The 55,264-nt window shown below is 55.1% G+C and carries 59 protein-coding genes and 2 tRNA genes (1 of these 61 cut by a window edge); 24 read left to right on the top strand and 37 right to left on the bottom strand.

Features of this window, described 5'->3' with window-relative positions; all coding sequences use genetic code 11:
* Window positions 1–416: 416 nt before the first annotated feature.
* A tRNA-Gln gene (locus HGO37_RS23625) sits at window positions 417–490 on the bottom strand.
* 102 nt (window positions 491–592) lie between these two features.
* Complete coding sequence (locus HGO37_RS23630) at window positions 593–1,030, bottom strand: Lrp/AsnC family transcriptional regulator (RefSeq protein ID WP_250985513.1); 438 nt, start codon at window positions 1,028–1,030, stop codon at window positions 593–595.
* Window positions 1,031–1,159: 129 nt separating this feature from the next.
* Between HGO37_RS23630 and rocF the strand changes: the two genes are divergently transcribed.
* The 3 genes from rocF (at window position 1,160) to glpD (ending at window position 4,830) form a co-directional block, all read left to right on the top strand.
* Window positions 1,160–2,080 carry an arginase gene (rocF, locus tag HGO37_RS23635; RefSeq protein ID WP_250985514.1) on the top strand — a complete coding sequence of 307 codons (921 nt, stop codon included), beginning with the start codon at window positions 1,160–1,162 and terminating at the stop codon, window positions 2,078–2,080.
* Window positions 2,081–2,097: 17 nt separating this feature from the next.
* Window positions 2,098–3,153, top strand: a complete 1,056-nt coding sequence (gene ocd / locus HGO37_RS23640; protein WP_250985515.1) for an ornithine cyclodeaminase — start codon at window positions 2,098–2,100, stop codon at window positions 3,151–3,153.
* Between the two features lie 156 nt (window positions 3,154–3,309).
* The gene (gene glpD / locus HGO37_RS23645; RefSeq protein ID WP_502941457.1) at window positions 3,310–4,830 is read left to right on the top strand and encodes a glycerol-3-phosphate dehydrogenase; all 1,521 of its coding nucleotides are present in this window, start codon (window positions 3,310–3,312) and stop codon (window positions 4,828–4,830) included.
* A 15-nt stretch (window positions 4,831–4,845) separates the two neighbouring features.
* On the opposite strand, the gene HGO37_RS23650 is transcribed toward glpD, so the two are convergent.
* The 6 genes from HGO37_RS23650 to HGO37_RS23675 all read right to left on the bottom strand — a co-directional run bounded on the left by HGO37_RS23650 (window position 4,846) and on the right by HGO37_RS23675 (window position 9,736).
* Window positions 4,846–5,730: a DMT family transporter gene (locus tag HGO37_RS23650; RefSeq protein WP_250985517.1), complete on the bottom strand. Its 885-nt coding sequence runs from the start codon at window positions 5,728–5,730 to the stop codon at window positions 4,846–4,848.
* Window positions 5,731–5,916: 186 nt separating this feature from the next.
* Complete coding sequence (locus tag HGO37_RS23655) at window positions 5,917–6,150, bottom strand: sulfurtransferase TusA family protein (RefSeq protein WP_192491553.1); 234 nt, start codon at window positions 6,148–6,150, stop codon at window positions 5,917–5,919.
* Complete coding sequence (locus HGO37_RS23660; RefSeq protein ID WP_250985518.1) at window positions 6,147–7,415, bottom strand: L,D-transpeptidase family protein; 1,269 nt, start codon at window positions 7,413–7,415, stop codon at window positions 6,147–6,149. The genes HGO37_RS23655 and HGO37_RS23660 overlap by 4 nt, the downstream gene beginning before the upstream one ends.
* Before the next feature lie 190 nt (window positions 7,416–7,605).
* Window positions 7,606–8,559 carry an acetyl-CoA carboxylase carboxyltransferase subunit alpha gene (locus HGO37_RS23665; RefSeq protein WP_250985519.1) on the bottom strand — a complete coding sequence of 318 codons (954 nt, stop codon included), beginning with the start codon at window positions 8,557–8,559 and terminating at the stop codon, window positions 7,606–7,608.
* Between the two features lie 63 nt (window positions 8,560–8,622).
* The gene (gene xerD / locus HGO37_RS23670; RefSeq protein WP_250985520.1) at window positions 8,623–9,567 is read right to left on the bottom strand and encodes a site-specific tyrosine recombinase XerD; all 945 of its coding nucleotides are present in this window, start codon (window positions 9,565–9,567) and stop codon (window positions 8,623–8,625) included.
* Window positions 9,568–9,583: 16 nt separating this feature from the next.
* Window positions 9,584–9,736, bottom strand: a complete 153-nt coding sequence (locus HGO37_RS23675) for a hypothetical protein (protein ID WP_192491549.1) — start codon at window positions 9,734–9,736, stop codon at window positions 9,584–9,586.
* A 196-nt stretch (window positions 9,737–9,932) separates the two neighbouring features.
* On the opposite strand from HGO37_RS23675, the gene HGO37_RS23680 reads away from it, so the two are divergent.
* Entirely contained in the window at window positions 9,933–10,538 is a 606-nt protein-coding gene (locus tag HGO37_RS23680) for a shikimate kinase (RefSeq protein ID WP_192491548.1), read from the top strand.
* Window positions 10,535–11,668 (top strand): 3-dehydroquinate synthase, encoded by a 1,134-nt coding sequence (gene aroB, locus HGO37_RS23685; RefSeq protein WP_192491547.1) that lies wholly within the window; start codon window positions 10,535–10,537, stop codon window positions 11,666–11,668. Before HGO37_RS23680 ends, aroB begins: the two co-directional genes overlap by 4 nt.
* 69 nt (window positions 11,669–11,737) lie before the next feature.
* On the opposite strand, the gene HGO37_RS23690 is transcribed toward aroB, so the two are convergent.
* Window positions 11,738–12,019 carry a BolA family protein gene (locus HGO37_RS23690; RefSeq protein ID WP_192491573.1) on the bottom strand — a complete coding sequence of 94 codons (282 nt, stop codon included), beginning with the start codon at window positions 12,017–12,019 and terminating at the stop codon, window positions 11,738–11,740.
* Between the two features lie 99 nt (window positions 12,020–12,118).
* Between HGO37_RS23690 and HGO37_RS23695 the strand changes: the two genes are divergently transcribed.
* From HGO37_RS23695 to HGO37_RS23710, 4 genes are all read left to right on the top strand, one after another.
* Window positions 12,119–12,748, top strand: a complete 630-nt coding sequence (locus HGO37_RS23695; RefSeq protein ID WP_192491546.1) for a J domain-containing protein — start codon at window positions 12,119–12,121, stop codon at window positions 12,746–12,748.
* Window positions 12,749–12,826: 78 nt separating this feature from the next.
* The gene (gene cobS, locus HGO37_RS23700) at window positions 12,827–13,816 is read left to right on the top strand and encodes a cobaltochelatase subunit CobS (RefSeq protein WP_192491545.1); all 990 of its coding nucleotides are present in this window, start codon (window positions 12,827–12,829) and stop codon (window positions 13,814–13,816) included.
* Between the two features lie 150 nt (window positions 13,817–13,966).
* A complete protein-coding gene (cobT, locus tag HGO37_RS23705; protein WP_250985521.1) occupies window positions 13,967–15,868 on the top strand; it encodes a cobaltochelatase subunit CobT in 1,902 nt (633 codons plus the stop codon).
* On the top strand, window positions 15,858–16,910 hold the full coding sequence (locus HGO37_RS23710; protein ID WP_250985522.1) for an esterase-like activity of phytase family protein: 1,053 nt from the start codon (window positions 15,858–15,860) through the stop codon (window positions 16,908–16,910). The genes cobT and HGO37_RS23710 overlap by 11 nt, the downstream gene beginning before the upstream one ends.
* Before the next feature lie 32 nt (window positions 16,911–16,942).
* Here the strand turns inward: HGO37_RS23710 and HGO37_RS23715 are convergent, their stop codons facing one another.
* Window positions 16,943–17,578 carry a VUT family protein gene (locus HGO37_RS23715; protein ID WP_250985523.1) on the bottom strand — a complete coding sequence of 212 codons (636 nt, stop codon included), beginning with the start codon at window positions 17,576–17,578 and terminating at the stop codon, window positions 16,943–16,945.
* A 109-nt stretch (window positions 17,579–17,687) separates the two neighbouring features.
* Window positions 17,688–17,978 (bottom strand): 50S ribosomal protein L28, encoded by a 291-nt coding sequence (gene rpmB / locus HGO37_RS23720; protein WP_192491542.1) that lies wholly within the window; start codon window positions 17,976–17,978, stop codon window positions 17,688–17,690.
* A 241-nt stretch (window positions 17,979–18,219) separates the two neighbouring features.
* On the opposite strand from rpmB, the gene HGO37_RS23725 reads away from it, so the two are divergent.
* Window positions 18,220–18,993 carry a DUF3108 domain-containing protein gene (locus tag HGO37_RS23725; protein WP_250985524.1) on the top strand — a complete coding sequence of 258 codons (774 nt, stop codon included), beginning with the start codon at window positions 18,220–18,222 and terminating at the stop codon, window positions 18,991–18,993.
* Window positions 18,994–19,012: 19 nt separating this feature from the next.
* Here HGO37_RS23725 and HGO37_RS23730 read toward each other — a convergent pair whose 3' ends face one another.
* Window positions 19,013–19,438: a cupin domain-containing protein gene (locus tag HGO37_RS23730; protein ID WP_250985525.1), complete on the bottom strand. Its 426-nt coding sequence runs from the start codon at window positions 19,436–19,438 to the stop codon at window positions 19,013–19,015.
* Complete coding sequence (gene gloB / locus HGO37_RS23735; RefSeq protein WP_250985526.1) at window positions 19,438–20,208, bottom strand: hydroxyacylglutathione hydrolase; 771 nt, start codon at window positions 20,206–20,208, stop codon at window positions 19,438–19,440. Before gloB ends, HGO37_RS23730 begins: the two co-directional genes overlap by 1 nt.
* Before the next feature lie 90 nt (window positions 20,209–20,298).
* On the opposite strand from gloB, the gene HGO37_RS23740 reads away from it, so the two are divergent.
* The 3 genes from HGO37_RS23740 (at window position 20,299) to HGO37_RS23750 (ending at window position 23,377) form a co-directional block, all read left to right on the top strand.
* Complete coding sequence (locus tag HGO37_RS23740) at window positions 20,299–21,060, top strand: class I SAM-dependent methyltransferase (protein ID WP_250985527.1); 762 nt, start codon at window positions 20,299–20,301, stop codon at window positions 21,058–21,060.
* 284 nt (window positions 21,061–21,344) lie between these two features.
* The gene (hisC, locus tag HGO37_RS23745) at window positions 21,345–22,454 is read left to right on the top strand and encodes a histidinol-phosphate transaminase (RefSeq protein WP_250985528.1); all 1,110 of its coding nucleotides are present in this window, start codon (window positions 21,345–21,347) and stop codon (window positions 22,452–22,454) included.
* Complete coding sequence (locus HGO37_RS23750; RefSeq protein WP_250985529.1) at window positions 22,451–23,377, top strand: prephenate/arogenate dehydrogenase family protein; 927 nt, start codon at window positions 22,451–22,453, stop codon at window positions 23,375–23,377. Before hisC ends, HGO37_RS23750 begins: the two co-directional genes overlap by 4 nt.
* A 22-nt stretch (window positions 23,378–23,399) precedes the next feature.
* Here the strand turns inward: HGO37_RS23750 and HGO37_RS23755 are convergent, their stop codons facing one another.
* The gene (locus HGO37_RS23755) at window positions 23,400–24,401 is read right to left on the bottom strand and encodes a DUF2125 domain-containing protein (protein ID WP_250985530.1); all 1,002 of its coding nucleotides are present in this window, start codon (window positions 24,399–24,401) and stop codon (window positions 23,400–23,402) included.
* Window positions 24,402–24,451: 50 nt separating this feature from the next.
* On the opposite strand from HGO37_RS23755, the gene HGO37_RS23760 reads away from it, so the two are divergent.
* The gene (locus HGO37_RS23760) at window positions 24,452–24,979 is read left to right on the top strand and encodes a gamma-glutamylcyclotransferase (protein ID WP_250985531.1); all 528 of its coding nucleotides are present in this window, start codon (window positions 24,452–24,454) and stop codon (window positions 24,977–24,979) included.
* Between the two features lie 35 nt (window positions 24,980–25,014).
* Here the strand turns inward: HGO37_RS23760 and HGO37_RS23765 are convergent, their stop codons facing one another.
* The 5 genes from HGO37_RS23765 to ftsE form a co-directional block, all read right to left on the bottom strand.
* Window positions 25,015–25,641 (bottom strand): hypothetical protein, encoded by a 627-nt coding sequence (locus HGO37_RS23765; protein WP_250985532.1) that lies wholly within the window; start codon window positions 25,639–25,641, stop codon window positions 25,015–25,017.
* A gap of 217 nt (window positions 25,642–25,858) precedes the next feature.
* The gene (locus HGO37_RS23770) at window positions 25,859–26,656 is read right to left on the bottom strand and encodes a lysophospholipid acyltransferase family protein (RefSeq protein WP_250985533.1); all 798 of its coding nucleotides are present in this window, start codon (window positions 26,654–26,656) and stop codon (window positions 25,859–25,861) included.
* Between the two features lie 223 nt (window positions 26,657–26,879).
* Entirely contained in the window at window positions 26,880–27,596 is a 717-nt protein-coding gene (locus HGO37_RS23775) for a YdcF family protein (RefSeq protein ID WP_502941459.1), read from the bottom strand.
* 63 nt (window positions 27,597–27,659) lie between these two features.
* A complete protein-coding gene (locus HGO37_RS23780; protein WP_250985535.1) occupies window positions 27,660–28,670 on the bottom strand; it encodes a cell division protein FtsX in 1,011 nt (336 codons plus the stop codon).
* On the bottom strand, window positions 28,663–29,322 hold the full coding sequence (gene ftsE, locus HGO37_RS23785) for a cell division ATP-binding protein FtsE (protein ID WP_192491529.1): 660 nt from the start codon (window positions 29,320–29,322) through the stop codon (window positions 28,663–28,665). The genes HGO37_RS23780 and ftsE overlap by 8 nt, the downstream gene beginning before the upstream one ends.
* 201 nt (window positions 29,323–29,523) lie before the next feature.
* On the opposite strand from ftsE, the gene HGO37_RS23790 reads away from it, so the two are divergent.
* The 4 genes from HGO37_RS23790 (at window position 29,524) to HGO37_RS23805 (ending at window position 32,001) form a co-directional block, all read left to right on the top strand.
* Entirely contained in the window at window positions 29,524–30,183 is a 660-nt protein-coding gene (locus HGO37_RS23790) for a hypothetical protein (protein WP_250985626.1), read from the top strand.
* Between the two features lie 72 nt (window positions 30,184–30,255).
* Complete coding sequence (gene hpt / locus HGO37_RS23795) at window positions 30,256–30,804, top strand: hypoxanthine phosphoribosyltransferase (RefSeq protein WP_192491528.1); 549 nt, start codon at window positions 30,256–30,258, stop codon at window positions 30,802–30,804.
* Window positions 30,805–30,950: 146 nt separating this feature from the next.
* Entirely contained in the window at window positions 30,951–31,322 is a 372-nt protein-coding gene (locus HGO37_RS23800; RefSeq protein ID WP_192491527.1) for a response regulator, read from the top strand.
* A gap of 106 nt (window positions 31,323–31,428) precedes the next feature.
* Window positions 31,429–32,001 (top strand): DUF1349 domain-containing protein, encoded by a 573-nt coding sequence (locus HGO37_RS23805; RefSeq protein WP_250985536.1) that lies wholly within the window; start codon window positions 31,429–31,431, stop codon window positions 31,999–32,001.
* A gap of 52 nt (window positions 32,002–32,053) precedes the next feature.
* On the opposite strand, the gene HGO37_RS23810 is transcribed toward HGO37_RS23805, so the two are convergent.
* The 4 genes from HGO37_RS23810 to argH all read right to left on the bottom strand — a co-directional run bounded on the left by HGO37_RS23810 (window position 32,054) and on the right by argH (window position 37,958).
* Window positions 32,054–34,705, bottom strand: a complete 2,652-nt coding sequence (locus HGO37_RS23810) for a TIGR02302 family protein (RefSeq protein ID WP_250985537.1) — start codon at window positions 34,703–34,705, stop codon at window positions 32,054–32,056.
* A gap of 271 nt (window positions 34,706–34,976) precedes the next feature.
* On the bottom strand, window positions 34,977–36,245 hold the full coding sequence (gene lysA, locus HGO37_RS23815; protein WP_250985538.1) for a diaminopimelate decarboxylase: 1,269 nt from the start codon (window positions 36,243–36,245) through the stop codon (window positions 34,977–34,979).
* 13 nt (window positions 36,246–36,258) lie between these two features.
* Window positions 36,259–36,462, bottom strand: coding sequence for a hypothetical protein (locus HGO37_RS23820; protein ID WP_250985539.1), 204 nt, complete (start codon window positions 36,460–36,462; stop codon window positions 36,259–36,261).
* Window positions 36,463–36,557: 95 nt separating this feature from the next.
* A complete protein-coding gene (gene argH / locus HGO37_RS23825; RefSeq protein WP_250985540.1) occupies window positions 36,558–37,958 on the bottom strand; it encodes an argininosuccinate lyase in 1,401 nt (466 codons plus the stop codon).
* 24 nt (window positions 37,959–37,982) lie between these two features.
* On the opposite strand from argH, the gene tlpA reads away from it, so the two are divergent.
* Entirely contained in the window at window positions 37,983–38,651 is a 669-nt protein-coding gene (gene tlpA / locus HGO37_RS23830; protein ID WP_250985541.1) for a thiol:disulfide interchange protein TlpA, read from the top strand.
* Window positions 38,652–38,707: 56 nt separating this feature from the next.
* Here the strand turns inward: tlpA and HGO37_RS23835 are convergent, their stop codons facing one another.
* The 7 genes from HGO37_RS23835 to HGO37_RS23865 form a co-directional block, all read right to left on the bottom strand.
* On the bottom strand, window positions 38,708–39,589 hold the full coding sequence (locus HGO37_RS23835; protein WP_192491520.1) for a 3-hydroxybutyryl-CoA dehydrogenase: 882 nt from the start codon (window positions 39,587–39,589) through the stop codon (window positions 38,708–38,710).
* 120 nt (window positions 39,590–39,709) lie between these two features.
* A complete protein-coding gene (locus tag HGO37_RS23840) occupies window positions 39,710–40,639 on the bottom strand; it encodes an electron transfer flavoprotein subunit alpha/FixB family protein (protein ID WP_250985542.1) in 930 nt (309 codons plus the stop codon).
* Window positions 40,640–40,663: 24 nt separating this feature from the next.
* Window positions 40,664–41,410, bottom strand: a complete 747-nt coding sequence (locus HGO37_RS23845; RefSeq protein ID WP_250985543.1) for an electron transfer flavoprotein subunit beta/FixA family protein — start codon at window positions 41,408–41,410, stop codon at window positions 40,664–40,666.
* 169 nt (window positions 41,411–41,579) lie between these two features.
* Complete coding sequence (locus tag HGO37_RS23850; protein ID WP_250985544.1) at window positions 41,580–42,365, bottom strand: rhomboid family intramembrane serine protease; 786 nt, start codon at window positions 42,363–42,365, stop codon at window positions 41,580–41,582.
* Window positions 42,366–42,392: 27 nt separating this feature from the next.
* Entirely contained in the window at window positions 42,393–42,971 is a 579-nt protein-coding gene (locus tag HGO37_RS23855; RefSeq protein WP_250985545.1) for a cob(I)yrinic acid a,c-diamide adenosyltransferase, read from the bottom strand.
* Window positions 42,972–42,983: 12 nt separating this feature from the next.
* Window positions 42,984–43,181: a twin transmembrane helix small protein gene (locus HGO37_RS23860; RefSeq protein ID WP_192491515.1), complete on the bottom strand. Its 198-nt coding sequence runs from the start codon at window positions 43,179–43,181 to the stop codon at window positions 42,984–42,986.
* Between the two features lie 108 nt (window positions 43,182–43,289).
* Window positions 43,290–44,123, bottom strand: a complete 834-nt coding sequence (locus HGO37_RS23865; protein WP_250985546.1) for an SDR family oxidoreductase — start codon at window positions 44,121–44,123, stop codon at window positions 43,290–43,292.
* Between the two features lie 81 nt (window positions 44,124–44,204).
* Between HGO37_RS23865 and HGO37_RS23870 the strand changes: the two genes are divergently transcribed.
* Window positions 44,205–45,113: a YihY/virulence factor BrkB family protein gene (locus HGO37_RS23870; protein WP_250985547.1), complete on the top strand. Its 909-nt coding sequence runs from the start codon at window positions 44,205–44,207 to the stop codon at window positions 45,111–45,113.
* On the opposite strand, the gene gluQRS is transcribed toward HGO37_RS23870, so the two are convergent.
* Window positions 45,084–45,980, bottom strand: a complete 897-nt coding sequence (gene gluQRS / locus HGO37_RS23875; protein WP_250985548.1) for a tRNA glutamyl-Q(34) synthetase GluQRS — start codon at window positions 45,978–45,980, stop codon at window positions 45,084–45,086. The genes HGO37_RS23870 and gluQRS overlap by 30 nt on opposite strands.
* 81 nt (window positions 45,981–46,061) lie before the next feature.
* On the opposite strand from gluQRS, the gene HGO37_RS23880 reads away from it, so the two are divergent.
* Both HGO37_RS23880 and HGO37_RS23885 read left to right on the top strand, forming a co-directional pair.
* The gene (locus HGO37_RS23880) at window positions 46,062–46,706 is read left to right on the top strand and encodes a DNA-3-methyladenine glycosylase family protein (RefSeq protein WP_250985549.1); all 645 of its coding nucleotides are present in this window, start codon (window positions 46,062–46,064) and stop codon (window positions 46,704–46,706) included.
* 100 nt (window positions 46,707–46,806) lie between these two features.
* A complete protein-coding gene (locus tag HGO37_RS23885; protein WP_192491511.1) occupies window positions 46,807–47,364 on the top strand; it encodes an HNH endonuclease in 558 nt (185 codons plus the stop codon).
* Window positions 47,365–47,380: 16 nt separating this feature from the next.
* Here the strand turns inward: HGO37_RS23885 and HGO37_RS23890 are convergent, their stop codons facing one another.
* The gene (locus HGO37_RS23890; RefSeq protein ID WP_250985550.1) at window positions 47,381–47,896 is read right to left on the bottom strand and encodes a disulfide bond formation protein B; all 516 of its coding nucleotides are present in this window, start codon (window positions 47,894–47,896) and stop codon (window positions 47,381–47,383) included.
* A 264-nt stretch (window positions 47,897–48,160) separates the two neighbouring features.
* On the opposite strand from HGO37_RS23890, the gene HGO37_RS23895 reads away from it, so the two are divergent.
* Window positions 48,161–48,245: transfer RNA gene (locus HGO37_RS23895), tRNA-Leu, on the top strand.
* A 240-nt stretch (window positions 48,246–48,485) separates the two neighbouring features.
* Complete coding sequence (locus tag HGO37_RS23900) at window positions 48,486–49,796, top strand: MFS transporter (RefSeq protein ID WP_250985627.1); 1,311 nt, start codon at window positions 48,486–48,488, stop codon at window positions 49,794–49,796.
* 83 nt (window positions 49,797–49,879) lie between these two features.
* Here HGO37_RS23900 and HGO37_RS23905 read toward each other — a convergent pair whose 3' ends face one another.
* The 5 genes in view from HGO37_RS23905 to HGO37_RS23925 are tightly spaced (at most 17 nt apart) and all read right to left on the bottom strand, a layout consistent with a single transcriptional unit that may run on beyond the window.
* The gene (locus tag HGO37_RS23905) at window positions 49,880–50,845 is read right to left on the bottom strand and encodes a glycoside hydrolase family 26 protein (RefSeq protein ID WP_250985551.1); all 966 of its coding nucleotides are present in this window, start codon (window positions 50,843–50,845) and stop codon (window positions 49,880–49,882) included.
* A 17-nt stretch (window positions 50,846–50,862) separates the two neighbouring features.
* Entirely contained in the window at window positions 50,863–51,372 is a 510-nt protein-coding gene (locus HGO37_RS23910) for a DUF995 domain-containing protein (RefSeq protein ID WP_250985552.1), read from the bottom strand.
* The gene (locus HGO37_RS23915; RefSeq protein WP_250985553.1) at window positions 51,369–53,339 is read right to left on the bottom strand and encodes a glycosyltransferase family 2 protein; all 1,971 of its coding nucleotides are present in this window, start codon (window positions 53,337–53,339) and stop codon (window positions 51,369–51,371) included. Before HGO37_RS23915 ends, HGO37_RS23910 begins: the two co-directional genes overlap by 4 nt.
* Entirely contained in the window at window positions 53,336–54,319 is a 984-nt protein-coding gene (galE, locus tag HGO37_RS23920; protein ID WP_250985554.1) for a UDP-glucose 4-epimerase GalE, read from the bottom strand. Before galE ends, HGO37_RS23915 begins: the two co-directional genes overlap by 4 nt.
* A gap of 1 nt (window position 54,320) precedes the next feature.
* A protein-coding gene (locus tag HGO37_RS23925; RefSeq protein WP_250985555.1) for a UDP-glucuronic acid decarboxylase family protein crosses the window boundary here: on the bottom strand, window positions 54,321–55,264 show its 3' portion. The gene runs 79 nt beyond the window's last position; the window shows 944 of its 1,023 coding nt (coding positions 80–1,023); its start codon lies off the right edge, out of view; it ends in the stop codon at window positions 54,321–54,323.

Genomic DNA, 55,264 nt, shown 5'->3' on the forward strand with positions numbered 1-55,264 from the left:
CGAAACGCTCAGAGAGAGGCGTACAAATCGCGATGAAGCAAAAGCAGAAAACAGGCGGCCAGCGTATCAGAATAGGTCCCGGTTTAATCGGGTAAAAAAATACAGCCGGAATCTAAAAGGCCGGAGCAGCCAATTAAAGAGAGCACATGCAAAACCGCACGGAATAGGAGGTAAGGCATGCACTGACATAATAAGGAGCCGTAAACGGCAGGTCGTGTACCCGTGAGGTCGACCGGTTTGCCAAGAGAAAGCAGCTCAATCGGACGCGACATAATGCGATTAACTTACCGGTTTTGGCAGGTCACAGGAGTCAAGTTCCGGGAAAGGTGTGAGTTACAATGCGTACGCATGCACATATAATGCCAGCTCACTAAAGAGCTTTCTTACGGTATTATACGGTGTCTGGAAAAGAGAATTGGCTGGGGAACCTGGATTCGAACCAAGATTAACGGAGTCAGAGTCCGTCGTTCTACCGTTGAACTATTCCCCAACGCTGCGAAGTGGCTGCGCCGCTCTGATAGGCCGTCATATAAATGATTTAACCCCTGATGCAAGCTCAAAATGCGTTTTTGGCAAAGGAAATTCGCTTTGCTTACAATCTCGCCCGTGTTGAGTGTGGCGAGGATAATAACAGGCTGGTTTCGCTGCCGGTGATACCGGGAATAAGGCGTATGCGGCGTAGGATCGCGTCGAAGGTGGCCAGTGTTGGGGCGCTGAGTTCAGCGATCAGATCCCACCGGCCATTGGTGGTATGAACTTCAGAAATTTCAGCAATGCCTTCGAGTGCGCGAATCACGCGATCCGTCACATGCCCCTCGATTTCGATCATCATGATGCCCCGCACCGCCTCTTCAACGGCGTCAGCCCGTAGTATGACGGTGTAACCTAGAATAACGCCGGACTTTTCCAGTCGTTCTATATGCGCACGTACCGTGGCACGCGACGCGCCGGTTTCTGCGGCCAGATCCGAAATGCTGCGACGTCCATTATGGCGCAATTGCGTGATGAGTTTTTCGTCAAGCGGATCCATGTTGCCACTTTGTCTCCATGAGTGACCAAAATGGTAAAGCTATTGGCGCTATTTGCCAATAATTATTGTTCATCTCGCCAGTTAAACATGGTCTGATCCTCTGAATAGAATTTGAGAGGAGTGATGGCCATGGAATGCAGACTGATTGGTGCACCATTGCAGATTGGAGCAGGGCAGTTGGGCTGCGAGATGGGCCCAAGTGCGCTGAGGATTGCAGGTCTTAAAACCGCGCTTCAAGCTCTTGGTCACACGGTCACTGATATCGGTAATGTGGCACCCAAGGCGTTCGCGGAAATCCCGCATCCCAACGCCGCCGTTCACCACCTCGGTGAGACGGCTGCCTGGACGGAAGCTCTGAGTGAAGCGGCCTATCGTGAAAGCGGGCTTGGCATGCCGATTTTCATGGGCGGTGACCATGCGATATCGGCGGGAACGGTTGCCGGCTTGTCAAAGCGTGCTGCAGAAATGAGCCGTCCGCTTTTTGTGCTCTGGCTTGACGCGCATACGGATTATCACAGCCTTGAAACAACGCGCAGCGGCAATCTGCATGGGGTGCCTGTTGCGTATTACAGCGGAAGAGAAAGTTTTTCGGGCTATTTCCCACCGCTTGAACACCCCGTTGATCCAAACCGCATCTGCATGATCGGTATTCGAAGCGTTGATCCGGCTGAGAGCGTCGCCCTCAAAGGCTCTGGTATCACCGTGCATGACATGCGCATGATCGACGAACATGGCGTCGCCGTGCTGCTGCGCGAGTTTCTTGCGAATGTCGAGGCCGCAAACGGTTTGCTGCATGTCAGCCTTGACGTTGATTTTCTTGAGCCCGCCATCGCACCAGCGGTTGGCACAACGGTCCCAGGTGGCGCTACCTTCCGTGAGGCACATCTGGTGATGGAAATGCTGCATGACAGCGGCCTGGTTTCGAGCCTTGATCTGGTCGAGCTTAATCCGTTTCTCGATGAAAGAGGGCGTACAGCAACGCTTATGGTCGATCTTGCTGCCAGCCTGATGGGCAAGAGCGTGATGGATCGCCCGAACCGGGCAGGCTGATTGCGGAGGAGATGACTATGACAATCGTACCTAATCTGAATATCGTTCCATTCGTCAGTGTTGATCACATGATGAAGCTGGTTTTGAAGATCGGCATCGATACATTCCTGCGTGAACTGGCGGATGTTGTCGAAGAAGATTTCCTGCGCTGGGAGAGTTTTGACAAGACGCCCCGCATCGCGTCGCACTCGACCGATGGTGTTATTGAACTGATGCCGACCAGCGATGGCACTTTATACGGCTTCAAATACGTCAACGGCCATCCCAAGAACACGCGGCAAGGCCGGCAGACCGTAACGGCCTTTGGCGTACTTTCTGACGTAGGCAACGGTTATCCGATGCTGCTGACCGAAATGACAATCCTGACGGCGCTTAGAACCGCTGCGACGTCAGCCGTTGCGGCCAAACATCTTGCACGCAAGAACGCGCGCACCATGGCGATCATCGGTAATGGTGCCCAGAGCGAATTTCAGGCGCGTGCCTTCAAGGCTATCCTCGGGATCGATCAACTGCGTCTCTATGACATTGATCCCGCCGCGAGTGAGAAATGCCGCCGCAATCTTGCCGGACAGGGCTTTGATGTTGTGATTTGTCCAACTGCGCAGGATGCTGTCGAAGGTGCTGACATCATCACCACGGTTACGGCAGACAAACAATATGCCACGATCCTCAGTGACAACATGGTGGGCCCTGGCGTGCACATCAACGCGGTTGGTGGTGACTGCCCAGGCAAGACAGAGTTGCACAAGGATATCCTGTTGCGATCGGATATTTTTGTCGAGTATCCACCGCAGACCCGCATCGAAGGCGAGATACAGCAGTTGCCGGCCGATTATCCGGTCAAGGAGCTGTGGCAGGTGATGGCTGGCATGACGGACGGCCGGGTGAACGATCACCAGATTACTCTTTTTGACAGCGTTGGTTTTGCGACCGAGGATTTTTCGGCTCTGCGCTATGTGCGTGCCAAACTGCACGATACAGGGCTTTTCGAGGAGTTGGACCTCCTTGCTGACCCGGACGATCCACGCGATCTATTCGGCATGTTGCTGCGTTGCGAGGCAGCGATGGCCTGATAAAGGCCAAGGTAATCTGTTTACGCCTCCCATTGGCCAGATTGAGACTCATGACGTTATTCTGCTGAATTTCGTCATAGTTTCATTTGAATTTCATTATCTTCGGTGCTGTAAGCTGTTCCGGATACAATGAGATTTTCCTTTGGGGAGACGGACTTGCAGCAGGAAGTAATACACGACCTCTTCATTATCGGTGGCGGAATCAATGGCTGCGGCATCGCACGTGATGCTGCTGGCCGTGGATACTCGGTTTGCCTTGCCGAAATGAGCGATTTTGCTGCAGGTACTTCATCTGGTGCCACCAAACTCATTCACGGTGGTTTGCGATATCTCGAACATTACGAGTTCCGGTTGGTTCGTGAATCGCTGATGGAACGTGAAGTGCTGTGGGCAATGGCACCACACATCATCAAGCCGATGCGGTTTGTGTTGCCTTACCACAAGGGCGGTGTCCGTCCTGCCTGGCTCATTCGCCTCGGCCTGTTCCTCTATGATCATTTGGGTGGCCGCAAGTTGTTGCCACCGACCAAGTCGCTGGACATGCGTCGCGACGTGGTAGGCAAACCGCTGAAGCCGATTTTCGACAAGGCATTTGAATATTCTGACGGTTGGGTGGATGATGCGCGGCTGGTGGTCCTGAATGCGAGGGATGCGGCCGACCGTGGCGCACATATCATGAACCGCACCAGAGTGACGTCGGCGAAGCGTGATGGAAAGCTCTGGTCGCTGACATTGACCGATACGGTTAGTGGGCAGGTCACCACGGTTAAAGCCCGCATGCTGATCAATGCGGCGGGCCCGTGGGTTGACCAGGTGCTGGGGCAGTCCTTGGGCCGCAACGCCGTGCATAATGTACGGCTTGTGCAGGGCAGCCATATCATCGTGAAAAAGAAGTTCGATGATCCGCGTGCCTATTTCTTCCAGAACCCTGACAACCGCATAATTTTCGCCATTCCCTATGAGGATGAGTTCACGCTTATCGGCACGACAGATCGTGACTACAAGGCTGATCCGAAGGACGTGAAGATCAGTGACGAGGAAATTCAGTATCTGTGCAATGCCGCCAGCGAATACTTTGCTGAGCCGGTTCGCGCAGAAGATATCGTCTGGACCTATTCCGCTGTTCGTCCGCTCTATGATGACGGTGCCTCTAAGGCGCAGGAAGCGACCCGTGATTATGTGCTGAAACTGGATGGAGCCACTGACGAAGCACCGCTTCTCAATGTGTTTGGTGGCAAACTCACCACATATCGCCGTCTTGCAGAACATGCGATGGAAATCATTGGCAAGGCTTTGGTCATCAAGGGGGCGCCGTGGACTGCAAAGAGCCGTTTGCCGGGTGGTGATTTCGATGTCACGGGTTATGAGACCGAAGTCAAAAAGCTCTCCGCCGCTTATCCATTTCTGGAAACATCACATGCACGACGCCTCGTCAGGCTTTATGGCACCAATGCCAATCGTGTGCTTGGGTCAGCTGTGCAAATTTCCGAGCTCGGTCAACATTTTGGCGCAGATCTCTACGCCAAAGAGGTTGATTGGCTGATGACGCAGGAATGGGCGAACCATGCCGTCGATGTCGTCTGGCGCCGTACCAAGATTGGTCTCCACCTCACCGCAGAGCAGATTGAAGTGCTTGAGACCTACATGGTAAATACAGCGAATGCCCCAGCCGCATAAGGAATAGGAGGGCTGTCAGCCCTCCGTCTTGCGGTTCTTACGTGCGACCATGTTTTCACGCCAAATGGTGAAGATACCTGCGGCGACAACGATCACAGCGCCAATGATCATATTGGTGCTCAGGCTCTCGCCAAAAAGCGTCACGCCGATGATCGAGACCAGAACAAGTTGGTAATAAGAGAAGGGCTGTACCGAGGCTGCATCGGCCAGTTCAAAGGCTTTGATGAGCAGATAGTGGCCACTCATGCCGGTGGCACACAATGCAAGCATCCAGACAATATCATGTGGCGCAAAAGAAACCCAATAAAAGGGACCGACAAAGGTCAGCGCGACTGCGCCCGCAACGCCGGCATAAAAGAAGCTGGTCATGGCACTGTCAGTACGGCTGGCCAGCCGTGTCAACACGCCATAAAGCCCAAGCAGGAATGCGGCAATGAAAGTGACGATCAGCATCGGGTCAAATCCATCACCTTCCGGTTTGAGGATAATCAGCACCCCGATAAAACCGACGAGAATAGCCGACCAGCGGCGCCAGCCGACACGCTCCCCGAGAATGGGGACGGACAGCGCTGCCACCATCAGTGGTGTGGAGGCCAGAATGGAATGGGAGTGTGCCAGGCCGACAATGGCGAAAGATGTGATCGATAGCGAAATCTGTACCGCAAGGATCACACCACGGCTGATTTGCAGGCCTAGCCGCTTTGCCGCGATTGTTGCCCGTAACCCATCGCGGGATCGGATGGCCATGAAGATCGCAAACAGTGCAAACGCCCAATAGCGGATCATGGTCACGAAGACCGGCGGATAATGGGTGCCAAGATATTTCGAGATACCGTCCTGAACCGCAAAAATGCTGAAAGCAATCAGCGCATAAAGGAGGCCGGTGGTCTTGGCTTGCATTGAAAGCTCATATCTTGGGTTCTGACCGACGCCGGTGTAGGGCGCGTGCCAAATGCATGTAAAAGGCGGGAAGTCAGTTTTATAAGAAACCATTCTTCATTGTCTGACAACCTGATTTTTTAGGTTTCAGCTATGCAAGGCAATCTTAGCTTTCTTATCTTTAAGGCGTTGCCGAGGTTGAGGCGCTCAACCCTTGCGAATGTGAAAGCGGTGGCTGTTTTCCAGCGCAGTGCTTTCCAGCAATGCGTGTCCGTCTTCATTGCAAAGATGGGGAATATCGATCACAGCGAGAGGATCCGTGGTCTCGATGATAAATTCGAATCCGGATTGTTTTTTGGCAAGTAGCTTTCTAGCTCGCAGAACCGGCAGTGGGCAACGCAGCCCACGCAGGTCAAGCATTTCCGGACCGCTGGAGGTCATTCCGTTGCCCAAAGCTTCCAGAATGGTTTTTTCTTTTCTGGCTCCGGTGCCTGCTGTGGCGCGAAGGCGAGCGGGTTCATCGACGGAACAGGGACCGAAGCTGTTGTCATGCCAGCAGCTGGCTGCGTCGTGTTCGAAGCGATAGCCGTCTGACCAGTGCTGACTGGAGACTGTTGCGGTGTTGCTGGACGTGGTGTCGAGGCTGTTGCCGAAGGCGTCTGTGGTGTCAAAACCGGTGTGACATGGTTCTTTTTGTCCATGAGGGCAGCGAATTCCGCCTCCTTCATGAGCTTGCCAGCCTTCAGTGAAGACCCGGTTGGGGCGTAAGCGGCTTCGCGGCCCTTGCGCTTGTCGGCAACAACTGCCTTACGCTCAGCCTCGCTTGGGTCATACCACGCCATGCCGTCGTATTTTTTGACTGCCTTTTCATAGGCAAGATCATAAGTCTTGCCGTACCCTGCCAGTGCGCTCGCCAATGCTGGCGGTGTGCTCATGGCAGGGCATTGTGCCGAAGCGTTAAACGATCCACCTTCGGTCTGCTGGTTGAAGACATATTTCTTCTCGCAGACATTTACTTCCGGTGGGCGCTTGGTCACTTCAAAATTGTCGTATCCGACCTTCAGCATTTTCCAGAAATCAAGATTTTCGCTGTGGCGGTGGCGTACCATGTTTTCAGCTGTCATGCGGAAGGGGAATGCCTGCAGCTGAATGGTCTTTTGGCCGCCAGTAAATGCATCACGTGCAAAAGCGTAGATTTCCAGGACTTGCGCGTCGGTCATCGAATAACAACCGGATGAGGAGCAGGCACCATGGATCATCAGGTTGGTACCTGAACGCCCGTTGGCCTGGTCATAGCGGTTCGGAAATCCGGTGTTGATGGCCAGATAATAGCTGGAATTCGGGTTCATGTGGCCGGGTGTCAGGTTATAGAAACCTTCCGGGGCTTGCCGGTCGCCTTCCTTGACCTTCGGTCCAAGTTTACCTGACCATGCACAGATCTGATATTCGGCAATCTTATCGAAACGGTTGTCACGTTTCGCTTTCCAGATTTCAAGCGCGCCTTCTTCCTTGAAAATGCGGATCATGATGGGCGCATTGCGCTCCATGTCCTTTTTCTGCATTTCAGCAAGTCTTGCCGGGGAAAGCGGGTGGCCGACCTTATTTTTGATGTGAGAGACGTCCGCTTCGACGGTGTCGAGCGTATCGTTGCAACTTGTCAATGCGAAGGCTGTGCACGCCAGAAGAGCAAGATGTATCAAACGCATGAAGATTGATCCGAAAAAACAAGCCGCCGTTGGCGTTGTTCCGTCAACAGCATGTCATTTAAAATACAGCGTTAACCGTTTACATATTCTTAACTGATCGGCAATCCACCCCGGTTGCCTCCGTCGCACACATGTCTGTGATCAGAATATGGCCTAGTTTAGGCCATATTCGCTGGTCATGCGGACATAATCAGAGATTTCTGCCGATATCGAGGAATTTCTGGCGACGTTCCGCACGAATCTGGTTGGCAGAATGGGACGACAGGTCAGAAAGTGCTTTGTTGATCACGTCACCGGTCGCGGTGATGACCTTGGCTGGATCACGATGTGCGCCGCCAATTGGCTCTGGAATGATGCCGTCGATAACGCCCAGCGACTTCAGATCTTCCGAGGTGATCTTCATGTTGGTGGCAGCTTCCTTTGCACGGGTGGAATCGCGCCAGAGAATGGATGCTGCACCTTCAGGTGAAATCACCGAATAGATTGCGTGCTCAAGCATGTAGACGCGGTTGCCCGTTGCAATGGCAATGGCGCCGCCCGAACCACCTTCGCCGATAACAACGGAGACGATTGGGACCTTGACGTTGAGGCACATTTCGGTCGATCGAGCGATGGCTTCGGCCTGTCCGCGCTCTTCGGCGCCAACGCCGGGATAGGCGCCTGCGGTGTCGATCAGCGTAATGACTGGAAGCGAGAAGCGATCAGCCAGTTCCAGCACGCGGATAGCCTTGCGGTAACCCTCTGGGCGCGGGCTGCCGAAATTGTGCTTGAGGCGCGACTTGGTGTCGTTGCCTTTTTCCTGACCGATGATGGCAACCGGCTGGCCATTAAAGCGACCGAGGCCTGCCTGAATGGCGGCATCTTCCGAAAACTTGCGGTCGCCCGCCAATGGTGTGAAGTCAGTAAACAGCGCAGTTGCATAGTCCACGAAATGCGGACGCTGCGGGTGGCGTGCTACCTGCGTCTTCTGCCAGGGGTTCAGTTTGGAATAGATGTCCTGCATCGCATCCTGAACACGGCTTTCCAGACGGGTGATCTCCTCCGAGGTGTCGATGCTCTCGTCCTCGGTGGCCAGCTTTTTCAGCTCTATGATTTTGCCTTCAAGGTCGGAGATTGGTTTTTCGAAGTCGAGGTAGTTGTGCATGAGATCCGTTTCCGATCGTTTTGCCCAAGGTTTATCCGGTCCTTACCGGCGGTTCCGCAGGCTCTAATCGTGTTTTTTGCCCTGTTTGGCAAGGGGGTGGTGCGTTTGTACCAGTTCTTGCAGGCGTTCTTCCAGTACATGTGTATAGATTTGTGTCGTTGCAATGTCGGAATGACCCAACAATTCCTGTACCGCACGCAGATCGGCGCCATTTTGCAAAAGATGGCTGGCAAAGGCGTGTCGCATGACGTGTGGCGATATCGCAGAAGGGTTTATACCGGCACGAATGGCAATATCTTTCAGGTCACGGGCGAATACCTGACGCGGCAAGTGGCCCGATTTACCATAAGAAGGAAAAAGCCAGGGATTTTCGTTTTTCGGGTCGCTATTGGCCTTTAGGGCGCTGCCATAGGCTGACATCGCGTCCATTGCCGTGCGCGAAAGCAGGACCAGCCGCTCTTTGTTGCCCTTGCCGCGGATCGACAAGAACCGCTCTTTTTGTGCCAATGCCGTGAGCGGCAGAGATACAAGTTCGCTGACGCGCATGCCGGTGGCATAAAGCAGTTCCAGAAGAACATGCATACGCAACCGCGAAAGCTGCCCTGGTCCTTCTTGCTCTGCCTCAGCTGAGGCCTGCTGTAAAAGGCGGTTCACATCGGCCACACTCATGATTTTGGGCAGCGGCGTTGTTTTCTTTGGTGCGTCGAGGATGCTGGTCGGGTCATCGTCGCGCAGACCCTCGGCATACAGAAATTTGTAGAACTGGCGCATGCTGGACAGGTGGCGTGCTTGTGACGAGGCGGCAAAGCCAAGTGTGGCCAGATGAGAAAGATAGGCTGAAAGGTCGCTCTGCTGCGCCTGCATCAGCGAAGTGCCGTTATCGATCAGAAACTGCCAGAGGTCGGAAAGATCACGTTCATAGGATTGAAGCGTATTGTCAGCCGCGCCCCGTTCCGCGCTCATCATTTCCAGGAAACTTTCCAGACGGGCACTGTCCATCTTGCTCATTGGCGGTCTCTTGGTCTCACTGGACCGGCGGGTTAAGGCGCTCGGAAGGAATGCGCACGGTTATATCGCGTTCTCGGGGTTCAACCAGCATCACAAGTGAAACCATGGATCCGTAAACAATTCCGACAATGGCGGCGCAGATAAACAAAAAGCGGAACAGGGTTGGCATTGGCCCTCCATCTATCATTGCTGTGCCAGATTGGGTTTGTCTTGTCCCATATGCAAAAGATGAAAGCAAAGGGCAACCAGACGCGTTCAATCTTTGACCGTTAATGTCTGAGGCTTTTAGCCTGAGCCATAAGGAATATCTCTTGACGCTGGCTAAACATTTGCAGATACCGGAATCGAACCGGACCTGCACATTAATGAGCGAATCTTTCACATTTCCCGTTCCCACGCTTGCTGAGGAAGCACGGGCGAAGCTCGGAAGACGCAATATCGTCTTTGTCGGTCTTATGGGCGCTGGTAAATCCGCGATCGGCCGTCTGGTCGCGCAGCAACTTGGCGTTACTTTTGTCGATACGGATGCGGAGATCGAGCGCGTATCGCGCATGACGATCACTGACCTGTTTGCAAAATACGGCGAAAACGAATTCCGTGCACTTGAGGCTCGTGTCATCAGAAGGCTTTTGCGCGGTGGCCCTAAGGTGGTTTCGACAGGCGGCGGCGCATTTATCAACGAGGTTACTCGCAATCATATCAAGAACGCCGGTCTTTCTCTGTGGCTGAGGGCTGATCTGGATGTATTGTGGGAGCGCGTCAACAAGCGCGATCATCGGCCGTTGTTGAAAACTGAGAACCCAAAAGCCACGCTCGAAAACCTGATGATAAAGAGATACCCGATCTATGCCGAGGCTGATTTGGTCATCGAATCCCGCGATGTGGGTAAAGATATCATTGTGACTGAGGTTCTGGCCGCAGTGGCCGGACGTGACCTCGCTACCTCCAAGAATGGAAATGCCAAATCATGACGACCTCGACAGGATCATCGCAGGAGCGGCGCGTGCATGTGCCGTTGGTAGGGCGCGCTTACGACATTCTCATCGGGCCAGGTCTGATGTCCAAGGCTGGCGGAGAAATTTCTTCGCGTCTCAAAGGGCGCCGTGCGGCGATCATCACGGATGAACATGTCGCACCGCTTTACCTTGATATGGTGATGGACAGCCTGCAGACCGATGGCATTGAGGCCGTTTCCCTGACCCTGCCAGCTGGCGAGAAGACCAAGAGCTTCGAACATTACATGGCAGTCTGCGACCTCATTCTTGAGGCACGCATTGAACGTAATGATGCAGTCATTGCCTTGGGCGGTGGTGTAATCGGTGATCTGACCGGCTTTGCCGCCGGCACAGTGCGGCGTGGTGTGCGGTTTGTACAGATACCGACCACGCTGCTGTCACAGGTGGATTCGTCGGTCGGTGGCAAAACCGGCATCAACACCCGTCACGGCAAAAACCTTGTTGGTGTGTTTCATCAGCCGGATCTGGTTCTGGCGGATTCCTCGGTGCTCGATACGTTGAGCAAGCGCGAATTCCGCGCCGGTTATGCGGAAGTGGTCAAATACGGCCTTATCGACAAACCGGATTTCTTCGAGTGGCTTGAGAAAAATTGGCAGGAGGTTTTTGCCGGTGGTCCGGCGCGCATTGAAGCCATTGCCACCAGCTGCCAGGCAAAATCCGATGTGGTTGTCGAAGATGAATTCGAGAACGGACGTCGCGCATTGCTCAATCTCGGTCATACTTTCGGACATGCGCTGGAAGCGGCAACTGAATATGACAGCAAACGTCTGGTGCACGGCGAAGGTGTTGCCATCGGCATGGTTCTTGCGCACCAGTTCTCGTCGCGGGTCAATCTGGCGAGCCCGGATGACGCAAAGCGGGTCGAGGCACATCTGAAAGCGGTTGGCCTGCCTGTTTCGATGAATGAAATTCCCGGCACCCTGCCACCGGTTGAAATGCTGATGGCGGCGATTGCACAGGACAAGAAGGTCAAAAGCGGCAAGCTTACCTTTATCCTGACCCATGGTATTGGCCAGTCCTTCGTTGCGGATAATGTTGCCGCCTCCGAAGTCGAATCCTTCCTGAAAGAAAAACATCCGGCTTGATGTTTTTGAGATTGGCATCGTGTCTTGCGATGCCAATCCTGCTGCTGCTCAGATTGACGGCCACATATCTTAAAAGCGGGTGGGTTCTCCCGGTGCCGCAGCTTCGATGGCGAGAGCATGCAAACCTTCGTCCAGTTCAGGCTGCAACAGGGCATTAATTGCCCGGTGGCGGTCGATGCGAGACTTGCCGGAAAAGCTTTCTGACACTATCTGGATACGCATATGGGTTTCCCCATCCCCGGTCATTCCTGGCTGGTGGCCTGCGTGTTTACCGCTCTCGTTGATGACGGCAAGGCGTTGCGGTGCGAAAGCGTCGTTCAGTTTTTTTTCTATGCGGGCGGTCAGTGACATCGTCTCATTCCATTCTAAAAGGGGCTCTTTAAAAGCCAGCAACATTCCTGTTTGTCAATTCTTGTTGTGTACCTTTGCGTACCCCATAATCAGGCTATCATGAAACTGGATTCGAAATACTTTGATCGCATCCGCACGCGCCGGAAAAAGGACAGTCAGCAGGAGGTTCAAGCTCCTACCTGTCAATGGGATGGCTGCGAGCGCCCTGGTGCCCATCGTGCACCCGTCGGCCGCAACGCCGAGGGGCAATTCTTCATGTTCTGTTTCGAGCATGTGAAGGAGTATAACAAGGGTTATAACTACTTCTCTGGCCTGTCTGATAGCGATATTGCGCGTTACCAGAAAGAGGCGATCACCGGTCACCGTCCGACCTGGACGGTTGGGGTCAACAAGACCGCCCGCGATAGCCCTTTGCATTCCACGCTGAAATCAGGCGCTGCCGGCGCAAATGCACGTATTCGCGACCCGTTTGGTTTTACCGGCTCCGGTGGCGCGCGTAGCGGCGGACAACGGTTCCAGCAGAACCGCAAGTTGAAAACACTGGAAGCCCAGGCTTTTGATACGCTTGGCTTGGCAGCCAGTGCAACCCAGGACGAAATCAAGCGCCGCTACAAGGAGCTTGTCAAAAAGCATCATCCTGATGCTAATGGTGGCGATCGCGGTTCGGAAGAGCGTTTTCGGACTGTTATTCAAGCGTATCAATTGTTAAAGCAGTCTGGTTTCTGTTAGGGTCTGCGAACCTTAAACTCGCTTGATAATTGCCTGATGATATGTGGTTGGGTGCTTGCTACCCGCCTTGGAGACGTGATGAGCAAAATTGATCTTGATATTTCCAACCTGCCGGACACAACCGTTTCTGTCCGGGATGTTTTTGGTATTGATACCGATCTGGTCGTGCCTGCCTATAGCCAGGGCGATGCCTATGTACCGGATCTGGACCCGGATTACCTTTTTGACCGCGAGACGACGCTGGCAATCCTTGCGGGTTTTGCTCACAACCGCCGTGTCATGGTGTCCGGTTTCCACGGCACGGGTAAGTCCACGCATATCGAGCAGGTTGCTGCGCGCCTGAACTGGCCATGCGTTCGTATCAACCTCGACAGCCATGTCAGCCGTATCGACCTCGTCGGCAAGGACGCTATCGTTCTAAAGGACGGCAAACAGGTTACCGAATTCAAGGACGGCATTTTGCCTTGGGCTTACCAGCACAATGTTGCGCTTGTGTTTGATGAATACGATGCCGGCCGTCCCGACGTGATGTTCGTTATTCAGCGCGTTCTGGAATCCTCCGGTCGCCTGACGCTGCTCGACCAGAGCCGCGTTATCCGTCCTCATCCTGCATTCCGCATTTTCGCAACCGCCAACACGGTTGGCCTTGGTGATACCACCGGTCTTTACCATGGCACGCAGCAGATCAACCAGGCACAGATGGACCGCTGGTCTATCGTCACGACGCTGAACTACCTGCCGCATGACAAGGAAGTTGATATCGTTGTTGCCAAGGTGAAGAAGCTGAACACCAAGGAAGGCCGCGAAACCGCTTCCAAGATGGTGCGTCTGGCCGATCTCACGCGTTCGTCCTTCGTCAATGGCGACCTTTCGACCGTCATGAGCCCACGTACTGTGATTACCTGGGGAGAAAATGCCGAAATCTTTGGCGATGTCGCCTTTGCTTTCCGCGTGACATTCCTCAACAAGTGCGACGAACTTGAGCGCACTCTGGTTGCCGAACTTTATCAGCGCGCCTTTGGCGTTGAGCTGAAAGAAAGTGCAGCAAACATCGTTCTCTCCGCGTGAGACCACCCCTCTTTGAGGGTTGATCGAACATTCGGATTATCAAGGGATGAGAATGCTTTACGCCCCTTATGGCATGCCACGTGAAACTGTGTGACGGTTTTGCCGTCACGGCGTGCGGGGGCGGAGCTTCTCAGGTGAATGGGTAATAGCATGGCAATGCGTGGCGATAATTCCAGAGCGAAAAGCGGTACGGTGATCGATACGGAGCCGTTGCGCAATGCCATTGCCGGCAGTGTGCGGTCCGTGGCCGGCAGTGCGCAGGTTGAGGTCGTGTTCGCCAATGAGCGTCCGGGTCTTGCAGGCGAGCGTATGCGTCTTCCGGAAATCTCCAAAAAGCCGACGGCACAGGAAATTGCAATCACGCGTGGTCTTGGCGATTCCATGGCTTTACGACTGGCCTGCCACGACAATGATATTCACGCAAACCTCGCACCGCAGGGTGCAGATGCGCGCGTCATTTTTGATGCTGTGGAACAGGCGCGTGTCGAATCCATCGGTTCGCTGCGCATGCCGGGTGTTGCCTCCAACATTCGCAGCATGAATACAGAGAAATATTCCAAAGCCAATTTCTCGACGATTGAGAAACAGGATGACGCACCCATTGCCGAGGCTGTGGCCTTGCTGGTGCGCGAACGTCTGACCGGTGAAAAACCGCCGGCAAGTGCGGGCAAGGTTCTGGATCTGTGGCGTCCTTTCATTGAAGAAAAGGCCTCTGTCGATCTCGATAATCTTGGTTCGGCTATTCACGATCAGAAGGCTTTCGCTAAGCTCGTGCGTCATATGCTGACGTCGATGCAGATGGCGGAAGATCTTGGCGACGTTGATAATGAGGCAGATGATCAGGAAGCGCAAAGCGATGAAGATCAGCCACGCAGCAACGAGACAGAAGAAGAGCAGGTAGAAGAAGAAGCCGGTTCTGATGCTGCCCCTGCCGAGGACAGTGAAGCCTCGCAGGAAGAAATGGAAGAAGGCGAGATGGATGGCGCCGAGATGTCTGAGGACGAAATGTCCGACGATCTCGATGACGACTCCGAATCGCCGGGTGAAACACGTCGCCCCAACAGCCCGTTTGACGATTTTAATGAGAAGGTCGACTACCGTATCTTCACGCAGGAGTTCGATGAAGAAATTCATGCCGAAGAACTGTGCGAAGAGGCTGAACTGGATCGGCTGCGCGCATTCCTCGACAAACAGCTTGCCCATTTGCAGGGTGCTGTCGGACGTCTCGCAAACCGCTTGCAGCGCCGTCTGATGGCGCAGCAGAACCGCTCCTGGGATTTCGATCTCGAAGAAGGTTACCTCGACCCTGCAAGGCTGGTGCGTCTGATCATTGATCCGATGCAGCCTTTGTCCTTCAAAAAGGAACGCGACACCAAGTTTCGGGACACGGTCGTATCGCTTGTCATCGACAATTCCGGTTCGATGCGTGGTCGTCCGATTACGGTTGCTGCGACCTGCGCTGACATTCTGGCACGGACGCTGGAACGTTCAGGCGTCAAGGTCGAAATTCTCGGTTTCACTACCAAGGCCTGGAAGGGCGGCCAGTCACGCGAGCAATGGCTTGCCAATGGCAAACCTGCTTCGCCGGGTCGTCTCAACGATCTGCGTCACATCATCTACAAGAGCGCCGATGCGCCATGGCGGCGTTCACGCCGCAATCTCGGTCTGATGATGCGTGAAGGCCTGCTGAAGGAAAACATCGATGGTGAAGCGCTGATGTGGGCGCATAACCGTCTGATCGGCCGTCCTGAGCAGCGCAAGATCATGATGATGATTTCCGATGGTGCGCCGGTCGACGATTCCACATTGTCGGTCAATCCGGGCAATTATCTTGAACGGCATCTGCGCGCTGTTATCGAGCAGATTGAGACACGGTCGCCGGTCGAGTTGCTGGCCATTGGTATCGGTCACGATGTGACTCGTTATTACCGCCGCGCGGTGACGATTGTAGATGCGGATGAACTTGCTGGTGCGATGACGGAACAGCTTGCCTCGCTGTTTGAGGAGCAGGGCACGACAAAGGCTTCCGGACGAGCGCGCCGTGCGGGATAAGCAGCGCACGCAGTATACCGACAGCAAGACAAAAAATACGGCATCTCTGACTGGCGTCCTGGCGGCGCTGGCCGCCGGTGTCACTTTGTCCATGCCGCTGCCGGTTTTTGCTGCAAACAGTGTTGACGCGCCTGTCATTGCGCGGGTGTTGCAGGGCTTCAAGGTCAGCGGCAAGGAGACCCATTTCGGAAAGCTCGAATTTGTCGGCGGACTGGTGCTCAGTTTGCGCGAACCGCTGTTCGGCGCCATGTCCAGTATACGTTTCCGTCCCGATGGTCGAAATTTTGTTGCGGTTCTCGATACTGGCCACTGGCTGACGGGGCAAATCCAGCGCGATACTAATGGAAAGCTTGTCAGTGTCACCGGCGTTAAAATAACACCGATGCTGGATACCGCAGGGCGCGAACCACATCGCAAGATGGAAATGGATGCCGAAGGGCTGGTTCTTAGGGATGGGCAGGTGATCGTCAGCTACGAGCAGCGTCACCGGATTGATGTGTATCCTGATCCAGGTTTTGCCACGTCGCGGCCTGTCAAACGTATTCCGCATCTTATTCCATCGGGGGAATTGCGTGCCAATGGCGGTATGGAAGCACTTGGCCTTTCACCCGCAAATTCGCCCCTGCAAGGGGCGTTGGTCGTGGTGGCTGAAAAGAGTATCGATGAGGATGGCAATCTTCTCGGTGCCATTCTGGAAGGTCCGCTGAAGGGCGCTTTTACCGTTTCGCGCCATCCTTCATTTGATGTGACAGACAGTGCGTTTTTGCCTGATGGTGATCTTCTATTACTGGAACGCCGCTTCAACCTTGCCGAAGGTGTGGGTGTTCGTATTCGCCGCATTCCAGCTGCGACTATCAAGCCGGGCGCAGTTCTCGATGGTCCTGTGATCTTTGAGGCTGGCATGGAAAGCCAAATCGACAATATGGAAGGTATGGATGTGATTGCTGGGCCAGATGGTGCCACGCACATCATTCTGGTGTCTGATGACAACCACTCATTTCTTCAGCGCAATATGATGCTGGAGTTTCGCCTGAATGAATAAAGCCCGCAGAAGCGGGCTTTGTTCTTATGGGGTTATGCAGTCTTTGCCGGGGGCATTGGCTTCAGCGTGGTCATCAGTGCGCCGTAGGGCAGCAACATGACCAAGCCGACTAGGACCTTGACGCTGAGGTCACCCAGTGCCCAGGAGATCCACCGTGGAGCCTCTGCTGCCATGACACCGAAGATTGGAGCATTCTCGATTGCAAAGGCATCGTTGGGGCCAATGAAGGCGAATGCCGGTGCAAAGGATATCGAGAAGAACAGCGCGGTGTCGAGCACGGAGCCAGCAATCGAACCTGCCAGCGGTGCCTGCCACCAGCTCTGGCGGCGCAGACGGTTGAATACCGAGATGTCCAGAAGCTGACCAATCAGATAGGCAGTGCCCGATGCCACGGCGATGCGTGGAATGGATGTCCAGAATGACAGGCTGACACCAACGACAAAACCGGCAAACACCACACGACGTGCGATGGATGGTCCGAACTGGCGGTTGGTGAGGTCGGTAATCAGGAAAGCGATGGGGTAGGTGAACGCACCCCAGGTCAGGAGATCGCCAAGGGCGATACCGTACAGTGTGCCGCTGAGCGGGTACTGAACGAGGATGTTCGAAGCCACGACGACAAGCGTCATAAGGACGACATAGATAAATGTGTAACGCAGGTAGGGCATTTTTTTATCCTGGGTGATGCCACCAGTTGGAGGGATAACAATGTTTATTCAATAAAAAAGGCTTGATGAGCGGTGCCCATCAAGCCTTTGTATTTCTTGTTTGGGCAGATCAGGCTGCTTCAGCAGTCTTCTTTGCGATCTGGCGACGCAGCAGACGAGCGCGCATGCTCAGTTCGTTTTCGCTTGCCTTGAGAAGGAAAGCGTCGAGACCGCCACGGTGTTCAACCGTACGCAGCGCTGCAGCGGATACGCGCAGGCTGAAACGCTGGCCAAGAGCATCAGAAATCAGCGTAACGCTGCAGAGGTTTGGCAAAAAGCGGCGCTTGGTCTTGTTGTTGGCGTGGCTGACGTTGTTGCCTGTCTGGACGCCCTTGCCGGTCAATTCGCATACACGGGACATGGGTACACCTATTCTTGTGTTTGCCTTTTGAACCAGCTTCCCGGCAAAAACCGGAAGGCAATCCAATTGGCCATGATTGGAAAGTTGCGGTTCTATAGTCAGGTGGGGCGGCGCAGTCAAGCCGCTCATTGGCTTTGAGGCGGAATTTCCGAGTTTTCCCGCCATTCACTGCTATTTTATTGCCACAAGTGCAGCTATATGATGCAGTCCGAAACGGTTGCGGGGCCAAAGGTAGGCGAGAATGAAAGCCATCGGACGGAAATATCTACAGGCCACTGCTTTCTTGCTGGCGTCATTTGGCGTGTCGCAGGCTGCCGATACATATCACAAAAGCGAGTACAGCATTAACCTTGGAATTCTGCCGATTGCCAAGGCTTCGTTCTCGACCAAGATGACCGATGGCAATTATTCGATCACCGGGTCGTTCAACGCCGCCGGCATAGCCAGCGTCATCAAGGACATTTCCGGTCGTACCACGGTATCCGGCATCAAGCGTGGCAACCGTATGCTCGCAAACCAGTACACGCTGGTTTACAAGGATGGCAAACGCACGCGGACCTATGAGGTGCGTTATCGCAACGGCAACGTGACAGCGACGGTCGTGCGACCTGAACCGAAGACCAAACCCAAAAATTGGGTTGAGGTGCGTGACAGAGACCTGCGCTCTGTTCTCGATCCGATTTCCGGTCTGATCATTCCGGCCGGTGGCCGTGTATGCCCCAGCCGTCTGCCGATCTATGACGGTGAATCACGCATGGATCTGGTGTTGAGTTCGAAGGGCACACGGCCGTTTTCGACGACCGGTTTTAGTGGTGATGCTATCGTTTGCACCCTTCGTTATGTGCCGAAATCAGGCTTTCGTGAGGGACGCGCCGATATTGAGTACCTGAAATCCATTTCCATGGAAGTCTGGTTTGCCAAGGCCGAGAACATGGATCTCTACGCTCCGGTCTACGCACGCATTCCAACCAAGGTTGGCCCCGTTTACATAACGGCGACCAAATATGGCGGCTGATGGTTTGACCTGACGGCGCTCAGGCGCTTTCAGGCTGCCAGTCCGGTGCAGCCATTTCAAAGCTTGAAAACTCGAAGCCCGGCGACACAGTGCAGCCAACGAGGGTAAACTCTCCCGTTGTTTCTGCCGATTGCCACCAGCCCGCCGGAACAAGCCCCTGCGGCCGCTCGCCCGCCAGAACGTCTGGGCCGAGATTGATGGTGGTGCTATCCGTGCCATTTTCCGAAACATGCAATTTCAGCGGTGCGCCAGCATAATGGTGCCAGACCTCCACCGCATCGGTCACCCGGTGCCAGTGAGAGCGTTCACCGGCTTCCAGCAGATAATAAATGGCCGTTGAGTGGCCGCGCTGGCTGCCCTGCGTGTCGCGAAAGGTCTGGCGATACCAGCCACCTTCCGGATGGCGTTGCAATTCAAGCTCCCTGATGATGGCCTGCGCTGTCATCAAAAATTATCCTTCCGCGTGCGGATTTCTGCAAATACGTCCTCATCACTGGCATCGATCATGCCCAGGTGTTGGCGTATCGCCGCATCGCCAACACGCATGTAGGGATTGGTCTGTTTTTCAAGGCCGATCGTTGTGGGAATCGTAAATTTTCCGGCGTCTCGCAGGGCGGATACTTCGGCGGCACGCGTTTTCAGTGCCGGGTTTTCAAGGTCGACGGTCACGGCGAAACGGGCATTGGAAACGGTATATTCGTGACCGAAATAAACTTTGGTTTCATCCGGCAGGGCCATCAGTTTCTGGAAGGAGTGCCACATATCGGCTGCTGGGCGCTCAAAAAGGCGGCCACACCCCATCGCAAACAGGGTATCGGCGGCAAAGAGCAAGCCGTCGCTGGGAATGTAATAACAAACATGGCCCGCGGTGTGGCCGGGTGTTTCGATCACCTTGATGGTGCGTCCGGCAAATTCGAACTCGTCGCCATCCATCACTGTTTTGTCCAGGCCGGGAATCGCAACTGCTTCGCCGTGAGGCCCAAGAATGGTGCAGCCAAACTTTTCTTTCAGCGCCAGATTGGCATCGACATGGTCGTGATGATGGTGGGTGGTGAAAATATGGGTGAGCGTCCAGCCACGGCGCTTTGCCGCCTCGATGATCGGCTGCTCCTCCGGCGCATCGATGGAAGCCGTCTCACCTGATACCGGGTCGTGCAACAACACTCCGAAATTATCACTGCGGCACAGGAAGGTTTCTATTTCCAAAGGTTTCATGGCAGGCTTCCTCCTTGGCTTACGGTTGTGCGTTCTTTCATGTAAGTGCATTGTCCTTGAAGTCCAACCGGCTGCTGCTACATTCTGGCTATGAACACCGATATTGTCGATCTGCGCGAATTTTATCATTCCACACTGGGAAGGCTGGCTGAGCAATCCATCGTGATGGCGCTTTCCACCATGTGGCCACCGCTGCCGGAAGAGCGCCTGCTGGGGCTGGGTTACGCCGTACCCTATCTCGATCGTTTTCGTGCCGATACCGAGCGGACCTTTGCTTTCATGCCTGCCGGGCAGGGCGCGGTGAATTGGCCCGCCGGAGAGCTGTCTTCCACTGCTTTGGTGTTTGACGAAGAATTGCCGCTACCGGACGCGTCGATTGATCGTGTGTTGTTGGTGCATTCGCTGGAGTTTGCCGAAAATCCGCGTGAAACGCTGACCGAGCTTTGGCGTGTGCTGGCCCCCGGTGGACGGCTGGTGATCGTTGTTCCCAATCGTCGTGGCGTCTGGGCGCGTATGGAGCACACACCGTTCGGCTCGGGCAGACCCTATTCACGCGGGCAGCTGACGACTTTGCTGCGCGAGGCAAACTTCACGCCGGGTGTGTCGACGGAAGCGCTGCTGTTTCCGCCGTCGAAGCTCAAATTCATTCTCAAGCTGCGGCGCTATTTTGAAACCATTGGCCGCAAGCTGTGGCCGGTGTTTTCCGGCGTGATTATCGTGGAAGCGCAGAAGCGCCTTTATCAGGGCCTGCCGGTTTCACAGCGCGCCTCCCGCCGCGTATTCGTGCCGGTGCTGGCGCCGCAGGGAATACCGACCACCCGCACGCGGTCGAGCGAGACAAAACGGCGCTGAGCTCGGTGAAAATCTCCAGGTTTGTGTCGCGAAAATGAGTGGATATCGGCGCGACGTTCGGTCGTGCTGCTGAGGCTTGCGTCATTTCCTTCCAGGCAACGGCCCAAACACGACCAGTCAACACGGCCTAACCCTCGACAAATCCTGCGTTCCGGTCTAGGAGCAATCGGCATTCAACAGGTTATGGCGTTCCTAATTGCGATGGGAGCAATCGCAGATTGGGTGCTGTAATTTCCGGTATTCACCATGCCGTTTGAGCAGGCGTTTTTCTAAAGGTCGTTTCCATGCATGAAGAGCTGAGCCAACCCGTTCCACGTCCGGGCATTCTGGACATTGCCGCTTATGTTCCGGGTAAGGAACATGCGCCGGGTGTCGCCAAGGTGTACAAGCTTTCGTCAAACGAAACGCCGCTTGGCCCAAGCCCCAAAGCGATTGAAGCTTTTGGCACGGCTGCCAGCCATCTTGAAATCTATCCGGACGGTCAGGCCACTGTTTTGCGGCAGTCGATTGCCGATATTCACGGTTTGAACTTTGCCAACATCTTGTGCGGCAATGGTTCCGATGAGCTGCTGGGTCTGCTGTGCCACGTCTATCTCGGCGCAGGAGATGAAGCGATTATCACCGAGCACGGTTTTCTTGTGTACCGCATTCAGATCATGGGTGCTGGCGCAACGCCGGTGACCGTGAAAGAGCGTGACTGCACGGTTGATGTCGATGCAATATTGGCAGCTGTTACACCAAAGACAAAAATGGTGTTCATCGCCAATCCCGGCAATCCGACCGGCACCTATGTTCCCGTTGCGGAAATTCGTCGGCTGCAGGCGAGCCTGCCAAGACATGTGTTGCTGGTTCTTGATGCGGCCTATGCCGAGTATGTTCGCCGCAATGATTATGAGGCCGGGCTTGAACTGGTGTCGTCCAACCGCAACGTGGTGATGACCCGCACCTTCTCCAAGGTTTACGGTCTTGCTGCCCTTCGTGTTGGCTGGATGTATGCACCGGTTGACGTTGTTGATGCGGTAAATCGCGTGCGCGGTCCGTTCAATATGAGCGCACCTGCGCTCGCTGCCGGTGCCGCTGCCATTCGTGACCAGGCTTTTGTTGAAAAGGCCGTCGCCCACAACAAGATCTGGCTGGAGCGTCTGGCGCAGGAGTTTACCGACCTTGGCCTGACTGTCACGCCATCCGTGACCAACTTCGTTCTGGTTCATTTCCCTGACGTTGACGGCAAGCGGGCAACGGATGCCGATGAATTTCTGACCAGCCGCGGCTTCATCCTGCGCGCTGTGCGGGGGTATGGCTTCCCCAATGCTCTGCGCATGACCGTGGGTTCGGAAGAGGCCAATCTTGGCGTTATATCCGCCTTGAAAGAATTTATGGGACGCAGCGCATGAGCGATGTTCATTTCGAGAGAATTGCCCTGATCGGTATCGGTCTTATCGGTTCTTCCATCGCACGCGATATCAAGGAACTGTCCATCGCCAACGATGTTGTGGTGTCGACCCGCAGTGCCGAGACGCTGAAGCGTGCGGAAGAACTGCAACTCGGCACGCATTATACAATTTCGGCGGCCGAGGCCGTCAAGAATGCCGATCTGGTGATCGTGTCGGTGCCTGTTGGTGCTTCCGAACGCGTGGCGATCGAGATTGCGTCGCATCTGAAACCCGGTGCGATCGTTACCGACGTGGGCTCGACCAAGGCATCAGTTATCGCGCAGATGCAGCCGCATATGCCACAGGGGGTTCATTTCATTCCTGGCCACCCGCTGGCCGGTACCGAAAAGTCCGGCCCAGATGCTGGTTTCGCGGGACTGTTCCGCAGCCGCTGGTGCATCTTCACGCCGCTTGAAGGCACCGATCCGCAGGCGCTGGAAAAGTTGAAGACCTTCTGGAAGACACTCGGCTCTATGGTCGATGAAATGACGCCCGAGCACCATGATAAAGTGCTGGCTATCGTTTCGCATCTTCCGCACATCATCGCCTACAATATTGTTGGTACGGCCGACGATCTGGAGACAGTGACGGAATCGGAAGTCATCAAATATTCCGCATCGGGTTTCCGTGACTTTACGCGTCTTGCCGCGTCCGACCCAACCATGTGGCGGGATATCTGCCTGCACAACAAGGATGCCATCCTTGAAATGCTGTCAAGGTTTTCTGAAGATCTGGCCTATTTGCAGCGCGCCATTCGCTGGGGTGAGGGCGACAAGCTGTTTGAGCTGTTTACCCGCACACGTGCCATCCGCCGTTCTATCGTTCAGGCGGGGCAGGATGTGGATACGCCGGATTTCGGCCGGCATATCCTCGACAAGAAGTAAGTGGAAAAATGATGCCGCTGGTTCAGATCGGCGGTATATTTCCCAGAGGAATAAAGCCACTTACGGTCGCGCGACCGCGATCCACTACGAGATCGACCGATACACGCTGGCTGCCGCCTGCAAGCGCACGCAGTAGCTTAGTGGCGCTGTCTATGGTCGGTGCCAGCTGCGGAAACACTTCCTTGGCGCTGTTGCCCCATTCACCGAGCTGCTGCACTTCCAGCTTGAACTTGCCCGAGAGATAACCGCTTTCATCGAAAGAAAACGGGCCAGTCAGCGTCATGGTGCGGCCTTCGCCGATATCTGCAACGGCCTGACGGAGTTCGCCGGTTGCGCCATAAAGCCCCGATTCGTCGCTGCCATCAATCATGCCGGCTTTTCCGACAAGCGTGACGTCCAGATTGGTGGAAAGGCGCGGCAGCACCTGCGGCCAGCCTTCAATCACGGTTGCCGAATCGGTCATGGAAATGGCGGCATCAAGATCGGCATTGTTTTGTCGCAGGTGAATTTCCGTGTGCCCGGCATTAAAGTTGATTGTCTGGCCGCTGACGGAAGAGACCGCTGTGGCCTTCAACCCGTCGATAACGGTTGAGGTACGATCAACACCCTTCAACTTGGCAATCAGGCTGGATTGCAGGTTTTCCCATGCGGCATTGATCGACAGGCCGTGAGCCGTGCGGATTTCCGCCGGGGAGTCTAGTTCCATGACGATGTGATTGGGGGCGTAGACCTGCGCTGCCGACCGCAGCGAGCCGAACGAAGCAGAAATGCCGTTGGTGCTGTCATCGACATTCACCTTGGAGCAGAACAGACCGATGCGGAATGGATAACCGCGGAAATCCATGTCCACGCATTCGCCGGTGATTTCCTTGCCACCGGCCGGGCTGATGGTTTTCAAGACCGTTTCACGCAAGGCCGATGCGGCATAGAACCAGCCGCCGGTATAAACAGCGATTGCCAGCACAATGCCCGAACCGAGCAAGAGAAATTTTTTGTTGCTTGTCGATTGGCTTGATGCTGCCATGATGTTCTCCAAGGCTGGCGACGAAACATAATAATGATCTGGCGTGCGATATGGACGATTTTTGGGTATTTGGCTACGGCTCCTTAATGTGGAACCCGGGTTTTGCGTTTGAGGAACGTCAGACGGCCCGTTTGCATGGTTACCGACGCTCTCTGTGCATATGGTCGAGCGTTTACCGTGGTACGCTGGAAAAGCCTGGTCTTGTTCTGGGGTTGGACCGCGGTGGCTCCTGCCGTGGCGTGGCTTTCCGTGTTAAGGGAAGCAATCACGGCGAGGTTATCGGCTACCTGCGCGAGCGCGAACTTGTCACCAATGTTTATAAAGAGCGTATTGTCCCGGTTAGCTTGGCGGCCGGGCATAAGGTCAGTGCCGTGACCTATGTGGCCGACCCGCTGCACGAACAATATGCCGGTGGCTTGAGCGCCGAAGATGCCGCCCGGATCGTGAGATCAAGTGTTGGTCGGTCTGGCCCCAACACTGATTACGTGGTCAACACAATCCAGCATCTGGCGGATATCGGTATTCGTGATCCATGGCTGGAAAATGTTGCATCTGGCCTAGAGCAGAGCGGCAGTTAAGCCGCTATCTCCTCCCATTTGTCACCGTATTGGGATTAGTTGGGGCTGTAGTGCCGAAGCGCCAGCCTCACCCGCGCCTGGGCGGAGAGCAGGAAAACATAAGCCGCCGTTTCTGACATCTCCTCCAGAACCAGCATGTGACCCCACTCACCGAAATTCAGGCCCATATGCCCCTCGGCGCCGGCTGAAATGATCATTGAGAGAATAACTAGCACAATATCAGCGTAGGGAAGCTGCCGCGTAGTGACCAAGTACTTCAGAATATGCGGGCCTTTGGCCTTGATAAAAAGCACGGCAACCAGAAGGCTCACTGCCACCAGCATTGGTACGATGTAAGATCTATACCAAAGCTGAGAGGATGAGAAATATGGTCCGTGTTCACTGACGGACAGGGCCGGCATGAAGACGCCACCCCAACTCAATTCGCGCAGCGCCATAACGATCCAAAGAGGAATGACGGCCAACCAGAACCATCGCAGCGTTGATTGTTGATCTGCGGCGAAAACCATTGCCACGACTGCGCCACCCAGCAATATCAAAACCTGCGCATTCTCAATCGGGCCATTTTCATAGCCAGTCCATGCGGGTAATATTCCAGCGCATGCGAAGCTTAAGGCCAGCAAGGCCGCTCCGCCCCACCTCATCTGTTTCATTGCAATCATATAGACGTCGTCTCTCCCGGGGTCGTTTGGGCGATTCGTCGCCCAAACGGTAATCCACTCTTATGGATGCAGCAGCGCAGGGCGACAACTACAATGAGAACGGCCATAAGCGGCAAAACCGTGACTAGTACACAATTTTGTAACAAACGTCCCTGTCATGAAAGTGCTAGAGGCAAGACGGGTCGCTCACGTGCCGTGACAGGTTTGGAAGCGACCTTCAGCCGTTTTGATTTTTCATGGCCTTGATTTCTTCCAGACGCTTGATGGCGGTTGGCGGCAAGGGAAGGTTCGGATTATTGGTTGCGGTTTCGACCAGCAACTCGTCGCTTGCCTGTTCGGTGACCTGTATCAGCTTTTTGAAAAACGCATCCGGATCTAGACCCGGTTCAATCGGCGGCAGAATGCGCACTTTGAAGTGGCCGGGATAACGCATGGTTGAACGACGTGGCCAGAACAGGCCCGGATGCATGGCAACGGGAACGACCGGAACATTGAGATCACGGTAAAGGCGGGCGATGCCGTAACGGTACTGTGGCTCAGCACCCGGCGGGCGGCGAGTACCTTCAGGGTAAATGATGAGCTCACGGCCTTTCGCCATTTCCTGCTTAGCGCGTTCCATCACCTTCAACATAACCTTGCCGCGTGCGGCACGGTTGACCGGGATCATGCGCTGCTTCATGGCGTACCAGCCGAACAGCGGTATCCAAAGCAGTTCACGCTTGAGGATGTAAACCGGATCATTGAGGTTTGGCAGCAATGCATAGGTGTCCCAGAAGGACTGGTGCTTGGGCGCAAAAATGCAGCCAGTGGTCGGGATGTTTTCCAGACCTTCGATCTCGAAGGTTGTTCCGACAATGTTTTTCATCAGCCAATGGCTGGAACGGGCCCAGTTCTTGGGAATCTCATAGGCAATCTTGCGCGGCAGGATGAAGTAGATCGGCGTCAGCACGACCATCCTGAGGATGAGATTGGCATAAAACAGGGTGTTGAACAGTGCGGAACGCAGCTTGAGCATAAAGGGCAACTCTCCGGGCACATCCGCTGTTTCGAGGGGAGATATTTCGAAACCACAATATCGGGTGCAATTACCGCACGCCTACACGAAAAGGCGCAGTTACGGCAAGTCCGTTTGACATTTTAGTATAACTTGGGGTCCCGCAGATGGTTCATTCAAGAATGAGGCTTATCGACTGTATTTGCTCATAGAATGTCATTGGTAACCTTGAGTGTGCACCACTTTACTTTAATTCTGTAGTACCAGTCGTGCCGCGAAGGCCATTGCTTTTGCCCATCCCAACCATATCACGGGCGGCTGCACCAACATATTTTGCATATTCATAGAGCAGGGTGCGCAACACATCCGGGTCGGCGAACCAGTTCTTTCGGGTAAGGTCCGAACTGACTACCGGGTAGGCGACAAATTCGGTCTTTGGGCTTGCGCGGCGCAGTTCATAGAGGCTGCGGTGCATGTGGTAATTGTTCGTCACCACCAGAACGCTCGAATAGTCGTGATCGGTAATCCAGCGCGCCGCTTCATTGGCGTTACCAATGGTGTCGATAGCGTCATAACCAACATCAACGCAGCAGGAAAACAGATCGCTCGAGCTTTGTGTCATCTTGCGGATCTGGGCGCGGCTGGTCGAAGGATTGGCGCCGGAAATCAACAGCCGCGTACCAGCACCGGAGCGCAAAAGTTCGACGGCCTGATCGATCCGCTGGTAGCCACCGGTCAATACGATAATCGCATCTGCCTTGATATCTTCTGGCGGTCGCATGGTCGCAACCGCATCGGCAAAGCGCAGGAAACCGGCAAAAACAACGGCTGTAATGATGAGGATAATGAGGATCAGATAACGCGCCGTGCGGCGCAATGGTCCACGCCGCGAAAGCAAATCCTTTCCAGATCTGCTTTCCCGTGAGATATTTGTCTCATCGTTGCGTTGCGACCGACTCATCAGCATGTCTAATCAATAATGGCAGATTGAGGCAAGGAACAGGCATTTCCAAGCCAATCAATTTCAGCCCGGAGGAATTCCATCAGTGCGGGAAGCGTCAGAACGCATCTGGTCAATATCGTCAATCGTGCGAATGACGGTCATCCTTGCCGTCAGGGTGGTGAGCAGCGCGATGAAGATCATCGTGCCGAAGATGCCGAGGTAACCGGTCCAGCCAACCGAAAACGTGCCGAACAGTGCTGTAGCCTGATCGCTTTGCGGAGTGGCTATGGAGCGTGATTGCCAAAAGCCCGCCAGCAGGAAGACAGCTGAGGCGAGCAATCCGCCAGCGGCTGAACCTTTGAAGCTGATCTTGAGAAAGTGTTTCTGGAATTCATGCGCAACGAATTTGCTTTCCGCACCGACGAAATGCAAAACTTCCACGATGTGTCTGTTGCCGGCAAGTGCGCCGCGTGTTGCAAAGACCACGGTCAGCACCATAGCAATGAAAACCAGACCCAGCACGCTGATGCCGATCATCACGGTTGTTCGCGCCATAGACACCAGACGGTCTACCCATGTGCGGTGGTCATCGAGAAAGGCTTGCGGCACTTCGGTTTTCAGCAAGTCACGCATGGCCTGAAAGTCAGGTGGATTGTTTTCGTCGATGGTAACGACGATGAGGCGTGGCACAGGCAGTTCGTTGAGATCAAGGCCCGAACCGAGCCATGGTTCGAGCAGGCGGGCTGTGGCCGCGTCATCGAGAATGGTGCCTTCGCGGGTGCCGACGAAGGTGAGAGCAAGGTTGCGCGCCTTGCTCAGCGCGGCGGCCATGTCCAGACCGTCCTCCGGCTTTATCTGGATGGTAATCTCACGGGAAATCTGGCTTTGCCAAGATGATGCCGTTGCGCGGATCATGCTGACAGCACCCAGCGTCAGACAGGCAAGAAATGCCATGATGGCGATAACGACGATCAGTGCATTGCCCTGAATATTAGACGGGGGCAGGATCGGGCCCATCGGACGGATGCGCATGGCAGGCCGCTGCTTGCGGTTCTGTTGCGGTGAAAGCTGTTGGCGGTTGATCTCATTCATAGATGTCGAGCCGCCCTTCGGTAAGGATCATGCGGCGTGCGTCGATCTGATCCATCAATGCAAAATCATGCGTTGCGATAACAACGGCGGTTCCCAGCCGGTTCAATTCGAGAAAAAGGTTGAGAAGCCGTTTGGCCATGGGAGGGTCGACGTTGCCGGTCGGTTCATCGGCCAGCAGAATTTCCGGCTGATCCATCAGGGCACGGGCAATTGCTGCACGTTGTTTTTCACCGCCGGATAGAATGGGTGGCAACACGTTGATGCGTTCGCCCAGTCCCACCCATTTGAGAAGCTCAATCACATCGGAACGATAGGAGCTTTCGTCCTTGCCGCGCACTCGCAGCGGCAGCGCGACATTTTCATAGGTCGTCAAATGTTCAAGCAGGCGAAAATCCTGAAACACGATACCAACACGCCGGCGCAAAAGTGGAAGTTCTGCGCGGGGAATGCGGGAAATGTCACGATCAAACATGCGGATCATGCCGCGGGTTGGCTGCAGTGACATAAACAAAAGCCGTAGAAGAGTAGTTTTACCAGCACCGGAAGGGCCGGTCAGAAACTGGAATGATCCTTTGGGAATATCGAAGGTCATGTCCCTGAGGATTTCGGGGCCCATACCATAGCGTAACCCGACATTTTCGAAATGGATCAACGGACTTCCAGTCTTTCTCTTTCACAACGGCAATTTTGCATGGAACGTTTCAGGTCGCTGCATGGTTTCATGCCCGTGGTGCGGTGTCTGCGATGACCCGATGTTTGCGAAGCATTAACCATTTAAATTTACGTTTGGTGAGTATTTGTTTCAATGCCCAGTTTTCAAAGGGCGGAAAACCATAGAGGAAATTCCATGGGTATGTTCCGTTCGTCGCGTCGTCATGACACATTCGATTTCGATCTTCTCCTGCCTGAACATCCCGCGCGAAAAGCGCCCCGTTCCGGCACGCCAGCAAACGATGTGGTCGATGCCGAATTTGTGACGGTAAAGGAAACACCGGCACGCGGCTATGGCAATGACAATCGGCAACGCCGTTATCAACAGCGTGTGATGCCGTCTCGTCCGGTCTCCGGCGTAATGCAGCGCGTGGAAAGACGCCTTGGCAAATTGTCTGTCGATGCTTATTCGGCATTGGTGGCGCTTTCTGTCATCGTGGTCTTCGGCGTCTCCGGTGGTTTCACACTCGTTTCGGGCACCCCGTCTGCTGCGCAGGAACAGGTGAATCCGCTTGGGCTTTCCCATGTCACCATCACACCGCAGGATGCAGATGGCATGGAAGTGCTGTCCATCAACGGTATTGTCGAGAACCATGGCGGCGATGTGGTGGCGGTTCCAGATATCCGTGCTGATCTTCTGTCCGAAAATGGCCAATTGGTTGCCAGTGTTGTCATCGAAGCACCGGTTAGCGAAATTCTGGGGCGTCAAAGCCACGGATTCACGACAAAATTGCGCCATCCCGGTGGAAAAACGCCACGTGTGAAGCTTTCCTTCATGGAAACGGGTGTTTCCGGTTCGTGATTGTGGTAGCGGATTTCCTTTCGTTGAACGGGTAGGTCAAGGTCTGCCCGACAGTCAGTCAAGGAGATTGCATTGCCCGTCGTTCGTGGAAAGATCATCGAGCCGCTTTATACGGCGGAACAAATCGCCGAGCGTAACCGGGATATGGCGCAGCGCATCGCTTCGGGTCCAACAAAAGACCTGCTGGTCATCGCGGTTCTCAAAGGCTCGTTCATTTTCGCTGCCGATCTCATTCGCTCGCTGCATGACAGTGGTCTTGCGCCTGAAGTCGAGTTCATTACCCTGTCGAGCTACGGTGCTGGCACGGTTTCGCAAGGTGTACGGATCGTGAAAGACATAGACAGCGATGTGAAGGACCGCGACGTTCTGCTGATCGATGACATTCTCGAATCTGGCCGCACGTTGCTGTTCGCCAAGGAACTGCTTTATGAGCGTGGCGCCCGCAACGTGACCATCGCCGTTCTTCTCGACAAGAAGGTCAAGCGCAAGGAAAACCTCGAGGCGGATTATGTCGGTTTCGAATGCCCCGATTATTTCGTCGTTGGTTACGGCATGGACGTGGCCTATGCCTTCCGCGAACTGCCGTTTGTTGGCGTCGTGAAGGGTGATGCGGAGGCGTAAGCGCCTCCGTTTTGATGACCGCTTGTTAACCATGTCCGCTGCATCGCGTCTTATCTTGTAACAAAGGGCGCAATCTTTACCGATTGAAAAGGTGCAGCGGCGATTTTGCTCACGGCTGGAGATGACTGCCAGGAGCAATGGTTATTATGGCAAAAATTTTGATTACCGAAGACGAGGATTCGCTGCGTTCATTTGTGGCGCGTGCCTTGCGCCTTGATGGCCACGAGACCCATGAGGCGGCTGATGGCGCCGAGGGGCTGGAGAAGCTGCAGGAACATAACTTTGATCTGCTTTTGTCAGATATTCGTATGCCGGTTATGGACGGCATCGAGCTTGCCCACCGTGCGGCCTCGCAATTTCCTGACATGCGCATTCTGCTAATGACCGGTTATGCCGAACAGCGGGAGCGGGCTGACGACCTGATGGAGAAGGTCGTAGACGTGGTTTCCAAGCCATTTGCCTTGCCCGATATTCGCATGGCTGTTGCACGTGCCTTGGCGGCCCGCACGGCGGCTTAAGCTGCCTTGCGTTTGTGTCGTAGGCATTTCAGTTTTCCTTTTCTATATCCTCATTTAAAACCGGTGCAGTTTAAAACCTTCCCAACATTGCTGACAGGAGCGTGACTTGAAAAACGGTGTCTGGCTGAATGAGCCGAAGGATTGGTCGCTAAAGGATGGTATTCTTGATCTGGTGACGGACGAGGGTTCTGATTATTGGCGTGAGACCTATTACGGCTTCACGCGTGACAGCGGGCATTTTTTCGGCGTCCAGACACCACCGACTTTTACATGCCAGTTTCGTATTCGCGGCGCTTATCAGGCGCTTTACGATCAGGCTGGCATCATGGTGCGGATTGATGAGCGCCGCTGGATCAAGGCCGGGATCGAGCTTTCCGACGGTCGCGGGATGCTGGCGAGTGTATTGACCAACGGTCGCTCCGACTGGTCAACCGCGCCATACGAAGGCAATGCTGATGATTTCTGGATGCGGGTCACGGTTGAAAAGGGTGTTATCCGCGTGCAGGTGTCTGCCGATGGCCAGTTCTGGCCGCTCGTGCGGCTCGCGCCTTTTGATGTCGCTGACCATTATCTGGTGGGCCCGATGGCCTGCACGCCTGAACGGGCAGGGTTAAAGGTCCGTTTCTCAGATTTTCAACTCACCGCGCCACTTGGCAAAGAACTGCACGATCTGACCTGACGACAGTATCTGGGCTCTCCAAAAGCGGTCCAACCGCTTTTGGAATAAGGTCCTAGCGGATATCCAGAAGACGCTCGAGGTAGCGGCGTTCCGCTTCGCCCGGCGGGTTCTGTCCCAGTTTCTCGCGGATTGCTTCGAGAATTTCGCGGGCTCGCTGCACATCGATTTCATCGGGCACACGCACCTGATCGCCAAAGTCCGGACCGTTGGTGGCCCGTGGACGACCGAGCGGATCACGGCCGTTCTGACCGCCCTGACCCATCATGCCGTCTTCCTGACCTTGGCCCTGACCCTGTTGGCGCATGGCTTGCATCATCTGGCTCATCATGTCCTGTGCACCTTGGCGCAAAGCATTCAGCGCATTGCCCTGACCTTCAACGGCGCGGTCGCCCTGTCCCTGGCCCAAGGCTTCACCGGCACCCTGCATTTCCTGCTGGGCTTTGCCGAAGCCTTCGCCGGGCTGCATGCCAAGATCTTTCATACCCTGCTGCAATTCACCCAGTTGCTTGCCAAGTGCGTCCTGCTGCGCGCGCAGTTGCTTCAAGGCTTCACGAAGCTGCTCCGCCGTCATTTGGTCGGTGGGATTCTGACCCTGACCTGGCTGCTGCTGGTCACCCTGCTGGCCTTGCTGACCCTGTTGCTGTTCGCCGTTTTCGCTTTCCTGCTGTGGATCGCCGCGTTGCATGCGGTCACGCAGTGCCTGATCGAACTGGAAGGTCTGGTCCATCAGTTGCTGCTGTTGCTGCATGATTTCGCCGAGCTTGTCGATCTGCTGTCGCAGCTGGCTGTTCTGCTGGTTCTGACGACCCTGCTGCGGGCGTGCCAGCTGCAGATTGTTCATCATGCGTTGCAGCTGTGACAGCATCTGCTGCGCGGCATCTCGATTGCCCGAGCGGGCCAGATTTTCAATCTGGTCCAGCATGTTTTGCAGGTCACGCTGACGCAGGAAGTTTTGCGCCTGCTGATTCATGTTGGATTGCGGCGCATTCTGCATTCGCTGCGCCATCTCGCTCATGAAATCCTGCATGGCGTTGCGCAGTTCTTCCATAAGCTTGGCGATTTCTTCGTCCGGTGCGTTGCGTTCAAGCGCGTCGGAAAGCTGCTTCTGTGCATCGCGCAACCGGCGCTCGGCTAGCGACAGATCACCGTCCTCAATGCCGAGGGCGATTTCCCAGAGGTAATCGGCAGTGTCCTTCAGGCTAGCCTCGTCGTAGGCAAGTTTCATGCGGGTATGAGCAGAGCGCAGCAGCAGATAATGCGTCTTGTTGGGGATGGTTTCTTCCGGACGCATTGTCACCGCCTCGTTAAAGGCAATGGCTTTCGGCATCTGTCGGGTATCAAGTGCGAAAATCTGGCGGTGTTCGGCAACCGCTGCTGCCAGTGGTTCACTGAAGCCGCGACCGGGTAGAACCATTTCATGTGAAGGGCTACGACCTTCCTGTCCGGCGCCATCGCTGGCGACCAGAGTGATGCGCACCTTTTTGCCCGCCAACGGATGTTCCGTCAGGTTGCGACTGGTCAGACCTTTGATTTCGCGGCTGTTTTGACGTGGCAGGTCCAGCTTGTATTCCGGCAGGGGATAAAGAGGTGTTGCGTCTTCGTTTGTTTCCGCGGGTTCGATGATCGCGTGCGCTTCACGCAGGCCGTAATCATCCGAAGCGATAAAGCCGATTTCAAGCGCGCCGTTCACGGCACGACGCGGCATCTTGTCGAAGGAGATGACCGGTGGCTTATCCGGGATAACGTCAAAGACCCATTGTTCGCCATTGGCAACAAGGGTGCCGCTTTCGGCGATTTCTAGCGAGTAGGTTCGTGGCGGAAGCTGTTTGTTGTCTGCTTCGGGAGCAGGGGCGTTGTTTGCCGCTGCTTGCGGTGGTGTCTGTCCGCTTGAGGTTGTTTCTGGCTGCAGGGGTTGCAAACGGCCTGCCACTTCCGGCTCAAAGCTGACCTGCTCTCCACCTTCACCGCCGGTGACACGAACTGTCAGTTTCGATGCCTGTGGCACCGCCACGGCCTCAGTCGCAGCCTCGTTACGTCCGGTCAGGAAAATCGGTGCACGCCCGGTGTATGAGGGTGGTGTGACCCATGCGTCGATCCGCAAATCAGGATTGATTGGTCCGGCTGCCGGACTGTTGCGGAATGCCTCAACAACGGTGCCGGCACCATTGGAATAGGAAAAGCCGAACGCTGCTGCCAGAACAAGTGCGGGAATAGCGCGAAGCGCAAAACGGTCATGGCGGGCAATATCGGGTTTCGGCAGGCCAGCATCGAGGGTGGCAATACGTTGCGCCATGCGCAGCTGATGTTCTTTCCACAGCGCGCGGGCAAACGGCGTGTCGAATGCTGGCTCGTCTTCCTGCACGCCGACAGGCTGGTGCGGCAGATCATTACGTTCTTCAAGCAGGCGCCCAGCTTCATCGGCTGATGGCCAGCGCAGACGCAGGAACGGCAACAGCGACGACAGCAGGCCGAAGACCAGAATGAAAACGACGCCGAGACGAAGCCAGTCCGGCAATTGACGGTAAACACCGAACCAAGCCAGCGAGAGGAAAATGGCGATAATCGACAGCGGTAAAATGGAAAGGGGGGCGGCGCGCTCAGCCAGCAGCACCAATCTGGCCACAAACCGCTTCGCTGCGACCTTCCGGGCCAGCGCAGGTTGTCCTTCGAAGGCGCCTTTTCTGCCTTGTCTGGATGTGGTCATCAATCCGTTCTCCCGGTTCTGGCCACCTGATCCCGCAAGAACCGGAATCGCAAAATATTTTAGCGTATCGGTGCGAAAACCCTAATCGCTTTTCGCAAAGCACGACACGCACATCGAAATTTACACAACCCGATCAGCTGTCCAAACGGACGCCTGACGTGCTGGTGCAATCTCTACAAGATAACACTGTTTATGGCGAAGACGAGGGCAAGCGGCTGCTCACCCTCATTTTTCCGATGATTTCTCTCAAAAGTGATCGGGAATGCCGATCTCAATCCAGCCACTTTGGCACGGAATCAAGTCCGATCAGCTCTTCATAGGTGCCACGCGGACGGATGACGTGGAATTCATCGCCCTTGACCAGCACTTCGGGAACGAGCAGGCGTGAATTATACGTGCCCGCCTGAACCGCGCCATAGGCGCCAGCCGAACCGACCGCAATCAGATCACCGGGCTTCGGCATCGCCATTTCACGATCAAGCGCCAGATAGTCACCGGTTTCGCAGACTGGGCCAACGATATCGGCCTTGATGCGCGGTGCATTGGCGGCAGAAATTCTGACCGGACGGATTTCGTGATAGGCCTCATAAAGGGTCGGGCGAATGAGGTCGTTCATGGCGCCGTCTACGATCACGAAGGTCTTTTCACCGCCGTCCTTCACGAACAGCACTTCGGTTACCAGAATACCGGCATTGCCAACGATAAGGCGGCCAGGTTCGGTAACGATCTTGCAATTCAGGCTGCGAAGCTGTGCCTTGACGATCTCGGCATAGGCATCTGGCAGTGGCGGCGGGTTGTTGTCGTCCTTGTAGGGAATTCCGAGACCGCCCCCGATATCGACGTGATCAATCACATGACCTTCGGTCCGCAGCTCTTCAACCAGTTCGCGCAGCAGGCGGAATGCGTCCTCGAACGGCTGCAATTCGGTAATCTGGCTGCCGATATGCATGTCGATGCCGGTAACCTGAATACCTTCAAGCGTTGCCGCATGGGCGTAAACGGCGCGGGCACGCTGGTAGGAAATGCCGAACTTGTTTTCTTTTTTGCCCGTCGAGATCTTGGCATGGGTACGCGCGTCGACATCCGGATTGATGCGGAAGGAAACATGTGCCTTCTTGCCAGCCTTGATGGCGCGCAGGTTCAGCACTTCCAGTTCCGGCTCGGACTCAACGTTAAAGCAGTAAATGCCTGCTTCCAGCGCCAGATCCATTTCGACAACAGTCTTGCCAACGCCCGAGAACATGATGCGACTGGCGGGAACACCGGCTGCAAGCGCGCGGCGTAGCTCACCGCCGGACACGACGTCGATGCCGGCACCCAGACGGGCCAATGTCTTGAGCACAGCCTGGTTGGAATTTGCCTTCATGGCGTAGCACACCATGGAATCGACATCGGCAAAGGCTGCCGAAAACACCTTGTAATGGCGTTCCAGTGTGGCTGTGGAATAGACATAGAACGGGGTGCCGACGGCCTTGGCGATTTCTGGCACGGCCACGTTTTCGGCGTGCAGGACGCCGTCAATATACTGAAAATGGTTCACGGTCTAAGTTCCGTTAAAGCAGCGGGTCGAGAACGAAAGGACGCTCAGGCGTAACCTGTTTGACTTCCTGGCCATCTGCCGGGCGTTTGTTGCGCAGCTCTACCGGCGTGCTTGGCGGATCAATCGCGCCTTTACGGCCGCAACCGGTAACGACGAGGCTGACGACCAGCGTCATGCCAAGGGGAAGAAGGAAGCTACGAACCGTTTTTGAAAGCATGGGTCTGTCCAAAGGAAAAAGTTGCTCTTCTGATACAGAAAAACAGGGCGCTTGTGCACCCTGTTTCTTGTGATGCTGGTGTAACGCTAAATTGATCAGTTGCGCGCGCGCCACCAGGCGATCTGTTTGCGGACTTCAGACGGTGCCGTACCGCCAAAGCTGGTGCGGCTAGCAACCGAGGCTTCGACCGAAAGAACATCGAAAATGCCGTTGGTGATAGCCGGGTTGATGGCTTGCAATTCCTCAAGCGACAGGTCGGCGAGGTCGCAGCCCTTCTTTTCGGCCAGTGCCACGGCATGGCCGGTGGCATGGTGCGCATCACGGAACGGAAGGCCGGCCTCACGTACGAGCCAGTCGGCCAGATCGGTTGCCGTGGAGTAACCAGAACCGGCAGCTGCGCGCATTTTGTCGGTGCGGACTTCGAGGTCGCGGATCATGCCGGTCATCGCGGCAATGGCCAGTTCGAGGCTTTCTGCGGCATCGAAGACCTGTTCCTTGTCTTCCTGCATGTCCTTTGAATAGGCCAGCGGCAGGCCCTTCATCACGGTCAGCAGGGCAACTAGGGAACCGTTAATACGACCGGTCTTGGCGCGCACCAGTTCAGCAGCATCCGGGTTCTTTTTCTGCGGCATGATCGAAGACCCGGTCGAAAACGCATCCGACAGTCGGATGAAGCCGAATTGTGGTGTCGACCAGATGACGATTTCTTCCGCCAGACGCGACAGATGCGTGGCGCAGATCGAGGCGATCGACAGGAATTCCAGCGCGAAATCGCGGTCTGAAACCGTGTCGATGGAGTTGCGGGTCGGTTCGCGGAAGCCGAGTGCCTTTGCCGTCATGTGACGGTCGATCGGATAACCGGTTCCGGCAAGTGCGGCAGCACCGATCGGGCTTTCGTCGAGATGTTCGATGGCGTGGCGAACACGGGCGCGGTCACGGCCGAACATTTCGACATAGGCCATGCAGTGGTGACCGAAGGTAACTGGCTGGGCGGTTTGCAGATGCGTGAAGCCCGGCATGACGGTGTCTGCATGTTGTTCGGCGCGGTCGAGGAATGCGGCAATCAGATCCGTCAGCATGGCTTCGGTTTTCTGAAGCTCTTCCTTCACCCACAGGCGAAAATCGAGTGCGACCTGATCGTTGCGCGAACGGGCGGTGTGCAGGCGTCCTGCAGCAGGGCCAATCAGGTTGGCGAGGCGGGCTTCGATATTCATATGAATATCTTCAAGCTTGCGCGAGAATTCGAACGTGCCGTTTTTGATCTCTAACAGGATTGTGTTCAGGCCTTCAGTGATCTTGTCTTTATCTTCGTGCGAAATAATGCCTTTTTCAGCCAGCATGGCAGCATGCGCCATAGAGCCGCGGATGTCCTGGGCATAAAGTTTCTTGTCGAAGCCGATGGAGGCATTTATCTCTTCCATGATTGCGGCCGGACCGGATGCGAATCGCCCGCCCCACATCTGGTTAGAGGATTTCGTGTCGTTGCCGTCAGCCATGGTTTGCCAGTCCCGGAGTATGTAGTGACAGAAAAAAGACCATTTCGCCTTCCCTCTGCCAAGCTTGTTGGAATTGCTGCCCTTGCCGGTATCATCGCCGGTGCAGGTGCGGTTTACATGAGGCATATTGGGTCTGGCAGCTCGGTTCAAGAGGCTCAGGCCAATGTCGCCGGTTTATGTGAGGGTGCAGGCGACCGTATTGCGGCGTTGACGCCCTTTTCCAAGGGGCAGGTGGCTGCGATGGCGCCGGCGTCGGAGCCGCGTCCGCTCAACCTTACCTTCAAGGGGCCGGAAGGTCAGAGCCTGACGATGGCGGATTTTGCCGGAAAGACGGTGCTTTTGAACCTCTGGGCCACGTGGTGTGTGCCATGTCGTGAAGAAATGCCGGCCCTTAACGCTCTCGAGCAGGAGATCGGTGGGCAAGACTTTGAAGTGGTTGCCGTCAATATCGATACTGGCGGCGATGAAAAGCCCAAAACCTTCCTTGATGAATACAAGATCGGTGCGCTCGGTTACTACCGCGACAGTTCGATGGGCGTTTTTAATGTGCTGAAAAAGGAAGGTCTGGCCTTTGGCCTGCCTGCCACCCTGCTATTTGATGGCAAGGGATGTCTGCTTGCATCGATGAATGGGCCGGCTGCATGGGACAGCCCTGATGCCAAGGCCCTGATCACGGCGGCCAAGGGGCCGTGATCCAGTGATATGGCGGGGGTGAATTTACCTTTTCTCCCCCGCGTAATGGCGAACCGTTAGCGGGTCGGAACCGGTGTTTCGCCACGGTAGTCATAAAAGCCACGGCCTGATTTACGACCCAGCCATCCAGCCTCGACATATTTGACCAGCAGCGGGCAGGGGCGATATTTGCTGTCTGCGAGACCATCATGCAGCACCTGCATGATGGAGAGGCAGGTATCGAGACCGATGAAGTCTGCCAGCTGCAACGGACCCATCGGGTGGTTGGCGCCGAGTTTCATGGCGGTATCGATGGCTTCAACCGTGCCAACACCTTCGTAAAGCGTGTAGATCGCTTCATTGATCATCGGGAGCAGAATGCGGTTGACGATGAAGGCCGGGAAATCTTCGGCGACAGTGATGGCCTTGTCGAGCGAGCGAACATATCCCTTGGCGGTGTCGAATGTTTTTTCGCCGGTTGCGATCCCACGCACCAGTTCCACCAGCTTCATCACCGGAACCGGGTTCATGAAGTGGATGCCCATGAACTGTTCCGGGCGGTCGGTGGCGGATGCAAGGCGGGTAATCGACAGCGACGAGGTGTTGGTCGCCAACAGTGCCTCAGGTTTCAGAACCGGGCAAACCTGCGCGTAAATCTTGCGCTTGATGTCTTCGTTTTCAGTTGCCGCCTCGATCACCAGATCCATCGATGCGAGATCATTGATATCGGTCGAACCGCTGATCTTGGACAGCGCGTTCTTGCGGCTTTCGTCTTCCAGCTTGCCGTGACTGACCTGACGGGCCAGGTTTCCGTTGATGGTGGCAAGGCCAGCTTCAATGCCGCTTTGGCTCAGGTCGTAAATATGCACCTTGTATCCGGCCAATGCCGAAACATGGGCGATGCCACAACCCATCTGGCCCGCTCCGATAATGCCGATATTTTTCAATGTAACGGTCATGGTGCTGTTTCCTCCGGGCAAAGCGGGTGCAGTTATGCGGGCATTATATATGGGTGCATGGATTAATAAATATTGCCGGGCAGTTTCCTGCCCGGCAATCAAGGCATAGTGCCTGTTTTCTTACAGTGCTTTTTCGAGTTCAGGCAGAGCGTCGAACAGGTCTGCCACCAGGCCGTAGTCAGCAACCTGGAAGATTGGTGCTTCTTCGTCCTTGTTGATGGCCACGATGACCTTCGAGTCCTTCATGCCAGCCAGGTGCTGGATGGCACCGGAAATACCAGCAGCAATGTAAAGTTGCGGAGCAACCACCTTGCCGGTCTGGCCAACCTGCCAGTCGTTTGGTGCATAACCGGCGTCAACAGCCGCACGCGATGCGCCAACGGCCGCACCCAGCTTGTCGGCAACCGGCAGAATGACTTCCTTGAACTTCTCAGACGAGCCGAGTGCACGGCCACCGGAGATGATGATCTTGGCAGATGTCAGTTCAGGACGATCAGACGATGCCAGTGCGTCCGACACGAAGGACGAAACGCCTGGGTTGGTCGCAGCAGCGATCGCTTCAACAGCAGCGGAACCACCGGCTGGTGCCGCAGTGAACGAGGCTGTGCGAACGGTGATGACCTTTTTGGCGTCAGTTGCCTGTACGGTCTGGATGGCGTTACCGGCATAGATTGGGCGCTTGAAGGTGTCAGCGGAAACCACTTCGGTGATTTCGGATACCTGTGCGACGTCGAGCAGAGCTGCAACGCGTGGCGTAACGTTCTTGGCCGATGCGGTCGCAGGTGCGATGATGACGTCGTAAGAACCGCTCAGTGAAACGATCAGCGCAGCAAGCGGTTCTGCCAACTGGTTTGCGTAGGACGCATCGTCAGCAAGAAGCACCTTGGCAACGCCGGCAAGCTTTGCTGCTTCATCGGCGGCAGCCTTGGCACCGGAGCCAGCTACCAGCACATGCACGTCGCCGCCAATCTTGGTGGCTGCCGTCAGCGTCTTGGCGGTCTGGTCGGAAAGGGTTGCGTTGTCGTGTTCTGCCAGAAGAAGAATGGCCATAATAAAATCTCCCTTTTCCGTCTCTTACAATACGCCGTCGGCCTTGAGTTTCGATACCAGTTCTGCGACTGAACCAACCTTGACGCCCGCCTTGCGGCCAGCCGGTTCTTCGGTCTTCAAAACCTTGAGGCGCGGCGCAATATCAACACCCAGATCGGCCGGGGTCTTTTTGTCCAGCGGCTTCTTCTTGGCCTTCATGATGTTCGGCAGCGACGCGTAACGTGGCTCGTTGAGGCGAAGATCGGTGGTCACGATGGCAGGCAATTTCAGCGAAACGGTCTGCAGGCCGCCGTCGACTTCTCGAGTGACTGCAACGGAACCGTCAGCAATTTCGACCTTCGATGCGAAGGTGCCCTGACCCCAGCCGAGCAATGCCGCCAGCATCTGGCCGGTCTGGTTGCTGTCGTCATCGATGGCCTGCTTGCCGAGGATAACCAGATCCGGCGTTTCCGCATCGACTACGCCCTTCAACAGCTTGGCAACTGCCAGCGGCTCAACCGTTTCATCGGTTTCGATCAGGATGGCCCGGTCGGCACCCATGGCCAGCGCCGTGCGCAGCGTTTCCTCGGCCTTGGCCGGACCGATCGACACAACGACCACTTCTTCGGCCTTGCCAGCTTCCTTCAGACGAAGAGCCTCTTCGACGGAGATTTCGTCAAACGGGTTCATCGACATTTTGACGTTGGCAAGTTCAACGCCCGTGCCATCTGCTTTCACGCGAATTTTCACGTTGTAGTCGACAACTCGTTTAACGGGCACAAGGATCTTCATGGAGCTTTCCTTCAACTTCAATCATGTGGACAGAGCATACGACCACCATATTTTCGAGTGGGCACATGGATACGCATTTTTTCCATAAATTCAACGGACCATTGCTCATGATGCCATGCGTTGGATTGATATCTGACGTTTACGTGAAGATAAAATAAAGCGGTTTCTTTCAGCGACCCCATCGGATGCCGCCATTGGAGCGCTGATTTTGCGACACCGGTATTGTTTTTACATCATCGGTCGTGTGTTTGACTGCTTTTGGCGTGACAATTGTCCGATCAAACAGCGGTACGCCTTTGCGTCGCAGGAACAAAACCAGGATGCTGCCGGCCAGAATGCCACCGACATGCCCAGCCCAGGAGACATTGTCGTCCATGCCAGCTGCCAGCATCAGAAACTGTTGGCCGATCCACAGTGCGAGTGGAATAAACGCCGGTAGCGGAAGCGGGATACGAAACAACACCAGCACCCAAACACGGACTTTCGGGTGCAGTAGAAAATAAGCGGCAACAATCCCTGACACGGCTGCAGATGCGCCGATCAGCGGACCTTCCGACATGGGCGTGACCAGACCATGGAACAGGGCGCCTGCCGCAGCGCAAAGCAGATAGAACAGCAGAAACCTGACATGGCCGAGCGCATCTTCAACATTGTCGCCAAACACCCATAAAAACACCATGTTGCCAGCAAGGTGCCAGAAGTCTGCATGCAGGAATGCGTAGGTGATCAAGGTGGCATCATCAGGGATTATCTGCAGCGCCGGTTCCAGATGTGCATAGTCGAACACCACTGCCGGAATGAAGCCAAGCCCCATGGCCGCGCGACCGAAAGTTTCGTCTGAAACCAACGCACCGGTCACAAGCCAAACAATTGTATTGATGACGATCAGCGAAATCGTGACGTATTGGGTTTTGATGTGCTTGAGGGAGTTCGAATCATGCAACGGTATGAACATCGATTTTCCTCTGATGCATGATCATTTTCAGCGGTTTTTGCCCGGTACCCAAAGAATATCGGCAGCGCCTCCGTCATTGGTGAAACGCGCTGCCACGAACAGAAAATCGGAGAGACGATTGATGTATTGCAGTGCCGCCGGGCTTACCGTTTCGCCATCGGTAAAAGACAGCTCCACGATTTGCCGTTCTGCGCGGCGGGAAATGGTGCGCGCCAGATGCAGATAGGCCGATGCAGGTGAACCGCCGGGCAACACGAATGAGGTGAGCGGCGAAAGGTTTGCATTCAACGCATCGATTTCGGTTTCCACCCGGGTCACTTGGGCTGCGATGATCCGCAGCGGTTCATAACCCAGCGGCTCTCCCGTATCCGGCGCGGCAAGGTCGGCCCCCAGATCGAAAAGATCGTTCTGAATACGCATCAGCATGGCATCCAGTTCGGGAAATGCCTTGGTGTGCAGGCGTGCCATGCCGATGGCCGAATTGGTTTCGTCCACCGTGCCGTAGGTCGCAACACGCAGGTCGTCCTTGCGGCGGCGTGGTCCAGACACCAAAGCTGTGGTGCCCTTGTCGCCGGTGCGGGTGTAAATTTTGTTCAGCTTGACCATGTTTTTCCTGTCTTAACGCCCGCCGCCGGTAATCCACAATGTCAGCATGATCAGCGCAATGGCCAATGCCTGAAGAACCAGACGCAGTTGCATCAGCTTGTTGGATTTGTTGCCATCCGTTCCCTTGAGCATGTTGAACAGGCCACGGATCAGCACGAGAACGACAAGTCCCATGACGATGAGGGCAAGAACTGTTGTGAACCCCGACATGATTTTATCCTTGTTGTTTCCCTGAGGTGCCGTGCGTTTGATACGCATCATCATTTCAAGTTTTCGCAATGCACATTGCGAAACTCTGCTTTGAATTTCCGTTTCTGGCTAGTCGAACTTGCGCAGCAGCCGATAGAACATGTCGGCGGGTAATATCCTCTTCAAAAACGCACCCTGTTTGGCTGGAACGGTAACAAGATAATGCGGCCTCGGTCTTGTTGCGGTCAAGGCATGCTTGAGCACTTTATAGACTGCTTCAGGACCAAGCTTATGCTTGTTAACCGGACCTGTTCCGTCCAGGCGCGCCAGTTGTCTTTCGTACTGCGCCGCATGCGCCGAGTTCTTCAGGTCGATATTGGCCTCGATATGCGAAAGGGCGGTAGCGGTAAATTTTGATGCGATTGGTCCCGGTTCGATCATGCTGACATGGATGTCGCTGCCTTCCAGTTCCATGCGTAAGGTTACACCCAGTCCCTCGAGTGCGAATTTTGAAGCGGTGTAGGCGCCACGATAGCGATATGGCACAAGGCCGAGAATGGATGAGCAATGCACGATGCGGCCCTTGCCCTGCCTGCGCATGAAGGGAATGACGCGGCAGGTCAGGTCATGCCAGCCAAAAACATTGGTTTCAAACTGGCGGCGTAGCGTATCAACCGAGAGGTCTTCCACTGCGCCGGGCTGGCCATAGGCACCGTTGTTGAACAGCGCATCGATGCGTCCGTTAGTGCGGGCGGCAACCGTGTCGACCAGCGCCGCGATCGATGTGGGTTCGGTATAGTCCATCAGGAGGGTTTCAATGCCCTGGTTTTCCAGCGCCGCCATATCCTCAGTTCTTCGGACAGTGGCAAAAACCCGCCAACCATCGTCTTGCAGCGCTGTCGCGCAATGGGCGCCAATGCCGGAGGAGCAGCCTGTAATGATGATAACCGGTTTGTCTGTCATGCCTCTTCCCTGTACAAAGCGATGCTGATTTCCCATATTCGCCACTAAGTTACAATCAGCATGCATGAATCAGGAGGTGACATGTTCGCCACTCTGCGACTGGCCTACAAGGTTGCCTTTGACGCCTACTTCCATTTTGCGGAGGATGACGGCTGGGCAATGGCAAGTCACGTGGCATTGTCTATTTTGCTGGCGCTTTTTCCGTTCCTGATTTTCGGGACGGCATTGGCCGGTTTCCTTGGCGCGGACAGTTTTTCGGAAACGGCCGTTCATCTGATTTTTGATACCTGGCCGGAGGCGATTGCCGCACCCATTGCGGCCCAGGTGCAGCAGGTCCTGACCATTCCGCGCGGGGGACTGCTGACAGTTTCGGTGCTGGCTGCCGCCTACTTTGCGTCTAACGGGGTAGAGGCGCTGCGCATATCGCTCAACCGCGCCTACCGCGTGTCCGAAACGCGCTGGTGGTATGTGACCCGTCTGTGGAGCCTTTTTTATGTGCTGATGGCGGTCATCATCTTTGCTGCAATCAGCACGGTGCTGGTGGCGGTGCCGGTGGCTCTGGCTTTTGCGGAAGTGCGCTTTCCGTGGATGACCGATTTTCTCAGTACTATCTCCAGCCTTGGTGTTTACGGAACTATCATCGTTCTATTTACCGGCCTGGTGATTGCACATCTATGGCTTCCAGCGGGCAGGCGGCGTTTGCTGGATGTGCTGCCGGGCATCGTGCTGACATTGCTGTTCTGGGTGGCTGGCGCGCTGCTTTTTGCTTCCTATCTCGCCACCTTTGCAAATTACACCGCCACCTATGCCGGTCTGGCGTCGGTGATGATCGTGCTGGTGTTTCTCTACATGATTGGGGTGATCTTTATGCTGGGTGCGGAGGTCAATGCCGCGCTGATGAAGTATCAGGTCCGCCGCATCATCAAGCGCACCATCAATGGGAAAACCATCAAGGAAAGTTCAGAGCCCGACCAGGCGGTGGATATCTGAGGGTGTTTTGCCGGCTGCGCGCAACGTTGCCAGTCCGGTGCTGCCCTGGCTTTTGGAAAGTTTGCGTCCGTCGTTACCCAGAATAAGCCTGTGGTGATGGTAGCGTGGTGCTGGAAGGCTCAGCAGTTGCTGCAAGAGCCGATGAATGGCGGTGGCATGATAGAGATCCATTCCGCGGACCACGTCGGTGATGCCCTGCAACGCGTCATCGACCACAACGGAGAGGTGATAACTGGATGGCGCATCCGAACGCGATAGCACAACATCGCCCCACTGGGCCGGATCGGCCTTGATTGTTTGATGCTGGCCGCTACCGAACTCGTCCCAGAATAATGGTTCATCAAGCTGGGCAATGGCATTTTTCATGTTCAACCGCCATGCAAAGAGGGCGTTTGCTTCGAGGCGACTTTGTCGCTCGGCCGATGATCGCTGTTTATCGCTATCAGGGTAAAGCGCCCCGCCGTCCGGATCGCGTGGCCATGGCGTGCCACCTGCCTCTGATGCCTTGACGATTGCCTTCACTTCGCCGCGCGTCAGAAATGCCGGATAGGCAAGATCCATGGCAACAAGTTTTTCCAGTGCAAGTCGGTAGTCGTCGAAATGCTGCGACTGGCGCCGGACAGGTTGTTCCCACGTCAGACCAAGCCAGGAAAGATCGTCGTAAATGTCCTGTTCAAACTGCGGAGTGCAGCGGGTTTGATCGATATCCTCTATGCGCAGCAGAAAGCGACCCTGGTTTTCTCTGGCCATATCGGCATTCATGAAGGCAGAAAGGGCATGACCCAGATGCAATGGCCCATTGGGGCTTGGAGCAAAACGGGTAACGCAATTTTGACGTGGCAGATCAGACATGATCTCTACAGGCATTATTTTTTTCTGTTTGCCAAGCGTCGATGGGCGTGTTGACCCTAGGCCCTCAAATAGGCTGTGGTTTGACTGGGAAATTCGATGACGGTTATTCGTGGGTATGATGATATTACCAACGGGCTTACGGCCCTGTTTGCGCTCGATCCATCCTTAAGTCTTATCGCCAGCCGGTGTGGACCGGTGCCGTTACGTCTCAGCGAACCCGGCTTTGCCGGTCTTGCCAGTATTGTCGTGTCTCAGATGGTGTCGCGTGCCAGTGCGGATGCGATCTGGGGTCGGATTGTCGCGGGGACGGAGGTGATGACGGCGGACCGATATCTGGCTGTTCACCCGGATATTGCCGCCGGTTTCGGACTTTCTCGCGCCAAAGCGCAGACTTTGCAGCGTATTGCCACGGCGGTTGCCGAAGGTGGTCTGGATCTCGATTCTTTGAGCCAGATTGATGCCGCGACTGCGATGGCCGAATTGACCGCCGTCAAAGGGGTAGGGCCATGGACAGCGCAGGTCTATCTGATGTTCTGTGGTGGCCACGCGGATATTTTTCCGGCCGGGGATGTCGCTTTGCAGGCTGCGGTTGCCCATGCGCTTGACATGGAGGCGCGCCCGACGGCTCGTCAACTGGCTGTTTTATCAGAAAAATGGTCGCCATGGCGCTCGGTGGCGGCCCGGCTTTTCTGGTCTTATTACGCTGCGATAACCCGGCGTGAGGCGCTGCCAATCGCCTGAAATATGCCTTTCTTTGAGCGCTTCATTTATAGGCTTCACAATACTGTAACAACAGACCTAATATACACAATGCAGATGCCGAATCGATCAGGAGAAGCCCTTGACGATTGCAGTCTCCCCACAGGCTTTGCCAGCGCTCGTTCTGAACGCTGACTATAGGCCACTGAGTTATTATCCCTTGTCGCTCTGGTCATGGCAGGACGCGATCAAGGCGGTTTTTCTAGATCGTGTGAATATCATAGCAGAGTATGATCACTCGGTTTCATCGCCGAGTTTCTCGATACGATTACCGAGTGTCATAAGCCTCAAAACCTATGTGCAACCGGCCAGAAACCCTGCCTTTACCCGCTTTAATGTCTTCTTGCGCGACAAGTTCCAATGCCAGTATTGCGGCTCTCATGACGACCTGACATTCGATCATGTTATTCCGCGTGCGCATGGTGGTGAAACCACATGGCTGAACGTCGTTGCGGCGTGTTCACCATGTAACCTGCGCAAAGGCAGTAAATTGCCGAAACAGGCTGGCATGCTTCCGCACCAGAGACCCTACCAGCCAACCGTGCAGGACCTGCATAATAATGGGCGGTTGTTCCCGCCCAATTACCTGCATGAAAGCTGGATGGACTATCTTTACTGGGATACCGAGCTTCAGCCTTGACGAAGCCGGTTCCCGGTCAGATCTTTTTGCGGGTTGCGCCGTAGAAGGCGATTGCAGCCAACGCTACGCTTGCAATCACGTTCCAGCCCGCAAACGACAGACCAAGCACGCGCAATGCTGCGGTGTTGCACGAAGGTGCCTTGATGGCGTTGAGGTCGCTCAACAGGCTGCCGGCATTGGTTGTGATCGATGGTGCGCCGGTGGCGCAGGTCGTCGGACCTTCCCAGAAACCCCATTCAACGCCGGAATGATAAACGCCCATGCCAGCGCCGATCAGCATCGCAATACCAATCAGCACGAGAAGTGTTTTGACGGTCCATGAGGGCAGCTTCAGAAGGCTTGCGAGGATGGCGAGAATGCCGAGCGGAATGGCGTAATAATAGGGATCACGCTGCAAGAGGCAAAGCGCGCAGGGCGTGTAGCCGCCAATGTGCTGAAAGCCAAGCGCCGAGCCGACGGTGAAGATCATGCCTGCGGTGACCAGAACGGAAGAAATGGTAAGACCGGATTGCGCGGATTGTGGCTGTGCCATGGATTTCACTCTTGCTTCGGTATCTGCGTGATGAAAATTGCCCACGCATAAGACAGGAAAGGAGGGGTATATGGGTGCCGTCCTGCCCGGCATCATGCTGTAACCTGTAATCCAGTACATGCGGGAATGTAAATGTGGTGAATGTTCCGCCCGACACGGTGATCGAGCAAAGTTTCGTGAATTGCTGATTTTTGTAAAAACCGGTTGACCGGAACCGGTTCATTCGTATAGTCCGGCGCCATACCACAGGACTTCGCTCCTGTTGCCCCTTTGGCGGAATTGGTAGACGCGCCTGACTCAAAATCAGGTTCCGAGAGGAGTGCTGGTTCGATTCCGGCAAGGGGCACCAAAATCTTCACATCGATAATTTGATAAAGATTGCCGCAGGAACGAATTCCTGTTCGGCACGATACATGTTTTTCGCGCCTAGTTCTTTGGTCTAATGTGATGTTGCTGCGGTGCAGCATAAACTTGCGCATCGCAACAATCCGGGTGTATAGGCGTCTTATGGCGCGGCAAAATATCGCATCTCATACCTTCCGCGCGCCTCATCTCCAGATAATTACGAATTGGAGTTACTGTGAATAAGATGTCATCAAGTCCGGCTGGTGCTCCAGTTCTGGACCAGAAAACCCGTTTGAAATCCATTATTGGCGGTTCCGCAGGTAATCTCGTCGAGTGGTATGACTGGTATGTTTATTCGGCTTTTACGCTGTATTTTGCGCCGATCTTTTTTCCTTCCGGCAACCAGACCGCCGAATTGTTAAGCGCAGCGGCCGTTTTTGCGGTCGGCTTCCTAATGCGCCCGATCGGTGCCTGGTTCATGGGAACCTACGCAGACCGTAAGGGCCGCAAGGCTGGCCTTACACTGTCGGTGACGCTGATGTGTCTCGGTTCATTGTTGATTGCTATTACGCCGGGCCACGAGACCATTGGCATTGCGGCGCCAGCCATTCTGGTATTTGCACGTCTGTTGCAGGGCATCAGTGTTGGTGGTGAATATGGCGCAAGTGCCACCTACCTCAGCGAGATGGCGGGCAAGAACCGTCGCGGCTTTTTCTCAAGCTTCCAATATGTCACGCTGATTTCCGGTCAGCTGCTGGCGCTGGCGGTTCTTTTGGTTCTTCAGCGTGTGCTGACGCCGGAACAGCTCAGCTCGTGGGGCTGGCGTATCCCATTCCTGATTGGCGGCTTCCTTGCCATTGCGGTGTTTTACATCCGTCGTGGTCTGGTTGAGACGCAGTCGTTTGAAAATGCCAAGGCTGATACGGCTGAAAAGCCGAAGTCCAGTGGCTGGGCCCTGTTCCGCCATTATCCGCGTGAAGCGTTGATGGTTATGGCACTGACATCCGGTGGTACATTGGCCTTTTATGCCTACACGACCTACCTGCAGAAGTTCCTCGTCAATACGTCGGGCTTCAGCAAGGAAAGTGCGACGGAGATTACCACAGCTGCTTTGTTTGTGTTCATGCTGTTCCAGCCTGTCGCGGGTGCGCTTTCCGACAAGATCGGTCGCAAGCCGCTGATGGTCGGGTTCGGTGTGCTCGGTCTGTTGTGCACCTATCCGATTTTCTCGACTTTGGCTGTAACGACAAATGCCTTTGCAGCATTCGCTCTGGTTCTTGCGGGTCTGTTGATCGTCACCGGTTACACCTCGATCAATGCCGTCGTTAAGGCGGAACTGTTCCCGGCGCACATCCGTGCACTCGGCGTTGCGCTTCCTTACGCGCTGGCCAATACGGTGTTTGGCGGTACGGCAGAGTTCGTGGCCTTGAAGTTCAAGCAGATCGGCCATGAAGAGTGGTTTTTCTGGTACGTCACGATCATGATTGGCCTATCGCTGATCGTTTACATCCGCATGCGCGACACCAAGCATACGAGCCATATCCAAGAGGATTGATCGCAGCCGTATCGCTTGAACAACAAAGCCCCGCGCGCCTGTCGTGCGGGGCTTTTTTATGTGTGGTTTGACATGGCAACGCTTCAGTTGGTCTGGTCGTTGCGCACCACGCGCCAGTCAGGTTTTCCAAGGTTATGCGGCCATGGATGAACGTCCTTGTCGTTGAAATAGACGACTTCTTCCAGCTTGGGGAACTCGCTAGTTTTCAACGTTACGTCGTTCATCCAGGGTTTGATGTAGGCATCATTGCCTTCATAACCCAGTTCGGCGACCCATATCGGTTTGTTGTATTTTTCCACCAGACTGTATCCCTTCTTGAGGGATTGTCCGAAGGTCGATGGGCCGCCATGTTCGATTTTGTCGAAGGCTTCGAGACCGAACACTGACAGCCCTACAAAGTCGACATAGTTGTCGCCGGGATAATAGGCCTGCAGGCCGTCTTCACCCTTTGGAGACCACATCAGTTTGGCATTGGGTGCTTCCTTGCGCACGATATCCATCATGTGACGGTAGGCGGTGATGTAGTCATTGGGTGCCCAGCCGGACCACGAGAAGCGGCCGGATTTATCTTCCATTTCCTGGCCCCAGCGAATGATGACAGGGCTTTTCATTTGCGAGACCATGCGGGCAATGGCGTGCATGTTTTCGTCATACCCGCCTTGCAGGATTTTCCGCCGCAACTCATCGGAGGTCAGGCGCCAACTGACGTCCCACGACCAGGGTTCAACGGTAATCAGCACATTGCGTTTGCGTTCCAGCGCATAGGCATCGGCCGTTTTCAGACTATCCAGATCCACGTCTTCCCAGGGCAGGAAGAGGTGTTCGGTTGCTACACCCTGTTGCTGACCAAAGTCGCCATGTGGATCATAGGCACCGAACTTTATGCCATCGGCATGCAGTGTCGGGCGTTTGTCTGTGATGGAACGCAATGTGGCGGCGGTCATGCCTGCAGCATTTTGTGCCTGTGACTGGACCACCGGGTAGGCCGCGGCGGAAAACAGGATTGCTATAGCCGCTGCGGACAGGATTTTTTTGTTCAGCTTCTTCATGGCTTTCTCCTCTCCAACTATTTTTTGACTGACATGACCTGTTTGGCCGCCAACGCCTGAACGGTTACGCTGTCGGTGTTCACAAGTTTCGAAAATTCATCGCTTGCTCTGGGTTTGGCACTGCGAAACACGTACCAGTCTCCCATTGGCAGACGCTTCTGGTAGATCACGTTGCCAAGCCTGCCATGGGAAAAACATGTCCTTGCCTTGGCGGACTTGCCGTCTGTGGTCCAGGTGGCGTTCATGCACATCTTGCCGAGGTTATCGACTGACCATGTGCCTTCGCCGATGGACTTCTTGCCGTTTTCTTCGGTCATTGCGGTAAAGCGCCGACCTTGCGAATCAAACCGTCCGCCGCCACTTGGCCAGCGCCAGGTTTTGTCCTTGTACATATTCACCACTTCCGATGCTGTCAGAAGCTGTGGGGATTTTTTGACCTCTTTTGCGGCAAGCGCCAGACTTGGTGTCAGCATGCTCATGCTGAGCAGAAGGACTGGAAGCCTGAGGTTTTTGATTATAGTTTTCATGACAGTCTTCCTTTCTCGAGGGACCCATCCTGTCTGGCCTTGGCCAGCATGATGATTCCGTATTGTGGTGGAGTGGGCTGCGGCTTTACCTGCACTTCCTGTTCAGGTTGGATGCCGTGCCATTTCACCCGGAATTTCATCTTTATGGTCTTGGTACCACCAACGCCTGCACCGGAAGCGTTGAAGCGGGTTTCGGTAAAGCTGACATAGGGTTGGCCGTGCGACAGTGCTTCCAGCCCACCAAGGCCATGGGTGTTGAGTTGTAACACCCCGCTGGCAATGATGATGAAGGAAGACACTATTGCGAGTGCATTGCCCCATGTCCGCGGCAATACCGAAAGGCTGTTTTCCGAAGCGTGTCGGAACATCAAAAGCAGAACGAGGAAGGCGTAAACCGTTACGTTCATGGCCGCGAAAATGTAAAAGCCCTGGGTGCTGCGGCTGTCCGGCGCCAGCATCATGGCGAGCGCTGTGAAGCCGGCCAGCACGATGTACGGGGCGACTATGCGCAGCGGCAGGCATCCGGCCTTTTCGCCACCCTTTGGTGTGATGCGAAAATCCACGAAGGAACCATTGATCCTGTCACGTATGGCGACCAGGCAACCTGCCAGCGACCAGGGCCAACGCAGGAACAGGAAGGCAAATGTTTCCCAGCAGAACGGCCGTGCATCATGCGGCCTGAAGGTTCCGGTTGCCCGCCAGAAGAAGGTGAACACCGTCAGCATCAAGATTGAAGGCAGGAAATGCAGCATGAATTCCGGGTAGCTCACATTGACCAGTGGACGGCCTGCGAGAAGGGCGATAACCGGCATGACGAACATGACTGCCATGACAACGGAAAACAGCGGATACCACATCTGCGAAAACAGAAACTGAAATTGCAGTTTGGCTGGCAGTGCCGGCACATAGTCCTTCGAATACTGCAGAAGAATAGTAACCAGACTACGCGACCACTGGAATTCCTGCACGGCAAGATCTGTGAAGGTTGAAGGTCCATCACCATGGGCAATAGCGTTCAAGGCATGCACTCCACGCCAGCCACCCGCATTCATCAGCAAGGTGGTGGAGTGGTCTTCTGCCAATTCAGGCCCAAGGCCACCCACCTGACGTAAGGCTTTGGTGCGCACGGCATAATGTGAGCCGATACATAGAGGTGCCCAGCCGTTATTATAACCGGTTTGGAACGCGCCATGCAGGCCAGCCTCGACGTATAGCCTGCCCCGTGCCGCCCAGCTTTCATCGGCATTTGCATCACAAATGCTGGGTGCCGACACATAACCGACCGCGGGATCCGCAAAAGGCTTCAGGATTTCGTGGAGATAGTCCGGTTCCGGTACATGGTCCGCATCGAACTGCGCCACGAAGTCATAACGGTCATACCCATAATGATCGTAGAAATAGGCAAGGTTGCCTTCCTTGCAGCGTGTGCGGCGCGGCCATTGTGCACGGTGATAGGCTTCAACACCCTTGCGGGTGGAAATCAACACGCCATGTTCGCCGCACCACCGGCTGGTTTCCGGTGTTGGATCTTCATCGGCCAGCCAGACGTCGTATTCTATCGATATTTTCTGCTCTAGCATGGCCAGCATGGTTTTTCTGACCACCGAAAAGGGTTCTGATGGAGCCTTGGTCACCACCATGGCAACACGCCCCTCGGGCAAGGGTGCCTCCGGTTTGACGACTTTCGCATTGAGGAAAATCAGCACGAAATAAGCAGGCAGGATGGTGACGTAGAACACCGAGACGCTGACGGCGATGAAATAGGGCATCGACAGCATGTGGTCAGTATCCAGCCACCAGCCCCAGAAATAAACCAAGGTTACCAGCCAGCCTGCGATACCCAGCAGATAGGCAATACGGTTCCACCCGGTGAAGACCGGGTCGAACAGCGCGTCGGACACCCTGGCATGGACCTTATGTTTGGCCTTTTGGGTGTTAACGGTCGTGGTGAACTGTGTCGTGCTCATCGGCTGGTCTCCAGTCCGAATGTCGGTGCAGCAGTGCGGATGATCGTTTCAATGTCCGAGCGTGATGGTGTGAAGCCAAGCACGGCTTTGGCGCGACCAATATCTGCAAATAGTGAGGGGGGATCACCGGCGCGACGCGGGCCGTATTGGACAGGTACCTGCTGGCCCGTTACTCGGTGGATGGCGCCGACGATTTCGGCAACCGATGCGCCACGGCCAGAGCCAAGATTGACGCGCAGGGTCTCGCCACCACCGACAAGATAACGGATGGCTGCGAGATGAGCGTCAGCCAGATCGCTGACATGAATGTAGTCACGGACGCAGGTTCCGTCTTGCGTGTCGTAATCATTGCCGAACACATCCAGCTGCGGAACTTTGTGGGCGGCGGCCAGAAGCGCACGTGGCACAAGGTGGGTTTCTGGCTCATGCCGTTCGGAAAGCTCTCCGCCCGGGTCAGCCCCTGCGGCATTGAAATAGCGCAGGGCGACAAACCGCAGGGCATAGGCTGCGGCATAGTCTTCCAAAGCCATTTCAAAAATCAGCTTGGTACGACCGTAAGGATTGACCGGAATTTGTGGCGTTTCCTCACGGATCGGCAGGATTTCCGGAATGCCATAGGTGGCGCAACTGCTGGAAAAGACCAGTCCTTCGACATGGTGGTCCATGCAGGCTTCCAGCAGTGTCAGGCTACCGGCCACGTTGTTGCGGTAATATTTGCGCGGGTCGGTTACCGATTCCCCGACATAGGCATTGGCAGCGCAATGGATGACGTGGGAAGGGGCAAACTCGGAAAGCGTTGCCCGCAACATGCTGTGATCGGCAATGTCAGCCGTGATCAACGGTCCCCAGCGCACAGCATCGCTGTGGCCGGTGGACAGGTTGTCATAAGCCACCGGCACCATGCCGGACAGCGATAACGCCTTGCAGATATGGCTTCCTATGAAGCCGGCTCCGCCTGTGACAAGGATGTAGCGGGGCATCTCATACGGCCTCCGCCATTTTTTTTCCGCTGAGCAGCGCATCGAAATAGTGGATGGTCTTTGCGAGGCCATGTTCAAGATTGACGCGGGGTTGCCATCTCAGCTCTTCTTTGGCGCGGGTAATATCCGGCCGGCGTTGTTGCGGGTCATCCACTGCGGCTGGCAGGTGTATGATGCGTGAACTGGAGTTGGTCATGGCAATGACGATGTCTGCCAGTTGCCGTACCGGAATTTCTGCAGGATTACCAATGTTGATCGGGCCACAGCATTCCGGGCTTTTAACCGAGAAGCGCAGGAAACCTTCAATCAGGTCATCCACATAGCAGAAGGAACGGGTTTGTTTGCCGTCGCCATAGATGGTGATGTCCTTGTTCTGCAGGGCTTGCACGATGAAGTTGGAAACAACACGACCATCGTCCTGGCGCATGCGCGGGCCATAGGTGTTGAAGATGCGACCAACCTTGATATCGACGCCAAAATTGCGGTGATAATCGAAGAACAGCGTTTCAGCGCTGCGTTTTCCCTCATCGTAGCAGGCACGCGGGCCGATGGGATTGACGTTGCCGAAGTAGGTTTCCGGCTGCGGGTTGATAAGGGGGTCGCCATAGACCTCCGATGTGGAGGACTGGACAACTGTTGCACCGGTGCGACGTGCCAGTTCCAGCACGTTCAGGGCACCGATCACATTGGTCAAAAGCGTGCCTACCGGATCCCTCTGGTAATCAGGTGGTGATGCAGGCGACGCAAAATTGAAGATGACAGATACATCGAGATCATAGGGGTTGCGCACGTCGTGCTCCACCACGGTCAAACGATTATTGGATGTAAGATGTTCAATATTGGTGCGTCTGCCGGTGGAGAAGTCGTCGAGGCAGACAACCTCATGGCCGCATTGCAAAAGCCGTTCGCACAGGTGCGAACCGAGGAAACCTGCGCCGCCATTGA

The sequence above is a fragment of the Rhizobium sp. CG4 genome (genome assembly GCF_023701965.1).
GTDB lineage: Bacteria > Pseudomonadota > Alphaproteobacteria > Rhizobiales > Rhizobiaceae > Agrobacterium.

Excerpts from the sequence above, each read along its gene's own strand:
- HGO37_RS23865 (WP_250985546.1), bottom strand. The coding sequence starts at position 44,123 with ATGACAGACAAACCGGTTATCATCATTACAGGCTGCTCCTCCGGCATT.
- HGO37_RS23755 (WP_250985530.1), bottom strand. The coding sequence starts at position 24,401 with ATGGCAGCATCAAGCCAATCGACAAGCAACAAAAAATTTCTCTTGCTC.
- HGO37_RS23730 (WP_250985525.1), bottom strand. The coding sequence starts at position 19,438 with ATGACAGCGCAGGCCATCATCAGGGAGCTTGAATTGCAACGCCATCCG.
- HGO37_RS23845 (WP_250985543.1), bottom strand. The coding sequence starts at position 41,410 with ATGAAGATCCTTGTGCCCGTTAAACGAGTTGTCGACTACAACGTGAAA.
- HGO37_RS23780 (WP_250985535.1), bottom strand. The coding sequence starts at position 28,670 with ATGAATGAGATCAACCGCCAACAGCTTTCACCGCAACAGAACCGCAAG.
- xerD (WP_250985520.1), bottom strand. The coding sequence starts at position 9,567 with ATGAGCAAGATGGACAGTGCCCGTCTGGAAAGTTTCCTGGAAATGATG.
- HGO37_RS23675 (WP_192491549.1), bottom strand. The coding sequence starts at position 9,736 with ATGCCAACCCTGTTCCGCTTTTTGTTTATCTGCGCCGCCATTGTCGGA.
- HGO37_RS23630 (WP_250985513.1), bottom strand. The coding sequence starts at position 1,030 with ATGGATCCGCTTGACGAAAAACTCATCACGCAATTGCGCCATAATGGA.
- HGO37_RS23910 (WP_250985552.1), bottom strand. The coding sequence starts at position 51,372 with ATGAAAACTATAATCAAAAACCTCAGGCTTCCAGTCCTTCTGCTCAGC.
- HGO37_RS23800 (WP_192491527.1), top strand. The coding sequence starts at position 30,951 with ATGGCAAAAATTTTGATTACCGAAGACGAGGATTCGCTGCGTTCATTT.
- HGO37_RS23850 (WP_250985544.1), bottom strand. The coding sequence starts at position 42,365 with ATGTTCATACCGTTGCATGATTCGAACTCCCTCAAGCACATCAAAACC.
- rocF (WP_250985514.1), top strand. The coding sequence starts at position 1,160 with ATGGAATGCAGACTGATTGGTGCACCATTGCAGATTGGAGCAGGGCAG.
- HGO37_RS23740 (WP_250985527.1), top strand. The coding sequence starts at position 20,299 with ATGAACACCGATATTGTCGATCTGCGCGAATTTTATCATTCCACACTG.
- hisC (WP_250985528.1), top strand. The coding sequence starts at position 21,345 with ATGCATGAAGAGCTGAGCCAACCCGTTCCACGTCCGGGCATTCTGGAC.
- aroB (WP_192491547.1), top strand. The coding sequence starts at position 10,535 with ATGACGACCTCGACAGGATCATCGCAGGAGCGGCGCGTGCATGTGCCG.
- HGO37_RS23680 (WP_192491548.1), top strand. The coding sequence starts at position 9,933 with ATGAGCGAATCTTTCACATTTCCCGTTCCCACGCTTGCTGAGGAAGCA.
- HGO37_RS23775 (WP_502941459.1), bottom strand. The coding sequence starts at position 27,596 with ATGAGTCGGTCGCAACGCAACGATGAGACAAATATCTCACGGGAAAGC.
- HGO37_RS23725 (WP_250985524.1), top strand. The coding sequence starts at position 18,220 with ATGAAAGCCATCGGACGGAAATATCTACAGGCCACTGCTTTCTTGCTG.
- HGO37_RS23890 (WP_250985550.1), bottom strand. The coding sequence starts at position 47,896 with ATGGCACAGCCACAATCCGCGCAATCCGGTCTTACCATTTCTTCCGTT.
- HGO37_RS23650 (WP_250985517.1), bottom strand. The coding sequence starts at position 5,730 with ATGCAAGCCAAGACCACCGGCCTCCTTTATGCGCTGATTGCTTTCAGC.
- HGO37_RS23665 (WP_250985519.1), bottom strand. The coding sequence starts at position 8,559 with ATGCACAACTACCTCGACTTCGAAAAACCAATCTCCGACCTTGAAGGC.
- cobT (WP_250985521.1), top strand. The coding sequence starts at position 13,967 with ATGGCAATGCGTGGCGATAATTCCAGAGCGAAAAGCGGTACGGTGATC.
- HGO37_RS23790 (WP_250985626.1), top strand. The coding sequence starts at position 29,524 with ATGTTCCGTTCGTCGCGTCGTCATGACACATTCGATTTCGATCTTCTC.
- HGO37_RS23765 (WP_250985532.1), bottom strand. The coding sequence starts at position 25,641 with ATGATTGCAATGAAACAGATGAGGTGGGGCGGAGCGGCCTTGCTGGCC.
- HGO37_RS23840 (WP_250985542.1), bottom strand. The coding sequence starts at position 40,639 with ATGGCCATTCTTCTTCTGGCAGAACACGACAACGCAACCCTTTCCGAC.
- HGO37_RS23870 (WP_250985547.1), top strand. The coding sequence starts at position 44,205 with ATGTTCGCCACTCTGCGACTGGCCTACAAGGTTGCCTTTGACGCCTAC.
- HGO37_RS23915 (WP_250985553.1), bottom strand. The coding sequence starts at position 53,339 with ATGAGCACGACACAGTTCACCACGACCGTTAACACCCAAAAGGCCAAA.
- HGO37_RS23770 (WP_250985533.1), bottom strand. The coding sequence starts at position 26,656 with ATGCTCAAGCTGCGTTCCGCACTGTTCAACACCCTGTTTTATGCCAAT.
- HGO37_RS23880 (WP_250985549.1), top strand. The coding sequence starts at position 46,062 with ATGACGGTTATTCGTGGGTATGATGATATTACCAACGGGCTTACGGCC.
- HGO37_RS23660 (WP_250985518.1), bottom strand. The coding sequence starts at position 7,415 with ATGCGTTTGATACATCTTGCTCTTCTGGCGTGCACAGCCTTCGCATTG.
- gloB (WP_250985526.1), bottom strand. The coding sequence starts at position 20,208 with ATGAAACCTTTGGAAATAGAAACCTTCCTGTGCCGCAGTGATAATTTC.
- HGO37_RS23655 (WP_192491553.1), bottom strand. The coding sequence starts at position 6,150 with ATGACCTCCAGCGGTCCGGAAATGCTTGACCTGCGTGGGCTGCGTTGC.
- HGO37_RS23695 (WP_192491546.1), top strand. The coding sequence starts at position 12,119 with ATGAAACTGGATTCGAAATACTTTGATCGCATCCGCACGCGCCGGAAA.
- HGO37_RS23750 (WP_250985529.1), top strand. The coding sequence starts at position 22,451 with ATGAGCGATGTTCATTTCGAGAGAATTGCCCTGATCGGTATCGGTCTT.
- HGO37_RS23860 (WP_192491515.1), bottom strand. The coding sequence starts at position 43,181 with ATGTCGGGGTTCACAACAGTTCTTGCCCTCATCGTCATGGGACTTGTC.
- HGO37_RS23835 (WP_192491520.1), bottom strand. The coding sequence starts at position 39,589 with ATGACCGTTACATTGAAAAATATCGGCATTATCGGAGCGGGCCAGATG.
- argH (WP_250985540.1), bottom strand. The coding sequence starts at position 37,958 with ATGGCTGACGGCAACGACACGAAATCCTCTAACCAGATGTGGGGCGGG.
- cobS (WP_192491545.1), top strand. The coding sequence starts at position 12,827 with ATGAGCAAAATTGATCTTGATATTTCCAACCTGCCGGACACAACCGTT.
- HGO37_RS23810 (WP_250985537.1), bottom strand. The coding sequence starts at position 34,705 with ATGACCACATCCAGACAAGGCAGAAAAGGCGCCTTCGAAGGACAACCT.
- galE (WP_250985554.1), bottom strand. The coding sequence starts at position 54,319 with ATGCCCCGCTACATCCTTGTCACAGGCGGAGCCGGCTTCATAGGAAGC.
- gluQRS (WP_250985548.1), bottom strand. The coding sequence starts at position 45,980 with ATGCCTGTAGAGATCATGTCTGATCTGCCACGTCAAAATTGCGTTACC.
- HGO37_RS23715 (WP_250985523.1), bottom strand. The coding sequence starts at position 17,578 with ATGCCCTACCTGCGTTACACATTTATCTATGTCGTCCTTATGACGCTT.
- HGO37_RS23690 (WP_192491573.1), bottom strand. The coding sequence starts at position 12,019 with ATGTCACTGACCGCCCGCATAGAAAAAAAACTGAACGACGCTTTCGCA.
- HGO37_RS23905 (WP_250985551.1), bottom strand. The coding sequence starts at position 50,845 with ATGAAGAAGCTGAACAAAAAAATCCTGTCCGCAGCGGCTATAGCAATC.
- ocd (WP_250985515.1), top strand. The coding sequence starts at position 2,098 with ATGACAATCGTACCTAATCTGAATATCGTTCCATTCGTCAGTGTTGAT.
- HGO37_RS23820 (WP_250985539.1), bottom strand. The coding sequence starts at position 36,462 with ATGCTTTCAAAAACGGTTCGTAGCTTCCTTCTTCCCCTTGGCATGACG.
- HGO37_RS23900 (WP_250985627.1), top strand. The coding sequence starts at position 48,486 with ATGTCATCAAGTCCGGCTGGTGCTCCAGTTCTGGACCAGAAAACCCGT.
- rpmB (WP_192491542.1), bottom strand. The coding sequence starts at position 17,978 with ATGTCCCGTGTATGCGAATTGACCGGCAAGGGCGTCCAGACAGGCAAC.
- HGO37_RS23760 (WP_250985531.1), top strand. The coding sequence starts at position 24,452 with ATGGACGATTTTTGGGTATTTGGCTACGGCTCCTTAATGTGGAACCCG.
- HGO37_RS23855 (WP_250985545.1), bottom strand. The coding sequence starts at position 42,971 with ATGGTCAAGCTGAACAAAATTTACACCCGCACCGGCGACAAGGGCACC.